Source organism: Mycetohabitans sp. B46 (assembly GCF_037389205.1).
Classification (GTDB): Bacteria; Pseudomonadota; Gammaproteobacteria; order Burkholderiales; family Burkholderiaceae; genus Mycetohabitans.
This window is the reverse complement of record NZ_JADBGL010000011.1, coordinates 57672-102667: the sequence shown is the minus strand read 5'-3', so window position 1 is coordinate 102667 and position 44996 is coordinate 57672. Positions and strand designations below refer to the sequence as shown.

Sequence of the window (44996 nt, the reverse complement as noted above, 5' to 3'; positions counted from 1 at the left end):
ATGTGCGTTCAGCCATGGCTCACGCAAGTGCCCGTTGAACGACTCGTTCTTCGCGTTATTGGTCGGCTTGCCGGGACATGAGAAGTCGATTCTTGACGCCGTTCTCGTACGCCCACCTGGAATGCAATCTGTTCTTCAGTATATTGGCTCTTCTTTACGACATGGTCTTTTGCTTGCCAAGGCATGCATCATGCTGGATTTTTCTACTTTGGAATGGCCCAGTTTTTTGAGTTAGCTTCAACAACAACCCCTGGGCCGAAACGATCTTACATGCTACGCACATTGAGTGATTACTCGGCCGATGTCCCCTGTTGTTGGCAGCTTGCATCGCCCGCTTGTCATGCCGCGGCTTATCCGCCGGCTTGTGTTACCCGCCAAAAACCTCGCGCTTGTAACGTATCGCTGCGCGCCTGCGCCCACTTTTCGCTAGCCTGCTGCGTAACCTCGCGACGCGTGGCGTCTTCTTGACTTCTTGCTGGGCTTGCCAATGGACTTCGATCTGAATGCCGCTTTAAACGACTATCAGGCCTATATCTGCGCGTTAGAGGCTCGCCCGACACCCGCTGCGTCGGCGCCCCCACCGCCGCAGCTGCTCAGCGCCGCATGGGCCAACCCATCATCCAAGCGGCTCACCACCTACCAGGACCTGCCGAGCGAAGTCATCGCACGCATTGGTGACTACGTGCCCGTCCAAGACGTGATGTCGTTTGCCACCGTCGATCGGCGCACCTATTATGCGATGCAGACCAGGCGCCTCGTTCACAGCTATTGGCAACGGGCGAAACAGGCGGTGAGTCATGAGTCAATCAGCCAGTTGCTCGATGAGATGGACGGCACGCTCGCCAATCCAGCGCAGCACGTTGAGCCCATGGAGGCCCTGTGCCAGCGGCTGCAAGCATTACACAGCGCAGATCGCGGCGATGTGTTCAAGCGTTTATTCGCAGCCGCGCAGCGTATCCCGCAAGACGGCGTGCAGATACAAAAAGCGCTGTTGCTCATGCACCGAGCTTTCACCTATGAGCGTGAATGGATGGAACTGTTTGACTTTGCCTACGCGCTGGCCGAACAGCGCGAGCCCGGGCAAGACAATGTGTGGCCGGAACTGGCGCTTGGGCTGTCGAATTTCTCAATCGATACACCCGAGACTCCTGAGTTTGCTCAGTGGTATGACGCGATTCTGGCACGGCTGCCGTCGTTGAGCGTAGCCGAGCAAGCGCAAATCATTCCCACATTAACCCTTTTACTAGATAAATTTAGTCAAGCAGACCCGCGCATCCCTGAACTCTATACGCTCTTACACGACTACGCGTTACGCCTGTCCCCCTCTCATCAAGGCGCATCGGTCGGCGCGTTGGCAAGCTACGTGTGGCAATTGCCGGAAGCGGAACAATCCGCGCGGTATGTGCAGATGCGCGATTGGGCGCTGTCGCTGCCCGACGACCAGTGGGGGGTCGCGCTGCAGCGTTTGCCTGAAGGACTGGGTAGTTTTTCACCTAAGCGACAAGCGCAGGAGCTGGCGTTGCTGGAGCGCTATTTGGGGCGCGTGCCGACGGCGCAGCGCACGCAAGCAGCAGTCGGGTTAATTAGAAGTATCTATTTCATCAATGACACGCTAGCCAAGCGGGGATGGCAGCAGGGGCTGAGTCTACTGAACGGGGCGAGTGAAGCTGCTTTATGGGAGGTACTGAGCGAGCTTCGGGCCAATGGGGTGCTATGGCGCCGGAACAATCGCCAATGGAAAGTGGCAATGGGTGAAATCATGCGCTTTATGAAAGCCAATCAGTTTTCCAAACCCGCTCAGGCGCGCATCCAAGACAGGGCGGCCTGGCTTAGAAGCTGGCCAGATTAACGGTCACAGCAGCTCCAGCACATCAATCGTTGGGCAATTTCGCTGCATCGAGGCGGCGGGTATCGACATCCTGGAAAACGAAGATTGACTAAAGTAATCGGTAAACGCATGACGCTGAACGCGGCACTGTTGAGCGGTGTCGCTGACTGCCTGAGATAACTTGATGTCAATCCGCGATGCACCGATCGTTCGCCTAATCTAAGTGGCAGATTGACACCAATCTGTGTCCGAAATTGGATGCGGTGTTTCGCTATTTCGCTCATCACGGCGCATCGAATGGGCGGCTCTATTGATCTCCTCTTGCAATATTTTGCATTTAGCTTCGGTTGCTAGCCAAACCCGCGGCAGCCGCGGGCTTGGAGATTATCGATGGACGCCCCACTCAGTCAGAGCACTTATCCGTTGACCAGCGCGCAGTCAGAAATTTGGCTCGCTCAATTGATTCATCCGGACAGCCCGATATACAACGTCGCCCAATACACCGCGATCCGCGGTCCACTTGACGTTGCATTGTTCGAGGCGGCTTTGCGGCAGGTCGTCGAGGAAACGCATAGCCTGCGTGTGCAGTTCGTCGAGGTCGATGGCCAGATCAGGCAATACGTTGCGTCGCCGCACTGGGAATTGCAACTCGTCGATATGAGCGAGGAGGCCGATCCATGGGGCGCCGCGCACGCGTGGATGCGCGCTGACTATGAGCGCGCCCTCGACCTGACGGGCACGGGACTGTTTCGCAATGCGCTGCTGCGTGTGTTCCCCAATGAAGTTTGGTGGTACGAACGCCATCATCATGTGATATTAGATGGCTATTCCGTTGCCCTGCTCACGCAGCGTGTCGCGCACGTCTATACTGCCATGTGCGCCGGCGTTGACCCGGATCCGCCGTTCGCCGCCCTGTCGGATCTGCTGGCGCGCGATCTTCAGTATCGGGGCTCATCGCAATGGGTACTCGATGAAGCCTATTGGCTCGAGTATTGTGCGCATTGGCCCGTGCCGGTCACATTCGCTACCCAGCCGGCGCCCGCGTTGCAGCATCGGCTTAGATATGAGCGCCAGTTGTCCAGCCCCGCGGTACGGCGCTACGCCACGGACAGCAGGCGGTTCGCGCAGTTTCTAACAGCGGCCTTCGCAGCCTGCCTGCATCGGTTGACTGGCGCGCAAGAGGTGGTGCTGGGCTTGCCCGTGGCGGCCCGCTTCGGTGAAGACAAGCGCATTCCGGGCTCGTTGACGAATATCATTCCGCTACGTTTCAGCGTGCGGCCGGACATGGACCTGTCGACGCTGATGGAGCAGGCGGCGCAGCACATTCAACATGGCTTGCGTCATCAGCGCTATCCGAAGGAAGCGCTGCGCCGCCAACTCCAGTTGTCGCCCGGGCATCCATTGCTCGGTCCACTGGTCAATGTCATGTCGTTTCACGACTTAACCATGGGACCGTGTCGGGCCAGCTATCACAACTTGGTGAGCGGACCCGCGCAAGACATCACGATGGCGGTGTACGCGATGTCGAACGATCAGCCGCTGCAGTTGCAGTTCGACGTCAACCCGGCTAGCTATAAGAACGACGCGTTCGTCGCGCATTTGGACCGCCTGATCCGATTTATCGAGCGGGCCGCCGCTGAGCCTGCACAGTCCATTGGCCGCCTCAATCTGCTCGATGCCGAAGAGCGGCACCGCTTGCTGGACCAATGGAACGCGACGGCGCGCGTGTATCCGGCCAGCCAATGCGTACACCGCTTGTTCGAGGCGCAGGTCATGCAGCAGCCGGATCAGGTCGCGCTGGTGTGTGGGACGCGGACGATTCGGTATGCTGAACTGAATGCACGGGCCAACCGCCTCGCGCACCAGCTCATTGCGCTTGGCGTGCGACCCGACATGCGCGTTGCCGTCTGCATGGAGCGCTCGGCGGCGATGGTCGTGGGGTTGCTGGCCATTTTGAAGGCGGGCGGCGCCTATCTGCCGCTGGATCCGGCCTATTCGAATACGCGCCTCACGCACATCCTCAACGATGCGGCCCCCGTGGTGATGTTGACCGATGCCGCGGGCCGGGCAGCACTGGGCGAGGACGCGCTCGCGCCGCTTGTCGTGATCGATCCCGAGGACGTTCAACACGGGATAGAAACCAATCCGGCCGTACCCGGCTTGAGGGCGCATCACCTTGCCTACGTTATCTATACGTCGGGCTCGACTGGCACACCCAAGGGCGTGATGGTCGAGCATCGCAATCTGGTCAATCTCTGTACCTGGCATAACGAGACTTTCGATGTGCGGCTCGGCACACGTAGCTCGGTCACCGCGGGCGTGGCGTTCGATGCGTGTGCGTGGGAGATCTGGCCGGGCTTGCTCGGCGGCGGCACACTATTTATCCCGCCCGGCACGGTGCGCAACGATATTTCCGCGCTGCTGCATTGGTGGCGGCAGCAGCCGTTAGATGTGGCGTTCCTCGTCACGCCGTTGGCCGCCATGGCGTTGACCGAGAATTTGCTGCCGTCCGGGCTACGCTATCTGCTGACCGGCGGGGATCGTTTCCCTGCGTTGACGCGGTCTCTGCCCAATGGCCTTACGCTGGTCAATCAGTACGGTCCGACCGAGACGACCGTGGTCGCCACGTCGGGGCGGCTGAGCGCCGACGACGACCCGCCGCCGATCGGTCGCCCGATTGCCAACACCCGAGTCTATGTGTTGGATGAGCAACGCAATCCTGTTCCGCAGGGCGTGGTCGGCGAGCTGTACATCGGCGGCGCCGGGGTGGCGCGTGGCTACCTGAACCGGCCAGATCTCACCGCCCAGCGCTTTCTGCCCGATCCGTTCTGCGCCGAGGCCGGCGCGCGACTGTACCGGACCGGCGACCTGGTCCGCTACCTGCCCGACGGCAATCTGGTGTTCGTTGCCCGCAACGACAATCAGGTCAAGATCCGCGGATTCCGCATCGAGCCCGCGGAGATTGAAGCGTGCCTGGCCAAGCATCCTCTGGTGCGCGAGGCTGTCGTGGTCGCGGTGGGCGACGGAGCGGACAAGCGGCTCATCGCGTATGTTGTGGCCGATCCCAGCGAATCGTTGCCGGCCACGCTGCGCGCGCATGTGGCAGGCGCGTTGCCGGACTATATGGTGCCAAGCGCATTTTTGAGGCTCGATGCGTTTGCCCTTACGCCGAACGGCAAGATCGACCGGCGGGCGTTGCCGGCGCCCGACAGCGACGCTTTCGTGCTGCAGACCTATGAGGCGCCCCAGGGCGATTTCGAAGCCGCGCTCGCCGCCTTATGGGCTGAATTGCTTGGCGTGCGACGTATCGGGCGTCACGATGATTTCTTCGCACTCGGCGGGCATTCGTTGCTGGCTCTGCAAATGACACAACGTTGCCGTGCCACGTTGGGCGTGACCATCCCGGTGCATGAGCTATTCAGCCGGCCGAGCATCGCGGCACTGAGTCAAGCCGTGCTTGCGCCCTCAGCCGCGCCGCACGAGTCCTTCCCGGTGCTGGTGCCGATCCGGGTGCCGATTGCGCGTGCCCCGCTTTTTTGCATCCATCCTGTCAGCGGGCTCAGTTGGCACTACCGGAGCCTGGCTTCCCACCTGTCGCCCGAGCAGCCAGTCTACGGCATCCAGGCCCGCGGCTTCGATGACCCTTCGTCGTTGGCAACGAGCATTGACGCGATGGCGCTCGACTATATCCAGCAGATGCGGCGCATCCAGCCAGACGGGCCTTACTATCTGCTGGGATGGTCACTGGGCGGCAATATCGCGCACAGCATGGCGACGCAACTCGAGCAGCAAGGGCAGCGTATCGCGCTGCTGGCGGTGCTGGACAGCATGCCTGACCATCGCTGGCGGGGCGACGGTTTCCAGCCAGAATGGGATGCAAATTATATCAGGTCGCTGGCTCGGTACGATGCGGGTCTCGGGGCGGCCGGCGGGGCTGGCTACCCGCTGGAAAGAACGCGGGCGGTCATGCGTAACAATTATTCCCTCGTGAAGACCTTTGCGCCGCGGATTTATTGCGCAGATATGCTCTTTTTCCGGGCCACGATACCGGGCGACGGGTCTTCGGTGCTCATCGCGCCGGATGTCTGGCGTCCCTATGTGCTGGGGAATATCGAGACCCATGACATCGCGTGCACGCACGACGATATGGACCGGCCGGGTCCGTCGGCGGAAATCGGCCGCGTGCTGCGAGAAAAGCTCGATCAACTGCACGGCGCGCCGCCGCAGGCGCGCGGACGGATGGTAGCAGCCTGAACGTTGGCATCGCATCCCACTATCGGACGCGGTGCCATTGGATGTCCGCCAGTAAGGGGGCATGCCGCATGGCACGGTATGCGCCCGTGTTTTTAGATAGAATTGAGACTTTAACCTAATTAGGCGTTGTCAACCAAGGGTTTTCCCGAATTTGTTCGAAAACAGACTTTACATTTGCGATTTAGAACATTAAATTTCGCGCAGCGATGTAGTGGGCGTTATGACGGGATTGAATGTTCAAAAAAGAACATGATGGCCGGACTGCCTCGCCTCGCGCGGCACTGCACTGTACAGACGGTGCAGCGTTCAACAACGGCCAAACCGACGGAGACAGTCATGGAAGGCAAGTACGTCCTGGCGCTGGACCAGGGCACCACCAGCTCGCGCGCGATCGTGTTCGACCGCGGGGGCAATATCGTATCGACTGCTCAAAAGGAATTCCGCCAAATCTACCCTCAACCGGGCTGGGTTGAGCACAATCCGCAGGAAATCTGGTCGACCCAGGCGGGCGTCGCCGCCGAAGCCGTCGTGCGCGCGGGACTGAACGGTGGGTCGATCCACGCATTGGGGATCACGAATCAACGCGAGACGACAATTGTATGGGACCGGGATACTGGGCTGCCGGTTTATAACGCCATCGTCTGGCAGGACCGGCGCACCGCCGATTTTTGTGCCGAACTCAAGGCACGCGGGCTTGAAGGTGCGGTTCGCGCGAAGACCGGCTTGCCGATCGATGCTTATTTTTCTGCGACGAAGATCCGCTGGATCTTGGACAACGTCGCCGGCGCGCGCGAGCGCGCGAAGCAGGGCAAGCTCGCGTTCGGCACGGTGGATAGCTGGCTGATCTGGAATTTCACGCGTCACAATACGCACGCGACGGACGTGACCAATGCGTCCCGCACGATGCTGTTCAATATCCATACGCTGGACTGGGACGACGAATTACTCGCCGAACTGGATATTCCGCGTAGCATGATGCCGCAGGTCAAGCCGTCCTCGGGGCTGTACGACGCGACGAAGACCACCGTGTTTGCGTCGCGGATTCCGATCGCCGGCGTGGCGGGCGATCAGCATGCCGCGCTGTTCGGACAAATGTGCATCACGCCCGGCATGGTCAAGAATACGTATGGCACGGGCTGCTTCCTGGTGATGAACACCGGCGACAAGCCGATTGAGTCGCGCAACAACCTCGTGACGACGATTGCCTGGCAGATCGACGGCAAGACCACCTATGCGCTGGAAGGCAGCATCTTCATCGGCGGCGCCGTGGTGCAATGGCTGCGCGACGGGCTGGGGATTATCAAGCAGGCGGCCGATATCGAGGCGTTGGCCGCCTCCGTGCCGCACAGCGATGGTGTGTTCCTGGTGCCGGCCTTCGCGGGCCTGGGCGCGCCGCATTGGAATCCGCACGCACGCGGCACATTGTTCGGCGCCACGCGGGGTACCACGGCCGCGCACATTGCCCGCGCTGCGCTGGACAGCATTGCACATCAATCGTTTGACGTGCTCAAGGCAATGGAGGCCGATGCAGGTCAGCCAATCACCGAGCTGCGCGTCGATGGGGGCGCGGTCGAAAACAATCTGCTGATGCAATTCCAGGCGGACCTCCTCGGCGTGGACGTGGTGCGCCCGCGCGTGACGGAGACCACCGCGCTGGGCGCCGCCTATCTCGCGGGACTGGCGACTGGATACTGGGACGGCATCGACGAGGTCCGCGACCAGTGGCAGCTGGACCGGCGCTTCACGCCGGCGCTGGAGTCGGAGGAGATGGCGCGGCACAGGGCCGGCTGGCAGCGCGCGGTGTCCGCCGCGATGATGTGGGCGGCAGCCTGATTGGCGATAACGGAGATGATCATGACCCATGCATTGAGCGCGGAATTCATCGGGACTGCCCTGTTGGTCTTGCTCGGCGACGGCGTCGTCGCCAATGTCATCCTAGCGCGCACGAAGGGCCACAATAGCGGGCTAGTCGTAATTGCGATAGGCTGGGCAATGGCTGTATTCGTGGGCATCGTCTGCTCGGCCGCCTATAGCGGCGCGCACCTGAATCCGGCCGTGTCTGTGGCGCTCGCCGTCGCCGGCAAGTTCGCGTGGGCCAAGGTGCCGGCCTATGCGGCCGCGCAAATGCTCGGCGGCATGCTTGGCGCGTTCTTGGTCTGGCTTGTTTATCGTAAGCACTTTGAGTCGACGGATTGTCCGGACACGAAGCTTGCCGTGTTCTGCACGGGTCCGGCGATTCGCAATACGCTGGGCAACCTCACGTCAGAGATCGTCGCTACATTCGTGCTCGTGTACGCGGTGCTGCACATGGCCGCGCCGGCTGTGGGCCTGGGCGCGATCAACGCGCTGCCAGTCGCATTACTGGTGCTGGGCATCGGTGTGTCGCTTGGTGGCACAACCGGCTATGCGATGAACCCGGCGCGGGACCTGAGCCCACGGATTATGCATGCACTGCTGCCCATACCGGGCAAGCGCGACAGCGACTGGGGCTACGCGTGGGTGCCGGTCGCCGGCTCGTTGATCGGCGGTGTGCTGGCGGCAGTGGTTTGCGTGCTCCAGGGATAGAGCAGGGCCGCCTTCCGCTCAGTTGAGCATTCGAGGGCGCCCGCACGCTATCACTCTATCAATAGAATTCTGTGCCGGTGTCCGCCGGCACAGCCGCGCCTGACGGCCCGGCACGCCGTGCTGCGCGGTTGGCCAGGCCGCTCATCTCGACGCATCCATGCGTGCCGGTCCCCATGTTCGAGAGGCCAGCCACCGCCTATCCCAGCAACAGCTTGGACACCCAAGCGATCGGCGTGGTGGCCGTGGCCTGCTGGGGCGTGTCTATCGTTGACACGCGGGCCGTCACCGCGATCCGCGGATCAGCGCCTTTGCGCCCCGCTGCGCACTGCGACCGAGCCGTCATGCGCCGTGTCATCCGCTTTGGCGTGTCCCCGGTGGGGGCGTCGCTGGGCATTTTTCGTGCCGTTCATGATCCACTTCAGTGCGCACTGCTTCTGCAAAACGTTCCAGGGCGGTGACCGAGCCGTGCACGCTTTGATACTGTTCGCGCCCGATCTTCCCGTCGAGCGTCACGAAAAAGCCGGACTTTTTTGCAAGTTCGAGGATGTCCATCCTGCTACAAGCCTCCATCCCAAATACTGCCGTTTTCGATCGCTGTCACGCATGCGACCGGCGTATGCCCACGCTACCTCATGCTTCCATGCTACACGCTTACCGGCGCAGCGATGGAACGATTGGTGCGTTCCCCTGCCAGCAACGGCCTAGATACGCCGCTTGCCCGAGCGCGTCGAACGACCTGTGGCGAAATAACTGTTGCGGGAATCGTGCCTGCTCGCCCAGTCAATGTGACTGTGGTGACGGCGGGCATGCCGCACGGCGCATGACCCGGGTCGGGTACCCGCCCGTAGAAACGCTCACGTCCTCGAGCGAATGGACCGTGCTGTTGTGAAAAATGCCTTACGCAGTGCAACATTGCGCAACATCGGGGCCTTAAAAGGCTGCAATATTCGTCTTGCCTCATCAAGTTTTGTCCTAATGGTGCGCAAGCGGTGACGCCGGCCGGCCGGCCAGCCAGCAAGCGGGCGGGGCAAGTGCCCGCGGTAGCGTCTGCAGCGTAGTGCGCACTAGCGAGCGACACTCGAGCTAGGTGGGGCGGGAACGCGCGAGCCGGCGTGTGCCGGGACCAGCCGCACCAGCGTAATCTCTGACGGTGCGCCAATGCGCTTCGGCGGCCCCCAATACCCGGTGCCGCGACTCGTGTAGACCCATAGCTGCGACAGCCGATGCAGGCCGGCGGTAAACGGCTGTTGCAGCCGCACGAAGCAATTCCATGGGAAGAACTGACCGCCATGCGTATGCCCGGATAACTGCAGCGTATAGCCTGCTTGCACGGCCGCCGACGCGGTACGCGGCTGGTGGGCCAGCAGGATCCTCACGGCGGCGTGCGGCGGTGCACCGCGCAGCGCACCGGCCGGATCGCTGGCATGCGCGGCGTCGAAGTGACCCGCCGAATAGTCCGTGACGCCGGCCACCACGACGCATGCCGTACCGTGGCCGATCACCACGTGCCGGTTCATCAGCACGGTTAGGCCAAGCCGCTCGAACTCGTCGATCCAAGCGTGCGCACCGGAGTAATATTCGTGATTACCGGTGACCAGGAATACGCCGTGCCGCGCGTGTAGCTGTCCCAGCGGCCGGGTATGGGGCGCCAGTTGCTCGACGCGGCCATCGACAATATCTCCGGTGATCGCGATCAGGTCCGGCCGCAGTGCATTGACCGCCTCGACGATCGCCTCAACATAGCCGCGCTTGATGGTTGGCCCGACATGGATGTCGCTGATCTGCGCGATTGTGAAGCCGTCCAATGCGTTCGGCAGTCCGTCAATCGGGATCTCGACGGTCACCACGCCTGCACGCCGGCGTGCATTGACAAAGCCCGCGAACGAGGCCAGCAACGCAAGCGTGGGCACGACGGGTGCCGAATCGCGCTGCCATTGCTCAAGCGGCCAGTGTGCCGCGAGCGCGGCATCGAGCACATGCACGACGAGCAGTGCAACGTCGCGCGCGAACGTGAGCACGAGCAATGACGAGAAGAATCCCATGGCCAGCATGCCCGCCCACGCAAGCCAGTCGGAAAGCGGCTGTCGTTCGATTGCCTGCGCCAGCATCCCGAATAGAATCAATATGACGGACAGGCCCAGGCACGCGACTGCCGCGTCGCGCACGGCGGGGCCGCCTGGCAGTACCGGCACCAAGCGCACGCCGACGTAGAGATGCATCAAAATACCGATCGCGATGATCCGGATTAGAAAACTATAGCGTCGCATGAAATCCTTTCTTGGTAGGCCGCCTGCGCGATGGCTGCGCGGGTGCATGGCCATTCTAGCGGTAGATTCACATACGGCGCCCGACCGGCTCAGGAGAATCGCAATGGAATCCTGGATTCAACCCGTGACGCTGAGCGGACGGGCGATCGTGCTCGAGCTGCTCAGCCTCGACCACGTTGACGCATTGAAGGAGGCCGTCACCGACCGCCGGCGATGGGAGTTGTGGGCGTCGAGGCGCTGCATCGACGCCTGAAATCGGTGCGACGTGGTATCTGCGCACCATGGTGAAGTGGTATCAGTGCATCGCGGTAAATACGAAGGCGAAGCTGCTGTTGCTCACCCATGCGCTTGAGCGGCTTGATGCGATTGCGGTCGAATTCTGCACCCGTTACATGAGCACCGCGGCGCGGGCGGCAATCCTACGATTAGGTGCGAAGCAGGACGGCCTCTTGCGCAATTACCCGATCGTGGCTGACGGCAGCTATCGCGATACGGTGGTGCTCTCGATTTTGGAGTCCGAATGGCCGGCGGTGCGCAACAATTTGTGTGTCTGGCTGCAGCGCGATCCTGCATAGTGATCACGCGACGGGTCTGTCGACGCCGTTTCCAGTCACGCAGTAAAATGCGAACGTGGTTAGCGCTCGCGCCGGCCGACAAAACGCCTGTGACGGCGCGCTACCAGCGCGTGTTTGTTCGGCGACTCTTTTATTTTCGCTACTATTGGCTACTACTGGATAGCAACCGATAAGGTTGAGCAGCGTTTCATGGCAATGTGCACAGGCACAATAGAGGCTGGCGGCGCCAGGCCTGCCGCGTCTGTTTCCTGCAACAACAAGGGCCTCGCTCACAATAATCGATGAAACGTATTCTCGTGGTCAAAGTCACGTCGCTTGGCGACATTGTGCAGGCGCAACCCGTTGTCTGGGACCTGCGACGCGCCTTTCCTGAAGCCCGGATCGATTGGGCGGCGGACGAGGCGTTTGCCGACGTGGTCCGCTGGAATCCGGGCGTCGACCGCGTGTTGTGCGCGCCGCTGCGACGCTTCAAGAAAGCGCGGAATTGGGACGATCTGCGCGCCATCATCGCGTCGATCCGCACATTGCGTAGCGAGCACTATGATCTGGTGCTCGATATTCACGGTGTCTACAAAAGCGCGATCATTGCATTCATTGCCCGGTCGCGACGGCGTTATGGCTACTGCCGCGAGAACCTTGGCGAGGCAGGGGCGGCATTCGCGTATACCGACCGGTTTGACCGGCGGAATTCGTCGAATGCGTGGTATGCAATGCGCCGCAGTGTCGGCGATGCACTCGGCTATTCGGTCGAGGGACGTCCGCATTTTGGCCTGAAGCTGCCGCCGGCGTCGCCGCTGTCGGCGATCGGCGGTCCGGGGCGGTGCGCCATGCTGTTCCACGCGACATCAGCCGATGTAAAAAAGTGGCCGGCTGGGCATTGGATTGACGTGGCCCGGGCCTTGACTGCGCAAGGACTGCAAGTCCTATTGCCATGGGGCTCGGAGCGGGAGCGCGACGAAGCATGCCGGATTGCCGCGGGTGTGCCGCAGGCTCAGGTATTGCCCAAGCTCACGGTGACAGAGTGTGCGCAGTTCATCGACGCATCGGAACTCGTGGTCGGCGTGGACACCGGATTCGTGCATCTTGCCTATGCACTCGACAAGCCGACCGTGATGATCTTTACCGCGACTTCGCGTTTGCATTTCGGCATCGACATACCGGGTCGCGCCAGCTCAGTTGGGGACGAAGGGCGTCCGCCCGCCGTGCACGATGTGCTGGCTGCAATTAATTCGGTGTACCCGCGCGGGGCTGCAAGCCCCGTTTCCACTGGTTCCCGTGTCGAATCGGTCGTGGCCGTGAAGGCGCGTCCGACGATCGTCCCGTTCCGGCATGAGGCAGCTTGACCGTGCTGACGCCGCACGGCGGGAGCCCGGGCCGACGCGCGGCCCTCGTCGATACGCCGGGCAAAGGAACTGTCACGGGTGAATGGATTGAGAAGCGCGGCATCACGACCTGGTCCGCGCGTTGAGTGCGCAGGCGCGTCATGCGTGGGCGTAGTCCGTGGTGGCTGGGCTCGCACTGGCATAGCCTGCGATGACGTGGCAGGCGATGGTAATTGCCACAGCGGATACGGCAGCGTGCGCCCGGGGTCGGTCATCGTCTGATCGATGACGTTTTCCACGTCGGCCGTCTCGCGTAGCGCCGATAGAAAGCGTGTACGCTCGAAGTCCGGTGCGACGCAGCCTTGAACGTAGATGAAGCGCCGTTGTAACACCAGCCACAATGCCGTGTGCGTTGGTCAAGCGGTGAATGGCGCGATGCTGGCTAAGCGCCGCTGCACGCTGAGTGCGATTTCGGCGCCGTAGGCATAGCTGTTGGGCAACCGGCAGCGTCCTTCGGTCCAGCAGGTATTGCCTCTCTCATGTGAGAGTGCGTGTCTTCCAACCATTCCTGCTTCATCTGCATCGGTCTGGACAGTACCGAACAATCCGCGACGGCGTGGCGCACCTGGAAGACAGGGTCATTGTTGCGCAACGCCACCCCGATGGCACCGCATATACGCCATGCAACGGGCATGTGGAAAAGGAACTAGGCGGACGCGTCATAAGTGCGGGTGGATCAAATGCGCGATTGCGCCCCGCGCGGCTGATGCGCACCGAGTGAACGAATATGAACTGGCGCAGCTGTTCGATAAACCGACGACTGTGTGCCGTCATGGCTTGACCCGAGGCCTTAGCCGACCACGCGTTATTCGCCAAAAATCCAGCGATTGCGGCGCATGATTATGTTTATCCGCCCGCTTTCATCTACTTTACGGCGCAGCATCGCTTTGCGCTGCGTATATCTGACTTCTTGCTGAGCTTGCGAATGGACTTTGATCTGAATACCAATTTAAACAACCATCCAGCCTACATCTGCACGGTTGAGGCATGCTCGCAACCCGCCGCGTTAGCGCTATCGCCATTGAAGCCGTCAAGCAGTGCTTTGGCTAACACGTTGGCCAGCCGGCCCACGACATACCAGGATCTGCCAGCCGAAATTCTCCAACAAGTGGCCGATTACATGCCCCCCGACGACATCGGTAATCTGTCAGCTGTGAACAGCCAGACCTATCATGCGCTGCAAGAAAGGCGACTGAGCTGGCTTTGTCGCCAACGCATTGCCGATGTCGGTGCGCTGGATCGCACGTCGGTACAACAGTTGTTGACCGAAATTGAGCGTATTGGCACTGGCTCCCTGCGCGCTGAATTGCTTCAGGCGCTGTGGCAACGAGCAAGAAGGCAGTACATAGTGAAACCCGAGGTATTCATAGCGATCTTCCAAGCTGCAGGCCGTGTGCCAAAGCAAGGCTTGCAGGTACAAAAAGACATGATCGGGACCATACGTGGGATTCCGATCCAGTATCAGCGCAATCTGTATAGGTTCGTGTATGCAGACGCCGAAAGACGCTCTCCTGAACAGGGCAGCACCTGGGGCGCCGTTGCATCGGTGATGCCAATCTACGGCCGTACACCACCGGAAAACTTGTGGCTTGACGCACCGCAGATTGAAAGCGAGTATCGAGCCCTTTTAAGCCGGCTACCTGCGTTGGACACGTCTGGACAGGCCGAACTGATAACGGCATTAGTCGAAGTGCTAGGCGCATTTTCCTTATCTTCTCCCTCTAGCTATTATGCTTATTATCGTTATGATCTTGCGAGTGCAACGATTATTGAATTGTACGAAACACTGTTCCAATGGATGCAACGCCTGCCAGCGTCGCATCGGGGGGCGCCGATCGGCGCACTAACTGATCGAGTATCGATGCTGCCAGAGACACAAAGGTTAGTGTATTTGAACCATCTGCGGCATTTGACGCTGTCACTGCCGGATCATCAATTAGGCAACGTGTTACGCTACTTGCCGGGCGCGTTAATGATGCAGCTACCGCCAGATCAACATGCGCATGAGCTTGCGCTGCTCGAACCCGCCCTTGAGCGCGTGCTGCCCGCACAGCGCGGATTAGCAGCGCTCGGGCTGCTCGATGAAACATCGCGGTTGGACGATGCACTGTTAAAGCAGGTATGGAAGCGTGCGATGCGTTTGCTCGACGGCAGCAATGGACCCAGCATAGTGGAAGTGTTCTACGATATTCACTTACGGATTGGACTGAAACTCAATAACCAGCAATGGGAGGCCGCAAGAACTGAAATTAAGGCCTTCTTCGGGCGCAACCAGTTCGATCAGGCCACTCGCAATGAGTTGCTGAACTCCCTGAATTATTGTTGGTTCCGTATGTATCAAACACCGTAAACTAGCCCGCGCGGCACAACACCCAAACATCGTCGCGCCGGCGTGCGGCGTCTATCACGGCGGCGCGGCGGAGTGCACGCGACTGGCAATCCTCGCTCGGATCGACTCGGTCGCGATGCACGATGCCGGCGATGGTGCGGCGCACGAACGGTGAGCTGGCCGAGTCACTGACCGCTGCCCGCGCCGTATGGGCCGCATGATCCCCAAATCGTGGCGCAGCCAGATGCTACGGACACCCTGTGGCGAAACGGACAGGGCATGCCGCTTGAGGACTTCGTTGGTGATCCGAATCTGGCCGTAGGCAGACAATTCTAGCGCCAGTTCGACCACGGCGGCCTCGACCTGCGGGTCCACGCGGTTCTTGAGCAGCGGCCGGTGATGGGAAATCTCCTGCAACGCGGCCTCGCCGCCTCGATCGTACAGTCCCTTAAATCGGTAGAAGCTGTCGTGCGAGTCACCCATCACGCGACAGGCCTGGCTGACGTTGCCCAGTTGCCGCGCCAACTCGAGCATGCCGACCTTGGCGCGGATGACCTTCTGTTCCTGAGTCATGGCGGACGCCTTGCTGTTAGCGGCGCGCATTGCCGCTACGGGCTACGCCCTGAGCGCCAATGCGCGCCAGCATGAAAAACCAACCACTGTCAGTTTTAGTCTAGTTCACTGCAAATCAGCTCTACCCCGCCGGCGCTTGCCCAGGCCCACAAGATGACGAAGGGACTTTGTGTAGTTGTGTGCGAGGTTGTGATTTTCGTCAAGACGCGGTTGCTGCCATCACATCGAGTCGTTATCATCCAGGACTCACCTTTGAGCCTGGCGCGCCAACGGACGTGCGTGGGGGTGAAACCGGGAGCTGCGGCAGAGGCTGGAAAACGCGGCATCCGGTCGGTAGCGCGGGTGAACGCGCACGTCATCAGAATACTGCGTACACTCGATGCACCAGAAAATAGCCTTTCATATTACTTTCAGTTTATTACTTTAGCGTTGCCCGCCCGACTTGGATTGGCAACAATGAACGAAAACGGCGTATGCCCCCAAGGTGGCATGCGTCATACTGTGTGATGGCAGCCACCGCAAATCTCACGTCCTGGTTAATCGTGACCGTTGCCGCCATGGCGACGTTGTACGCCGTGGTCGCCGCGGCGGCGTCGCTGCGCAGGCGTCAACCCTCGTATCCGGCACGGCTGAATGCGCCAGGCGCGCCGCTTGCGCCGGTCAGCGTGCTCAAGCCGCTATGTGGGCTAGAGCCGCGGCTGTTTGAGAATCTCGCGACATTCTGCGAGCAGGATCATCCGTGCTTCGAATTGCTTTGCGGCGTCCACTCCCCGAACGATCCGGCGATTGCGGTCGTCGAGCGGCTGCAAGCGGCTTATCCGGCATGCGACATCCGACTGTGTGTCGATCCGCACGTGCATGGCAGCAATCTGAAGGTCAGTAATCTGATCAACCTGGCTGCACAAGCCCGCTACGATACGATTGTCCTGGCCGACAGCGATATCGCGGTGCAGCCGCATTACTTGGCCTCGGTGTGTGCGCCGCTGGCCGATCCGGCTGTGGGCGTGGTCACGTGTCTGTACCGGGCGCACGGCGTCGGTCCGTGGTGGACGCGGCTCGGCGCGATGTTCGTCAACGACTGGTTCGCGCCGTCGGTGCGGGTCGCGCATGCTGGCGGATCGACCCGCTTCGGTTTCGGCTCGACGCTGGCGCTGCGGCGGCAGACCCTTGATACAATTGGCGGTTTCCAAAGGTTGAAGAACTGCCTCGCGGACGATTATTGGTTGGCCGAACACGCACGCGAAATTGGGCTCGCGACGGTGCTGTCCGACATCACCGTGTCCACCGACGTCGCAGAGTCGCATTTTGGTGCACTGTGGCGGCGTGAAACGCGTTGGTTGCGCACGATCCGCTCGATCAATCCGTTCGGTTTCAGCTTCCTGTTTGTCACGTTCACGTCACCGTGGCTGATCGCGGCTGCGGCACTCGCGCTGGCCCGGCCCGCGTCCCAGACGCTGTTGAGCGGCGTGGCCGCGGCGCTGGCCGGCATCGGCTTGTTCGCGCGGCTGGTGCTGCACTGGCGAGGCGTGTGCATCACCGGCGAAGTGGCTCGGGACCACGACGCGCGCACCGTGCACCCCTTCCTGCGCGATGTGCCGCTGGTGCCGTTGCGGGACACGTTGTTATTGGGCCAATGGTTGACCGCTGCGGTCGGCTCGCACGTAGACTGGCGCGGCTCGCGCGTGCCGCTGGTCGGCACGCCATTGCCGTCGCGCAACCGCGAGTCGCTGTAGCGGCGTGCGCCCCGACCAATCGAGATCACGGCTGTTTTGGGGAACGGGGTGCGGCGTTCATCGCACATTGCGGAGCATTCGACTAAATGAAGACTCTTTTCTTGCAGGTTCCGTCGTTTGACGGTTTTGATGGCGGTGCCGGATCACGATATCAGGCCAAGCGCGAAATACGCTCATTCTGGTACCCGACATGGCTCGCGCAGCCCGCCGCGATGGTGCCAGGCAGCCGCGTGCTCGACGCGCCGGCTGACGGCCTATCGGTCGAGGCGACGCTGGATATCGCGCAAGGCTACGATCTGGTCGTGATCCACACGAGCACGCCGTCATTTCCGACCGACGCGCTGTTTGCGCAGAAGCTCAAGGAGCACAAGCCGTCGGTGATGATTGGCATGGTTGGCGCGAAAGTGGCAGTCGATCCGCATGGCTCGCTCGGCGCGAGTGCGGCGATCGATTGGGTCGGCCGCGAGGAGTTCGACTATACGTGCAAGGAAGTGGCCGAAGGCCGGCCGTTGAAGGACGTCACTGGCCTGTCGTATCGGCTGACTGACGGCTCGATCGAGCACAATCCGCCGCGGCCGATGATCGAGAACATGGACGAGTTGCCGTTCGTGGCGCCCGTCTACAAGCGCGACCTGAAGATCGACAACTATTTCATTGGCTACCTGAAGCATCCATACGTGTCGATCTATACTGGCCGTGGCTGCCGCTCGCGCTGCACGTTTTGCCTGTGGCCGCAAACGGTCGGCGGGCATCGCTATCGGGTACGCTCGGTCGAGAACGTGTTAGCAGAAGTGAAGTGGATTCGCGACAACATGCCTGAAGTCAAGGAGATCATGTTCGATGACGACACGTTCACCGACTTCAAGCCGCGCGTGGAGGCAATCGCGCGCGGGCTCGGCAAGCTCGGTGTCACATGGTCATGCAATGCCAAGGCGAACGTGCCGTATTCGACGTTGAAGATCATGAAGGAGAACGGCTTGCGGCTGTTGCTGGTCGGCTACGAGTCCGGCGACGATCAGATCTTGCTGAACATCAAGAAGGGATTGCGCACGGATATCGCACGCCGTTTCAGTGAGGACTGCCGCAAGCTGGGCATCAAGATTCACGGCACGTTCATCCTCGGCCTACCCGGGGAAACGCGCGAGACGATTCAAAAAACCATTGCGTATGCAAAGGAAATCAACCCGCATACGATCCAGGTGTCGCTGGCCGCGCCGTATCCTGGGACAACGCTGTATAAGCAGGCCGTTGAAAACGGTTGGCTAGAGGAAAACAAGGTCATCAACCTGGTCAGCCACGAGGGCGTGCAGCTGGCGGCGATCGGCTACCCGCACCTGTCGCGCGAGGACATCTATCACGGCCTCGAGGAGTTCTATAAGCGGTTCTATTTCCGGCCGTCAAAGATTTGGGAGATCGTGCGGGAGATGCTGACGAGCTGGGAAATGATGAAGCGCCGGCTGCGCGAGGGGGGCGAGTTCTTCCGCTTCCTGCGAGCCCACGAGGCGTGACCCAGTCGCCGGCTCGCGCATTGATCGTCACCGCCGACGACTTTGGGCTGCATCCGCGCGTGAACGAGGCGGTTGAGCGCGCGCATCGCGATGGCATTCTGAGTGCGGCGAGCCTGATGGTGGCCGCGCCAGCTGCGCGCGATGCGCTCGAGCGCGCGCGCCGGATGCCGTCGCTGCGTGTCGGCTTGCATCTGGTGCTGGCCGACGGCAATGCGATGCTGCCGCGTGAGCGCATCGCGTCCCTGGTCGACGCACGCGGCCGGTTTGGCGAGGCGATGGCGCGCGATGGGGCTCGGTTCTTTTTCCTGCCGCATGTGCGCCGGCAGCTGGCCCGCGAGATCCGCGCGCAGTTCGATGCGTTCGCTGCAACTGGCTTGACGCTGGACCACGTCAATACGCACAAGCATTTCCACCTGCATCCGACCGTCTTGTCGCTGATCGTTGAAATCGGTCGCGATTATGGCATGCACGCGATGCGGCTGCCGCGAGAGGTTGACGCGCCGCTGCTGCTGCGGCCGTGGATCGCGCTGGTCAAGTCGCGGCTACGGCGTGCCGGGATTGCGCACAACGACTACGTCGTGGGCATGGCCCGCAGTGGCCAGATGGACGAGGCCGCGCTGCTCGCGGCTGTCGCGCATCTGCCGCCCGGGGTCAGCGAGATCTACTTGCATCCGGCCGTGCCGGGCGAGGGAGCCATCACGTCGTCAATGCGTGATTACCGCCATGCGGACGAACTCGATGCACTGCTATCGCCGCGTGTTGCCGCGGCGTTGGTAGTGGCGAACGTGCGGCGCGGCGGTTTTCGCGATGTGCTGTCGGCCCGGTCCGGCGCGAATCGCGAGGCGCTCGCATGAAGCTGCTGCGCGCACTGAGCTGGCCCCTGGGCATCGCGATCTTCGTCGCGCTGCTGTGGCGTGAGGGCGTGCATGACGTGAGGCAGCCGCTATCGCAGGCGGGCTTTGCGTTGTTATGGCTAGTGCCGTTTCACGTCGTGCCGCTTGCATTCGATGCGCAAGCATGGCGAATTCTGTTGGAGCGGCGCGCGTCGCTGCCGTTCCTGACCTGGGCGGCGACCGTGCGCGAAGCCGTGTCCCGGATGCTGCCGTCCGCGGGCATCGGCGGTGAACTGGTCGGTATCCGGCTGGCCGCGTGGCGCGTCAACGATTCGAGCTTGGTGGCCGCGTCGGTGGTTGTCGAGGTGCTGACCACGATCGCGGTCCAGTACGTGTTCTCGGCGCTGGGCATCGTGCTGATCTTCCTGCAGGCTTCGCACCACGGTTCGCTGACCCCGATTGTCGCCGGCCTCGTGTTGTCGTTGCCGATACCGTTCGTGTGCGCGGTGTTGTTGCGACGCGGTGGCTTGTTCGACAAGCTCGACCGTTTCGCGAAACGACTGTTCGGAGCCGGTCACCGGTTGCTGGCCGGCGTCGATGGCGCGGCATTGGATCGCCGCATCGACGCGATGCTCACGCGTGGGGCGACGTTGGCGTCAGCGTTCGCTTGGCAACTGGCTGGCTACATAATCGGCGCGCTGGAAACGTATTGGGCATTGGCGCTGCTTGGTCGTCCCGTATCGATCGGCGCGGCGCTGGCCATCGAGGCGCTGACCCAGGCGGTACGCCACGCGGCGTTCATCGTGCCGGCCGGTCTCGGTGTGCAAGAGGCGGCGGTGCTCGTGCTGGCGCAGATGCTGGGGGTCGATGCGGCGACCGCGATGTCGCTGGCGGTGACCAAGCGCATGCGCGAGGTCGTGTTCAGCGGCCTCGCGCTCGCTTCATGGCAACTTGCGGAGTCCTGGCGTGCGCACCGGGCTATCGGCGAGCCATTGCGCCGTCGTTGGCGGGTGCTGAGACGCCTACGACTGCGGACGCGCCGTACTGCCGCGGCTTCTGTGCCGTTGGGGCGTCGCTGACGCGAGCCGTGTTAGTGGCGCAATGCGCTGTGCTCGGCCGGTTTGACGTCGCGCTCGATCGGCTCCAGGTGCCAGCGGCTGTCCATGGGCTCACCGTTGCGGGTGCTGACCCAGGCCGCGGCGCCATGCTCGATTGCGGCGCGCACGCCGCGCCCAAAGCGCAAGCCGTGCAGCGTGCACAGCGGGGCGTTTTCCTCGGGGCCACACAGCAGCATGGTATCGTCCTCGTCGCGCCGCCGCCCCCGCGATGGCAGATCGATGCCACTGTGCGATTCACGTGACCAGACGCGCTCATCGATATCAGGCCACCACACCGCGAAGTCGTCGCGAGCCTGCGGGTTGCTACCGTTAACTAGGATTGTCAAGTGCATCGTGTGCTCCTCGCGATTGGCGGGGACGCTGTCTGATTTCAGCCGTGACCGGTGAACCGACGTAACCAACGTGATAGAAGCGCGGCTTTAGCCACGCTGTGTTGCGCGCGCCGCTTCGCGGCATTGCTCAAAGCGCAGGTAGCCGCTACGCAACACGATCTCGTTGGAATCCGAACCCTGAATCACGTTGCGTGCGGCATGCTCGATCGCCGAGCGGTGCCGGTTGAACGCCGCCAATAGGTCGCCTGGATTAGGCGACTGCGCGCCGAAATGGTCCTCTAGTGCTTCTGCCGAGATCGAGCAATCGACTTGCCGGTTATCGACCTTCGCGGTGAACCCAACGGTCAGATTCCAGCCGCGGAATGCCGGCGGGGTATTGACGAAAGTGATCTCCATGAAAGGCTCCCACGTGGCGCGGACGGAGGTGGTGCGCACGGCCGCGCGACGGCGCATCACCTGGGGCTGGGCGCTCTGCCGGCCCCTGTTTGATTGATCGTAGCTGCTGGTGCGAGAAAAGCAAGAAAATCAATAACTGATATCACCTCGACGACGGGAGCCGGTTGCGGTGGGTGCGCGGGCTCCACCACGCACGCGGCCAGCGCGGCGGGTACGGCTGCGACGAGCACGAGCGCGCGCAGGTGCTAAATTGCCGGGGCATAGCACACGCTGACGCACCCGGGTTGTTGCGCAAGTCGACGATCCTTCCGTTGAGCGTGACGCAGGCATGCGCCCGACATCCCAAAGGTGAGAATATTCGGGATAGGGGGGTGGGATTTCGATGCGACGCAGCGGCGGGTGCCTCAAAGGTGAGGATTTTCGGGAGTGGCGTGCAACCCGCACCCGGTCAAGCTATGCCGGTCCGATCCATCGCGCACCAGCGACCGCAGTGCGCGGCGCATACCGGCAAAGCCGGATCCGCGGCGCGCGGTGATCGTGCGTTCGCGACGAGCCGGTTGTACGCGTCCACAATCGTTGTTTTTGGCACCTGCAGGGTGTGGGCCATCACGCGAATCGACGGCAGGTGCTTTGCTGCCATGAGATGGCATCAATATCGGGTATGCCGCGCATGCTGTCTCCTGCAGGGGAGATGCCGGTTAACGATTGATTGGCAGCGGAGCAACGTTAAAGGTGGATGACGTGCTGGTCGAAAAGATGTTTATACGGATTTTCCGCAAGCGTGATCGTCGTGCTGACCAGGCGATTACGTAATTACGTATCTTGCCCATCGTTTAAGCGGTCTCTAACCTATCCCACAAAGAAGCAAGCATATGCTGTCGCTATCCTGTGACGCAGTGCCGCAGGACTATTGGCCGCATCTTCGATATTGTTGTTTTGACAACGATGTTATATATATTAATTAAGCTACCTAATTAATATATATAGGCTTGCCGAGACTTCGCGAATATAGCTCTTAGATCGCCATCCTGGCTATTGATTGATGTGCGCGGACCTAACCTGATTGGGCACTGACTGACGTTGTTGAATAGGTGCGCGTTGCATTTCCGCCAAGTCAGATGCCTTTGTTTAACAGTTCAATTAGTGAGGCTCCCCATGCAAGTCAATACGATCAGTCCAGGCTCACCGCAGGTGGATTCCTTGTCGTTTCACAATGAGCTGAATACACGTAGCGAAGTCGCGGAACAGGGGCGGGCACGTGCCGGTTCAAAGCCAGAGGGCGTGCTGGCTGAACTGCCTGCGCTCCCATGTCGCACGTCGATGGCAAGGCGCAGAAACGTGACGAGCCAGGCCGCTTTTTTTGCCCAGCATCCTGAAGCGAAGTATTATCCTCCTGCAGTGCAGCAGATCAGTGGCCTATTGGAGAAACAGAACATCGGCATATCGGATCGTGCGCATGACGGGGTCATTGCGAATATGGAAGGGTTGTGCTCCGGTACGCAAACCCATACGGGGGCGCATCTGGTCGAAAGCAGGGTATTCGGACGCGATGCCATTGAACATTTCAAATCGGGTGAGACGTACCTTGCTGTGGTAAATTGCTTTGGGTCTTTAATCAATGGCGTGGCATCGATGACAGTCGGACCGGCGCATGATTTCGACGATGCCCGACGGTCGTCGGATCCTCAACGAGCCGCTCGTGCGTATGCCAGCATCGGTTGGGACTTTGAAACACTGCCGTCGCCGACACCGCGTGATTGACGTGGGTCATCGCGGGCGTCATGGATGACCAATATGTCCGGCTACACTCCCAGGGCGTCGCACGTTGCTGGCTGGCCATGTTCCGAATTCTGCAGACGGGCCGGCCCGGTGTGGCATCCCTGGTTGCAGGCGGCTATGGCCGGCGCTACATCGGCATCCGCCAGTTGGATACCCAGACCGTCAATTTTTGTGAATGATCGGTGACCCGGCCTCCAACAATCTATCGGTCAGCCATTGCATCACGGTCGGCGTTATCGTGACGTCCAACAACGCGCCGGGGCATCCGTGTACGCGCTTCAGCCGGCCGATATGAATCCGTGCAGATACGAGGCCTTGCAACCAATATGCAAGGCGGTGGGAGGGCGACATCTGGGACGGAGCGGTCATGCGGGACATCAGCACGAGCCGAACAGGAAGGGCCGGCAAGTTCATCCTAATGTGGCGTAATGACGCAGCCCAGCAAATTACGCAGCTCGGCACGTGTGCGCCACCACGCCTGCCCCGCTATCGTGGCCTAGAACTGCTGCGGCGGATTGCGCTGCAGCCATTCTCGCGGTGCGCTCTCCGGTAGCATGAAGTCGATATGAGGCAGGCTATCGAGCCGACCGTCGAACCTCGCATTCGCTTCGGCGGTAAACAATCCGTCCAGATAGTCGAAGCTCAGCTTCGGAACAAGGGCACGCAGCGCCGACTGCGGATCCGGATGTGGGCCGGTGTCGATTGCATCGACATCGAGGTGAATCGCGCAGTGGCCGTCGTGCCGGTGTTCGATGGCGCCAATATCGATCAGCTTGCCCACTGCGTTCTGCGCCAGCACGCGCTTTTCCGCCGCGAACAGCCGGAACGGGCGGTCGAATTGAGGCAACGTCGGATCCGGGATACGGGTCATGTCGGTTCTCCATTTTGTGCGCGTGGTCGCTGCGCCCTATGGCGCCGACGCGTTTGCACCGGGATTGCTCGCAAGGCGCGTGCCGCACGTGGCGGCCCGCCGCCACGTGCGCGAACTACGCCGTACCGCTGTGAAGGGGCCGCGCGGTGACCGGCTCGGTCACCACCGGGTCGGCATGACGGATCAGGTGGTCGAACGCGCCGAGTGACGCTTTCGCTCCTTCACCAATGGCGATCACGATCTGCTTGAATGGCACCGTGGTCACGTCGCCGGCAGCGAACACCCCCGGTACCGACGTCGCCCCCTTGGCATCGACGACGATTTCGCCGTGCGTTGACAACTCGACCGTGCCCTTCAGCCACTCGGTATTGGGCACCAGGCCAATTTGCACGAACACACCCGCCAGTTCAATGTGTTGCGATTCGCCTGTGCGAAGATCCCGGTACGTCAGCCCGTCTACCTTGCTGCCGTCGCCCGTGATGCGGACGGTTTGTGCCTGCGTGATCACCGTGACGTTGGGCAGGCTGTGCAATTTGCGCTGCAACACCGCGTCGGCGCGCAACCGGGGACCGTATTCGAGCAGCGTGACATGACTGACAATGCCCGCCAAGTCGATGGCCGCTTCGACGCCCGAATTGCCGCCTCCCACGACGGCGACGCGCTTGCCCTTAAAGAGGGGGCCGTCACAGTGCGGACAATAGGCGACACCGCGGTTGCGATATGCTCGCTCGCCCGGCACGTCAATCTCGCGCCAGCGCGCGCCGGTGGCGAGGATGACAGCTTTCGCCTTCAGCACTGCGCCGCTGGCGAGGCGCACCTGATGTACGGGGCCGGGAATAAGGGCTTCGGCCCGTTGCGTATCCATGATGTCGACGTCGTACTGGGTCACGTGCTGTTCGAGTGCCGTGGCGAACTTGGGTCCTTCGGTCTCTTGCACCGACACGAAATTCTCAATTGCCAGTGTATCGAGTACCTGCCCGCCGAAGCGTTCGGCCACCACCCCCGTGGCGATTCCCTTGCGCGCGGCGTAGATAGCGGCGGCTGCGCCTGCCGGTCCGCCGCCGACAACCAGTACGTCGAACACTGGCTTGTCCTGTAGTGCCTGCGCTGCGCGCGCGCTCGCGCCGCTATCCAGTTTGGCAAGGATATCCTTGATGCCGCTACGCCCTTGGCCGAAGCGTTCGCCGTTCAGGAACATTGTGGGTACCGACATGATTTGCCGGGCTTGGACTTCATCCTGGAACAGCGCGCCATCGATCGCGACATGACGGATGCGTGGATTGATCAATGCCATCAAGTTGAGCGCTTGCACGACTTCCGGGCAGTTTTGGCAGGACAGCGAAAAAAATGTTTCGAACCGGTAGTCCCCGTCCAATTCACGGATTTGCTGGATCAGTGCATCGTCGAGCTTCAATGGGTGTCCGCCGGTCTGCAGCAACGCAAGCACCAGCGACGTAAACTCGTGGCCGAGCGGGATGCCTGCAAAGCGGATGCCGCTGGGCTTGCCTGGCTCGCCAATCGAGAACGACGGCTTGCGCGGTTCCTCGTCGCGCCGCACATTGACACGGATGTGGCCGGACAGCGACGCAATATCGTCGAGCAAGGCGAGCAGTTCGCGCGACTTGTCGCTGTCGTCGACCGATGCGACGATTTCGATTGGTCGGTTGACCTTTTCTAGGTACGTTTTGAGTTGATTCTTCAAGGTTGCGTCGAGCATGTCAGTTCCAGTTGGGTACGTATTGGGTGCGTATTGGGTGCGCGGCGCCTTCTTGGTGGCGACGTCGCGCGGCATGCGGCGCCTTGCGTCAAATCTTTCCGACTAGGTCCAGCGACGGCTTGAGCGTTTGCGCGCCGGGAGACCATTTCGCGGGACAGACTTCGCCCGGATGCGCAGCGACATACTGGGCCGCTTGTACCTTGCGCAGCAACTCAGCGGCGTCGCGGCCGATGCCGTTGTCATGGATTTCGCATAACTTGATCTCGCCTGCCGGATCGACGACGAACGTGCCCCGCAGCGCCATGCCTTCCTCTTCGACGAGCACGTCGAAGTTGCGCGAGATTGTCTGCGTCGGGTCACCGATCATGGGGTAGGCGATTTTGCCGATCGTATCCGACGTGTCGTGCCACGCTTTATGCGTGAAATGGGTGTCGGTTGATACGCTGTAGATCTCGACACCCAGTTGCTGGAACGCAGCGTACCGGTCGGCCAGATCGCCCAGCTCGGTCGGGCAGACGAAGGTGAAATCGGCCGGATAGAAGACGATCACCGACCACTTGCCCTTAAGCGTCTGGTCACTGACCGACACGAATTGACCGTTGTGATAGGCGGTTGCGTTGAACGGCTTGATCCGGCTGTTGATGATCGACATTCGGTCCTCCTGTTTGTAGGGGTTCGGATCCAGGAGTCCAGTATGTCGCCGGTATAATATTAGGTAAATTTAATTGATTTTATTGATTCAATATAAAAATATTATGTAATGGCGCCGATGTTCGGACCGCCTCATGTCGTGAGCAGGATAACGGTGCGGCGAAGGCGTTGTTCAGGCGCTGCCTGAGCCTTACGTTCGCTGGGCTGGACATGGTGTAGCGGCTGTGGCCAGCCGAATTCGAGGTCCAATTGAACCCATCGTTGACGGCGCCCTATATCATGGCAGAACGCTGTGACGTTGCTGGACCTGTGGACATTGACCGGACGACGACCGTTTGACTAAATGACATCTTCTAATGCGGTTTGCGATGACTTCGACGAATGACTGCGACCTGCGTCCAACGAAGCACTGTCAGCTGCCGCCGAGGCCTAGTCGCATAAAAGCCGTATGAAACGCTCTGCAGCTTTGATGACAGGCGGAGGATTTCGTCGCCGAGGCCGGGTGCCAGCAACGAGGCGTCTTGGTGGAGCCAACAGCGTCTGCAACCTGTTAGGATAAAAGCGTTTCGATTGAGATGTCCGTAATCAACATGTGCCCCGCAGCGTGACCGATAGCAAAAGGTAGCGCCGCTGCCATCACGGCGACTTGCGGGGTAAGTCCGCAAGCCCAAAAGACGGGAATTTCACCGGCGCGCACGGCCGACAGCCCGTAGAAATCAGGCTGGGCAACGTCTGTGATTCCGATTTCCCAAGGGTTGCCAAAGTGAACCGGCGCGCCGTGCACCTGTGGATAACGACTCGTGATTTCGATAGCTTTGATGGTTTGTGCCACGCTAAACGGGCGCATCGAAACCGCGAGCTTTCCGCCGAAGGGACCACTTCGATGGTTATCGATGTTCGAAACGAACACAGGAGCGCTTCCGCCGAGTTCAATGTGCCGCACAGGCAAACCGTTTTTCAAAAGCAGATGTTCGAACGAGAACGAGCATCCGAGTGCAAAAACGACGAAATCATCTTTCCACACCTTATTGAGGTCGGTCAGTGAATGAGACGGCTTGCCGTTTCGATACACGGTGTATCGCGGTAGGTCAGTTCGAACGTCAATGTCCTGGCCTAACGTCGGCAAGTCCCAACTGCCAACTTTGCCGACGGCAAGCAATGGACACGCGCGCGGATTCAAAGTGCAAAACCTTTCGAAATCAGCGGCATGTTCGTGTGGAAGAATCATCAGATTGGCTTGCACATAGCCTTCGCAGTATCCAGCAGTTGGACGATCATGCAAACCAGACCGTGCAGCGCGCCGAAACTCGTGCGGATGAGTGTGCTTGTCCATGCCTATCTCCGGTTAACAGATATTGGCTTCAGCGCTTTCCATATGCGCGTAAGTACAGCCGAATAGGTGGCGCTCAGCGAGTCTGAGTTACGCCCATTGAAATTTCGGCTATGCAGGAACCCATCCACTAACGAATACACCATGATAGTTCACCCGTCACGTTGGCACATCTAGGCGCGCCCAGGCCGTTCAGGAGATATCGCTCAACAATTTCACGATGCTGTTGTGCGCGATCTCGTCGAACAGCGTGGAGCAGCCACGCCAGGCTGTTCGAAGAAGATTGTTTGGTTGTCCCTGTGTGATCCGCCAGGGTCCGCCGATGTATCCGAAAGCATAACCGGCTTGGCGAATTTTGTATTCGGCACCGCGTTGCCGGCGCGCCGCATGCGAAGTCGTTTCGACACGTGAGCGCGATGCCGCGTTACCGTGCCACGTCCCGTACAGGCCATGCAATGGAGAATGTCGGTGCACAAGAAACGAGCGATGCTGCTGGCCACGATGACCCTTGCGTACGCGCTGCGATGCGTGGCCGTGGAGCCGGGCACCATGCAGCACGGAAACGACGATTGGCGCATGCGCATCAGCGACAACGCGAGCGAGCGGGCGCGTCGTGATCAGCAGCGGTACTGGCGCCAATATAACGATCGACAACGATACTGGCGGCAATACAACGACCGACAACGGTACTGGCGCCAATACAACGACCAGCAACGGTACTGGCGGCAATACAACGACCAGCAACGGTACTGGCGGCAATACAACAACCAGCAACGGTACTGGCGCCAATATAACGATCAGCAACGATACTAGCGTCAATATAACGATTAACAACGGCATTGACGGCAATACAATGAGCAATATCGCTATTGGCGCGAATGTAACGAGCGCAGCACGACCGGCACCCGCGTGGCCCTTGGCAGCCAAGCGGCGTCACGGCACAGCGCACGTCGCGGCGACGGTCACCGCTGTTTTTACGGTATTTTTTCTTGCGACGCCGCGAAGCCGGGCTCTAGACTTCGTACAACTGATTCAGCGTGGGAGGTCGCATGTCATTGCAGCGCTCGTATGTCGATGATGGCAGGGCGCGGACAGTCGGACGAAGCGTCACACTCAGGCGGTTCGATCCACGCGCGGATTCCTATGCGTCGTTGACCGCCATGCTGCATCGCGCGTTCGCCGGCCTTGGGGCCATGGGACTGAACTGCACCTGAGTCGATCAGTCAATCATCTCGACGATGCAACGTGCGTAAGCCGGCGATTGCTTCGTCGCGGCATACGGCTCTGCGCCAATCGGCACAATGACGTTGTATGCACGCGATGTCGATTCCGCATGCGATTACTATCGGCTGCGTGATGTTGCGACGCTGCGTCAGTTTGGTATCGATCCGGCATGGCAAGGACGCGGGCTCGGCACGATGCTGCTGGCGTTTGCTGAGCATTGGGCGGCCACCCGAGGCTATGCGGCGCTCGCGCTCGACACCCCGTATCCGGCGTCGCACTTGATCGCGTTCTATCGCTCACAGGGATTTCGCCTCGTTGACGTGATGCGATTGGCTGACAAGCGCTATGACAGCGCCATCCTGAGCAAACCGCCGGTTGCAGCCCGTATGCTCGGCCAGTGGGACCGGCGATTGATGTCGGCGCGACGCACGTTGGCCCGGGCCGCATAAGCGTGGCGGCGCTCATCCAGCGCATGGTTTGTCTTCGCCCGCATTGTTAGCGCATCACGCCCCATGGAATACAAGGGGCAGCGTCGAAGCGAGATAGAGGCCCAATCCGAGCGTCGGATGGCCTGCGACGATCGTCGCCGTGGCGATGACGACGCCGGTCAGCGCCAGCGCGTCCAGCCATCGGCGCGCGCGCAGGCGGCGGCGAAGTGTTTGCTGCCTTTCGCGGCTTTTTCCGCCGCCATGGCGGATCGAATACTTTAAGACGGACAGATCAGACATGACGTTCTCCAAGCGGGAATTTCGCATTGTCCACTCGCCAAAAAAACGGTGTGCAAATGTTTGGTTGGCTGCCGTAAAACGACATCCATAGCCCAATGTCGGTCAGCCATAGCAGTGAGCCAGCGCCGGGACACGGTCGGATGTCGGACAAGCACGACTTTTTGACGTTTTTTATATGCACGCGTGCATCCGATGTGCGATTAGGATGCGCGCATGGTATGGGTGGAGCGCGTGAGGCGATATCGTGGTGCCGGACGCAGATGGTGCATGTCTCATCGATGTCACGTGTGACGGGGGCAGCGGTTGCACGGCGCGTCGGTCGTGGTGTGTAACCACTTTCTGCCCGTGGCCGCGTGCGCTTCTCGCTCCGCGGCTGCTACTGACGTTCGTCGGCGCACGTGCAGCGCGCTGCGCGTCGCGAGCGCGTTGGACAGCACGTTCAGGCGGTCGGATTTTTGTATGACGGGGTGGCGGGCGGCGCGGTGCAGCGGGGACCTGTGACGTGGGAGTCGTAACAAGCGGTGAGGCGTGCCGCTGATTCGATCCCAGAAGACAAAAATACTGTATGCGTGTACAGTATCGGGGAATACCCTAAAATGGTCGGATAAATTGTCTTCCTCGAACTCAATCCGTATCCGTGGCGCACGCCAGCATAACCTGAAGAACCTCGACCTTGACTTGTATCCGGGCGAGATGACAGTGGTGACCGGGCCGTCGGGCTCCGGCAAGTCGAGCCTCGTGTTCGACACGCTCTATGCGGAAGGGCAGCGGCGCTATGTCGAGACCTTCAGCGCGTATGCGCGTCAGTTCCTGGACCGCATGGATCGGCCACAGGTGGACCGGGTCGATGGCGTGCCGCCGGCCATTGCGATCGACCAGACGAATCCGGTGCGCAGTTCACGTTCGACCGTCGGTACGATGACCGAGTTGAACGACCATCTGAAGCTGCTCTATGCGCGTGCCGCGGAGTTATTTGACCGGCAGACCGCGCAGCGGGTGCGCCACGATACGCCCGAGACGATCTACGCGGAGCTTATCGAACGCACGCGCGAGCGCGATCCGCGGGTGATCGTGACGTTCCCGGTTGAACTGCCGGACACCGCAACGCAGGCGGAAGTCGAGCAGTGGCTGTCGGCAAGCGGCTATACGCGCGTGCACGCGCAGCGCGTGGTGGCCACTGCGTCCGGATCCCGCAAGCTGCTAGACGTCGTCGCGGACCGTTTCCGCGTGCACGACGCTGACAAGGCGCGGGTCGTGGAGGCGATCGAGATGGCGCTCAAGCGCGGCGGCGGCCGTGTCGACGTGCAGGTGCCTGAGCACGGCGACGTGCCCGCTCAAACCTGGCGCTTTTCGACCGGCCTGCATTGTCCGGACAGTGATTTGCGCTATGCGCAGCCGCAGCCGGCCTTGTTCTCGTTCAATTCGCCCTATGGCGCGTGCGACACGTGTCGCGGCTTTGGCCGCGTGATCGGCGTCGATCTTGGGCTGGTGATCCCGGACGAGCGCAAGTCGCTGCGCGATGGCGCGATCAAGCCGATGCAGACCCCTGCGTGGAAGGCGTGCCAGGACGACCTGATACGTTGCGCGGCATGCGCGGGCATCCCGCGTGACACGCCGTGGGCGCAGTTGTCCGCGCAGCACCGCGATTGGGTGATCAACGGCTCGCCGGATTGGGACGGCGATTGGCAGCGGCAGTGGTATGGTGTACGGCGTTTCTTCGATTATCTGGAATCGAAGGCGTACAAGATGCATATCCGCGTGCTGCTGTCGAAGTATCGCAACTATACGCCCTGTGACACATGTGGCGGTGCACGGCTCAAGACGGACGCGCTGCTGTGGCGGCTCGGCACACAAGCCAACGCGGACGGGGTGTTACCGCGCGAGCAGCGGTTCATGCCGCGCGGCGTGGACTGGGCGCGTGCGCAGCTCGAAGCGTTGCCCGGCTTGACGATCCATGATGTGATGCTGATGCCGATCGAGCGCATCCGCCGGTTTTTCGACGAACTAACGCTGCCGAGTCTGTTGCTCGACGAGGCATTGAAGCTGTTGTTGGCCGAAGTGCGCACCCGCTTGCGCTACTTGTGCGACGTTGGTCTTGGCTACCTGACGCTGGACAGGCAAAGTCGCACGCTGTCCGGTGGCGAAGTGCAGCGGATCAACCTGACGACCGCGCTGGGCACGTCGCTGGTCAATACGTTGTTCGTGTTGGACGAGCCCAGCATCGGCTTGCACCCGCGCGACCTCGGCCGGATTGTCGAGGCGATGCAGCGATTGCGCGACGCCGGCAACACACTGGTGGTCGTCGAGCATGATCCGCTCGTGATGCTTGCGGCCGACCGCTTGATCGATATGGGCCCCGGTCCGGGGGAGCGCGGCGGCACGATCGTCTACGACGGCACGCCAGTTGACGTACGCGACGCGGCGACGCTGACTGGCGCGTATCTGGGCGGCCGCAAGCGTGTCGCCGATGCGTCCGAGTGGCTGCGTCGCCCCGTTGATGCGCAAACGCGAAGACTGGTGCTCGAAGGGGCGACCGAGCACAACCTGCGCGACGTCACCGTCGAGATTCCGCTGCAGCGGCTGGTGTGCGTGACAGGCGTGTCCGGCTCCGGCAAATCAACGTTGCTGCAGGACGTGCTGCACCCGGCCCTGGCGCGCCACTTTGGCAAGCCGACCGACGCGCCGGGCGCCTATCGCGCGTTGCGCGGCGCCGAAGCATTGGGCGAGGTCGTATTCGTGGACCAATCGCCGATCGGCAAGACGGCGCGGTCGAACCCGGCCAGCTATGTCGGCGCGTTTGACGAAATCCGCAAGCTGTTCGCCAAGGCGCCGCTCGCGCTGCAGCGCGGCTACACGGCCGGCACATTCAGTTTCAATGCCGGGGACGGGCGCTGTCCGACATGTGGTGGCTCGGGGTTCGAGCACGTCGAGATGCAGTTCCTCAGCGACGTGTACCTGCGCTGCCCAGATTGCGACGGCAAGCGTTATCGCGCGGAGGTCTTGGACGTGATGATCGAGCGCACGGCGCCAGGCGGCACGACGCGCCGCCTGTCGATCACCGACGTACTGGAGTTGACGGTTAGCGAGGCGACGGCACTGTTCGCCAGCGATGCGGAAGTGCTGCGCGTGTTGCAGCCAATTGTCGACGTTGGGCTCGAATATGTGAAGCTCGGGCAGCCGGTGCCAACGCTGTCCGGCGGTGAAGCGCAGCGGCTCAAGCTCGCCGGTTTTCTTGCTGAGACCTTGCCGGGCCGGGGTGCGGGCACTGTGCCGGCAAGGCTGTTCATGTTCGACGAGCCGACTACCGGTCTGCACTTCGACGACATCGCGAAGCTAATGCGCGCGTTCGGCAAGCTGCTCGAGCGTGGTCATTCGCTGATTGTGATTGAGCACAACCTCGATGTGATCCGCGCGGCGGATTGGCTGATTGATCTCGGCCCCGACGGCGGCGATGCGGGCGGCAAGCTCGTGTGCAGTGGCACGCCGGAAGAGGTGAAGCGCTGCGCGCAGTCGCACACGGGTCAGGCGCTGCTGCAATACGATCGGGCATTGCAGGCGGGCGACGTCGGTGCGACATTGCTCGGTGCGCATTGCGTGAACGAGCCGTTGGTGCCGTATCTGGCCGGCGAGGCCGCCGCCGCCGGCGTTGCGCTGCAAACGGCATTGGCGGCGGGGCGCGTGCGGCGCGCGAGCCCCGAGCAGGCGGTGCGGATCGTCAACGCGCGCGAGCACAATCTGAAATCGCTTGACGTCGATATCCCCCACGGCAAGTTCAATGTGGTCACCGGGGTGTCGGGCTCGGGCAAGTCGACGCTCGCGTTCGACATTCTGTTCCATGAGGGGCAGCGCCGCTATCTCGAGTCGCTGAACGCGTATGCCCGCTCGATCGTGCAGCCCGCGGGTCGGCCGGAAGTCGACGCAGTGTATGGTATTCCCCCGACCGTCGCCATCGAGCAACGGTTGTCGCGCGGCGGCCGCAAGAGCACGGTCGCGACGACATCCGAAGTGTGGCATTTTCTGCGTCTGCTGTATGTAAAGCTGGGCGTGCAGCATTGCGTGCATGACGGCACGCCGGTCACATCGCAGAGCATTGAGTCGATCGCCGCACAGTTGCTGCGTGACTACAAGGGGCAGCATATCGGCCTGCTTGCTCCACTCGTCGTGAACCGCAAGGGCGTCTACACGGACCTGGCTAAGTGGGCAAAGGCACGGGGCAATACGCACCTGCGTGTCGATGGCGCGTTCGTCGGTGTCGATCCGTGGCCGAAGCTGGACCGCTTCCGCGAGCATACGATCGAATTGCCGGTCGCCGATCTGGTCGTGTCGGCAGATCACGAAGGCGAGTTGCGCCGCCTGCTGGCGGACACGCTCGAGGTCGGCAAGGGCGTGATGCACGTGCTCGCGCCGCTGGACGGCCTGCTCGACGGCATGACGCGCGGCGGCTCAGGCGCCAATATCGGCGCGATCAAGGTGTTCTCGACCAAGCGTGCGTGCCCGGTGTGCGGCACCAGCTACCCGGAGTTGGATCCGCGTATGTTCTCGTACAACAGCAAGCATGGCTGGTGCACGACATGCGTGGGTACCGGTTTGAAACTGACGCGCGAGCAACGCGCTGCGTTCGACGACACGGTCGTCGGCGGTGATGAGCGGGGTCGTGAGCAAACGCTGCCCTCCGAAGAGCAAGAGCCTGAAGGCGTCGGCGACACACCTTGCTCGGATTGTGGCGGCACGCGGTTGAACGACGTGTCGCGGGCGATCACGTTTGCCGGTCAGCCCATCGTTGCGGTTGCGCAGTGGACGGTATCGGATACGCGGCACTGGATCAGTCAATTGCAGATGGGCGGGCGCGAGGCGGAGATTGCGCGCGACGTCGTTAGTGAGATACAAAGCCGGCTTGAATTTCTCGAAGAGGTCGGGTTGGGCTACCTGAGCTTGGATCGTGCGGCGCCAAGTTTGTCCGGTGGCGAAGCTCAACGCATCCGCCTTGCCGCACAGCTTGGCAGCAACCTACAAGGGGTGTGCTATGTGCTGGACGAACCGACGATCGGACTGCATCCGCGCGACAACCGGATTTTGCTGGACGCACTGCGCAAGCTTGGCGACAAGGGCAACACGCTGGTCGTCGTTGAGCACGACGAGGACACGATCCGGCGCGCGGACCATATCATCGACATCGGGCCAGGCGCGGGCAAGCGCGGCGGTACGCTCGTCGCATCCGGTCGTGTCGCCGACATCGCGGCGGACCCGCGGTCGTTGACGGGCCGCTATCTCGCGCAACCGATCGTGCACCCGTTGCAGCCGAGACGCGCTGTCGATGCGGCCGGCCGCATGGCGCCGTCGCGTTGGCTGACCGTGCAGCGCGCGTCGCTGCACAACCTGCGCGATGTGACGGTCGATATTCCGCTGACGCGGCTGGTTGCGATCACGGGCGTATCGGGTTCCGGCAAGTCGACGCTCGCGCGCGATGTCCTGATGGCGAACCTGCTCGATGCGGTCGGGCGCTCGGTGCTGTCATCGCCGGCACAGCGTCGCGCGCGCAAAGCAGCGCAAGGTGACGCCGACAACGTGTCGGCACGCGCTCGACGCGCGAGCGTGCTGGCGCGCACCGACGCCCGCCCACGTGTCAGTGTCCGTCATCTGTGGCGCGGTTGTGAGTCGATTACTGGCTGGGATGGCATCGATCGGGTGCTGGAAGTAGACCAGACGCCAATTGGCAAGACGCCGCGCTCCTGTCCGGCCACGTACATTGGCATCTGGGATGCGATCCGTAAGCTGTTTGCGCAGACGCTGGAGGCGCGGGCGCGCGGCTACCAGGTATCGCGCTTTTCGTACAACACCGGCGACGGCCGCTGTCCAGCGTGCGAAGGACAGGGCGTGCGCACGATCGGCATGAGCTTCCTGCCGGACGTCAAGGTGCCGTGTGACGTTTGTCACGGGCAACGATTCAATCCGGAGACGCTGGCTGTCACGTGGCGCGGCCGCAGCATCGGTGACGTGCTGACCATGGAGATTGATGAAGCAGTCGAGTTTTTTGGCGCGATCTCATCGATCGCGCATCCGTTGCAGTTGATGAAGGACGTAGGGCTGGGCTACTTGACGCTGGGACAGCCGTCGCCGACGTTGTCCGGGGGCGAGGCGCAGCGCATTAAGCTCATCACCGAATTGAGCAAGGTCCGTGATGACGTCGCGCGACGCGGGCAGCGCACTCCGCATACGCTATATGTGCTTGATGAGCCGACGGTCGGCCTGCACATGGCCGATGTCGCGAAGCTGATTCATGTGCTGCACCGGCTCGTCGATGCCGGGCACAGCGTCGTCGTGATCGAGCACGACCTGGATGTAATCGCTGAGGCGGACTGGATCATCGACCTGGGTCCGGAAGGCGGCGCCGGCGGTGGGACGGTGGTGGCCGCCGCGGCGCCCGAAGATCTCGTCAAGGTCCGGCACAGCCATACCGGCGCGGCGCTTGCACCAGTGCTCGCGCGTGAACGGGCGCCGGGGCACGATGCTTCCTACGGTGATCTGCGTGCGGGTTGAGGCTCGCTGGGTTGTTTGCTTGATTGGCGCTAACTTTGGTTGGTAAAGAGTTGTATGGTCAGCCAGTCTCGGGCTTCACCCAGCGTGCCGCAGTGATCCGCGACGCGGTCGGCGTGCATATCGCCGAGCGCGCACGCGCTCTCGGCACCGATGTGTTCGGTATGTGGAAGGATCGCCACGCCAAGGGCCTTTCGTATCAAGAGAAACTGCGCCGCGAATGGTGAAAGCGTGGTTCGATACGAACGTGCCGGGGCTCGGTTGCCAATTCCACTGCGTGCTACTGCCTCGGTATCACAGAAGTGGATCCGGCGCGCTCAAATCAGCTCTTTGGGCGCTTCGTTAGCCGAGAGCGCAGCGCGCGCCCGGAGATCGACTTTGAGCACCAACGCCGTGAAGAAGTCATCCAGTACCTGTATCGCAAGTGGTAGACGCCTGACGGTGCTCATGACAATTCGTCGCATGAAGTAAAGAGAATTCGCTTGAATGCTTTCCGGCTAGTGTTTATAGTTGTTACTACCTTAGTGTCCGAAGCAGCATATGGCAGTTGAGCACGACGCTCGAACGTGTCGTGAGCAGCATTCAAACGATGAGCTGATCTGTCAGCGAACGGGTGCATCACAGTAACCGTTTTGGCTGAATACAAACGACGTCTGGAGGGAAGAAAGTGAAGAAGTACCCCAGCTTAAACACAATGGTCTCGCGCCTGCGTGGCACGTCTACTTTTCCTGTTTTATTCTGCTTCCAAACTTTGTCCGCTTGACATACGGCGAGACGATTTCGCTTTGAGCACGTTGTGCGTCATAGTGACGTGTTGCGGACAAGGGTGACATCGTTGATCCCTGTCGTTTAACGCAATCTATGCCCAGCATAGCGCCATCTATTGGACCGCTGGGCGGTAGCGCTGTCCTATCCAATAGTCGCTAACAAGGACTATAGGATGAGAAGTCATGTATATGGATTTCGCTACGCTGGCGGCATCAATTTTGCAACGATTCAAGACACCGAGATTGCTTGCGGTGCAGCATCCAGATTGGACAGAATAGCGTTGCGCAGATAAGTAGCCTCTATTCAAGCGATAGCTTGATAATTACGCTGCATAATGCAAGTTTCTCCGTTAGGTATGATGGCGGGAGTGATGACCTTAGAAAGAAACAAATCAAAGCTATGAAACTTGCCGGGGTAGACGGGCAGTCACAGTATGGCCATACATTCACTATTGCTAGTACAGCAGGCCGTGACGGTGGACTTTCTAACCTTGGTGGCCCTGTCTGCATTTATAATCAAAATAAAAATTATATCGGTTCAGTTCAAGATAAAATTTTTAATTCTGCGTACACAAGAAGATTGATTATTGCGCCAAATGGAAATAATTACCAAGATCGAATGTTTGAATATAATTTTTCCCCAAACTCTCTCAAGGAGGCAGTATTTTCTGTTGGTGGGGATAAGCTATCGGATTTCAAGAAAAGCTTTTATGCGATTGATGGAAACAATTTTTCTGGATATCAAAAATTTGGCTGCTATAAATCATCGTTCTGGCTGGAAATTAAAACTGATATCGATGCCAAGGATGTTAAGGTAACGGCAAAAGTTGGTAGTCGATCATATTCGTTCACTGCCCAGGGTAATATACTATCTCTGCCTTCGGGTAGCTTTGAAACGATGCAATACACGTTTAGGCCGCTGGAGATTGACGCATCCTCACTGGTTTTTACTAACAATGTCGCTCCGCTTGACATCACATTTGAGGTCAAAGCCACAGACGGGCGGGTGCTGGGTAAGGTTGATAAAACGCTGTCTGTAAAACGGGTAAATTACAATCCGGACGATATTTTGTTTCTGCGTGAGACGGATTCTGGTGTGCAATATATGCAGCTTGGGGTTTATCGCATTCGTCTTAATACTCTACTGGCACCTCAACTGGTGTCCAGAGCGAATGTTGGCATCGATACCATCCTGACCATGGAGACCCAACAGCTTCCGGAGCCTCAGCCAGGCAAAGGCTTTTACGTGACGTTCACTTTGCCGCCTTACAATCGTGAGACGCATGGAACGAGTCGAGCATTTGAGCTCAAACTTAAACATGTGGTTAACGATTTGGCGCATGTTATCTACTCGGGATTGCTGCAGGAAACCAAACTTGATGTCCGTCTCTTTATTCCACTGGATGATAAGCCGATTAATGATTCATTTGTTGCTAAAGTGTTTTTAACTACTCAAAATAATCCCAATGATAGTAATTGGAACGGGGTACACTTTAAATATAAGGATAATAATAAAAATGAAATAATTATTCATGAGAATTCGCAAATCGATATGTTCGCCAGTGTGCAAATGCATAATGGCAAGACCACTGAACCACTGGACTTTAATAGCGCATGTGCACTTTATTATTGGGAACTGTTCTACTATACACCGATGATGTGCTTCCAGCGCTTGCTGCAGGAAAAGCAGTTCGACGAGGCCGCAAAATGGATGAACTACGTGTACAATCCGGCCGGCTATATCGTCAATGGTGAAATCGCCCCTTGGACGTGGAACTGTCGACCGCTGGAAGAGACCACTTCCTGGAATGCCAATCCGCTGGATGCGGTTGACCCGGATGCCGTTGCGCAGCATGACCCAACGCACTATAAGGTTGCCACCTTTATGCGTCTGCTGGATCAGCTCATTATGCGCGGTGATATGGCTTATCGCGAACTGACTCGCGATGCGCTGAATGAAGCCAAAATGTGGTACGTGCGCGCGTTGGAGTTGCTTGGTGACGAGCCAGAGGATTACGGTAGCCCCCAGTGGGACAATCCGTCCCTCTCGAAGGCGGCTAGCCAGACCGTACAGGCGGGCTATCAGCAGGCACTCGCGATGTTGGATAGCGGTGAAGCTTCCATACAGCCTTATTCTGCTAATTCTCTGGTCGGGCTGTTTTTGCCGGAATATAATCCGGCGCTCACGGGCTATTGGAAGACGCTGCGTTTGCGCCTATTTAATCTGCGCAACAATCTTTCCATTACCGGGCAGCCGCTGTCGCTGGCCATTTACGCCGAGCCGACTGACCCGAAAGCGCTGCTCAGCAGTATGGTGCAGGCGTCTCAAGGAGGCAGTGCATTGCCGACAGGTACGCTGTCGCTGTACCGCTTTCCGGTGATGCTGGAGCGGACCCGCAATTTGGTGGCGCAGCTAACACAGTTCGGCGCTTCCCTGCTCAGTATGGCAGAGCGTAACGATGCCGATGAACTTAACACGCTGTTATTGCAGCAGGGCATGGAGCTGGCCACACAAAGCATCCGCATCCAGCAGCACATGGTGGACGAAGTGGATGCCGATATCGCCGTCTTGGAAGAGAGCCGTCGCAGCGCGCAGAACCGCCTGCAGAAGTACCGTCAGCTGTATGATGAGGACATCAACAGCGGAGAACAACGGGCAATGGCACTGTTCGATGCTGCGGCAAGTCAATCTTTGGCTGGGCAGGTGCTTTCAACAGCAGGAGGGGCGGCTGACTTGGCGCCAAACGTATTTGGGCTGGCCGCTGGAGGGAGCCGTTGGGGAGCAGTGTTGCACGCGTCTGCGGCCGTGACGTCCCTTGCCTCCACGGCATCCCAGTATTCCGCGGAAAAAATCAGCCGTTCGGAGACGTATCGTCGTCGCCGTCAGGAGTGGGAAATTCAGCGTGATAACGCAGACGGTGAAGTGAAGCAGATGGATGCCCAACTGGAGGCACTGAAAATCCGTCGCGAAGCGGCACAGCGACAAGTGGAATATCAGGAGACTCAGCAGGCGCACACCCAGGCCCAACTGGAGTTGTTGCAGCGTAAATTTACAAATAAAGCGCTCTATAGTTGGATGCGCGGGAAGCTGAGCGCAATCTACTATCAGTTCTTTGATTTGACTCAATCTTTCTGCCTGATGGCGCAGGAAGCGCTGCGCCGCGAACTGAACGACAATGGCGCCACCTTTATTCGGGGTGGCGTCTGGAACGGTACCACCGCCGGTCTGATGGCCGGTGAAACGCTTCTGCTGAACTTGGCGGAGATGGAAAAAGCGTGGCTGGAGCGTGATGAGCGCGCGCTGGAAGTGACCCGCACCGTTTCACTGGCTCAAGTGTACCAAGCGCTGCCATCGGACAGCTTTAACTTTACTGAGAAACTTACTCAGTTCATTGGTGAAGGGAAAGGCAGCGCGGGCGCTTCCGGGAATGAACTGAAAGTCAGCGGCCAGCAAATTGAAGCCTCGGTCAAGCTGTTGGATCTGAACATTTTTAGCGATTACCCCGAAAGCCTTGGCCATACCCGCCAGCTGAAACAGGTGAGTGTCACATTGCCGGCGCTGGTCGGCCCATATGAAGATATCCGGGCAGTGCTGAACTATACCGGCAGCGTAATGATGCCACGTGGCTGTAGTGCCATTGCCATTTCCCATGGCACCAATGACAGCGGTCAATTTGTGCTGGATTTTGGTGATGCCCGTTACTTGCCGTTTGAAGGCATTCCGGTAAAGGATAGCGGCAGTCTGACGCTAAGCTTTCCCGATGCGATCGATCGGCAGAAGGCGCTGCTGCAGAATCTGACCGACATTATCCTACATGTCCGTTATACCATCCGTTCCTGACTTTTAGTCACTGTTAAACAGGCTCGTGTAGGCACCTGTATCCATTTTTGGTAGGCTTGGTACGTCTCGCAAGGCGTGCTGCTTAGCCAGATCATGCCACGTTGTTCACCGTCTCGTCGGCGTGGAGCATCGAGCGTGAGCGCAGTCAGCCAGTTTGGACAATGCGTCAGCATCTCTTAGGAGTTGAATATGCCAGTCACGCAGTCAGCGTCCGATATCGCCCTATCCGAGCCGACGCTGCCCAAAGGCGGCGGGGCCATGCGTGGCCTAGGCGAGGCGTTTGGACCGGTTGGCTCGTCGGGCGTGGCGACGATGACGCTGCCGCTGCCCGTGTCGGCCGGCCGCGGCTACGTGCCGCAATTGGCATTGCGCTATGCAAGCGGCAGTGGCAATGGCCCATTTGGCGTCGGGTGGCACCTCGGGCTAACCAGCATTGGGCGACGCACCGCCTGTGGCACGCCCCAATACGGCGACGAAGACGAATTTATCGGCCCGGGCGGCGAGGTACTCGAGCCGGAGCGTGATGCCGATGGCGTTGTGGTGCCACCTTCTGAGGTCGGTGCCTACAACGGCGTAACATTAGATGACACCTACCGGGTGACGCGCTACTTTCCGCGCATCGAGCGCGACTTCGCGCGCATCGAGCATTGGACCGGCCAAGCCCATGGCGGCGATTTTTGGCTTGTTCATGATGCGGGCGGTGATCTGCATTGCTTCGGCAAAACTGCGTCGGCCCGCATTGCCGATCCAGCGCAACCATCCCATATCGCGGTGTGGTTGCTTGAAGAGTCGGTCTCGCCCAACGGGCAGCACATTGGGTATGGGTACAAGCCGGAAGATGATGCCGGTGTCGACTTACAAGGCAGTGAGGCGCAACGCGACCATGCCGCCAATCGCTACCTTGCCCAAGTGAAGTATGGCAACGTGTTGGCCGCCAACGCACTGTATCTGTTCACTTCATCGAAGCTGGATGACGAGCCATGGTTGTTTTCGCTCGTGCTCGATTACGGTGAGCGTGGTACCGACCCGCAAATCCGGCCCCCGTGGTTGGCGACTGCGCATTGGCCGGTTCGGCGCGATGCGTTCTCGCGCTACGACTACGGGTTTGAAGTGCGCTGTCACCGCCTATGTCGTCAGGCGCTGATGTTTCATCACTTTCCGGATGAACTGGGCGAGCCTGCTACGCTCGTCGCCAGGCTGCTGCTCGAGTATGACGAGAATCCGGTGCTCACCCGACTCGTTGGTGTGCAACGGCTCGCTTATGAGCCAGACGGCACGTTGCAGTCACTGCCGCCGCTAGAGCTGGATTACACGCCGTTCGACGCTTCGGTGTCGTCAGGCCAGTGGCAGCCATGTGATCTCTTTCCCGGATTGAACAACGCGCACCCGTATCAGCTGGTGGATTTGCATGGCGAGGGCATCGCCGGCATCCTGTATCGCGTTGGCCCCCTTTGGTATTATCGGGCGCCCATGCGCAGCAGCGAAGGCGGCGATGCGGTGACCTATGACGCGTGGCGGCCGTTGCCCGAAATCCCGTCACTGCAGTCGCCGGCGATGGCGCTGACGGATATCAACGGTGATGGGAGGCTAGACTGGCTTGTTACGCAACCGGGTCTGGCTGGCTACTTTAGCCTGGCGCCCGACGGTACTTGGTCGACTTTTACACCGTTCTCGGCGCTGCCCGTTGAGTTTTTCAACCAGCAGGCGACACTGGCCGATTTGATGGGTGCGGGGCTCTCCGACCTCGCGCTCATTGGTCCCAAGAGCGTGCGCTTATACGCGAATAAGCGGCACGGCTTTGCGCCCGGCGTAGACGTAGAGCAGGCGTCGACACTTCCCATTGCTGGACGCGATGCGCGGGAGGTCGTGGCATTTTGTGACCTGCTGGGCTCTGGCCAGTCGCACCTAATCCGCATTCGCTGCGATGAAGTGACCGTCTGGCCGAACCTTGGGCGCGGCCGCTTGGGGCAACCGTTCAGGTTTGCGCGGTTGCCATTTAATGCACAGCAATTTAATCCGACTTGCGTATATCTAGCAGATTTGGACGGATCGGGCGCGGCCGATCTGTTATATGCGCAAAGTGACCATATTTGTATCTTCTTCAATCAATCGGGCAACGGCTTTGCGCCGCCCGTCGAGCTGGCCTTGCCACCGGGCGTGCGCTTTGACCGGCTCTGCGCGCTCAGCGTAGCGGATATCCAGGGGCAGGGCATGGCGAGCCTCGTGCTGTCGGTGCCTCATCCGAGCCCAAAGCATTGGCGCTACGATTTCGCCCCTGCCAAGCCCTACCTGATGCACGACATCAACAACAACATGGGGATGGCGCACCGGATTGTCTACCGCAGTTCGGCTCAAGAATGGCTCGATGAGAAGCAGTCAGGCACGGGCGCAGTCAGTGGCCTGCCGTTTCCGGTGCACGTGGTGTCACGGCACATCCAACTCGACGAAATCTCTGGCAATCAACTGGTCCAGCAATACCAGTATCGTAAAGGGGTCTACGACGGGCGCGAGCGGGAATTTCGCGGGTTTGGCTTCGTCGAGTCACAAGATACCAATGACGATGCGAAGCCCGCAGGGCGCAACGTCAGCAATACGCCGCCACGGTTGAGTCGAACCTGGTATCACACGGGCCAGGAAGCGGACGAAGCGGCGCTGTACGGCGAGCCTTGGCAGGACCCCGATGCGTTCAACTGTCCCCCAACACGTTTGACGCGATGGGATACCAACACGAGCCAGGATGTGCCGTTCGACGATCCGGATGCAAAGCGCCGCTGGTGGCTGTACCGCGCGTTAAACGGCAGTGTATTGCGCACGGAGATCTATGGTTTAGACGAGACGCCCAATCAGCAGGTGCCCTATCGGGTGACCGTGGCCCGTTATCAAGTGCGTGAAGTCCAAGCGGCGGGCAGTGATCTCGCACCGGTTGCCATGCCCTTGCCGCTGGAGCAGCTGGACTATACGTACGAGCGCATCGATGGCGATCCGCAAGTCAGCCAGACGGTGACATTGTGCATCGACGCTTATGGTGTGCCGCTGCACAGTGTGACGGTTCACTATCCCCGGCGTGCCAAACCGTCGATGTCGCCTTACCCGAATACGTTACCCGATACTGCATGGCATAGCTTGTACGACCCACAGCAGCAGTGCCTACGGCTCACTGAACAGCGCGCAAGCGTCTGGCATCTGACGAACCCTCAGCAGTGGCGGCTTGGCCTGCCGTGGCAGCACCGCAGCAACGCGTTGACCTATGATGCAGCGCGCGTGCCGTCAGGGGGCCTCAACTTTGAAAACCTGAGCCAGGCCGATGGACTGCTGGACGATGGCCAAGTGCGCGTATTCGGCGGTCAAAGCGTCGTCGTGTACCGGGACACGGACTCCGATGGCATGCCCGATTTTGTGGCACTGGTCGATCACCAAGAAGTCGCGGAGCTTGATCCATCCAGCCTGGCCGCCTACGACGGCCTGCTCGATGAGCCGACACTGACCGCAAAGCTTATGGACGCCGGCTACCAAACGTCACCGACCGTATTGGCCATGCCCAATGCAGTCGAAGCGCCGGTGTGGGTGATCGCCAGCGGCTATCGCACCTACCGTGGTGCAGACAGCTTTTATGTTCCGAGCGAAGTGCAGAAGACTCGGCTTACCGGTGCCACGCAGCTATCGTACGATCCGTATTGCTGTGTGGTGACGCAGGTACAGGATGCGCTGGGCAACATCACGTCGGCGCAATATGACTATCGATTTCTGCAGCCGTGGCGCATAACTGATGTTAACGACAACCACCATGAGGTGCAGTTCGATGCAATGGGCCGTGTGGTGGCCAGCACATTCTATGGCACGGAGCAAGCGCGCGCTGTGGGA

At 60.3% G+C, this 44996-nt stretch carries 28 protein-coding genes and 4 pseudogenes (1 of these 32 only partly in view); 21 read left to right on the top strand and 11 right to left on the bottom strand.

Annotated elements, in window-relative coordinates; all coding sequences use genetic code 11:
• Positions 1–118 (bottom strand): annotated as a pseudogene (locus tag IHE30_RS12485) (integrase core domain-containing protein); the annotation flags it as partial.
• A gap of 354 nt (positions 119–472) precedes the next feature.
• Between IHE30_RS12485 and IHE30_RS12480 the strand changes: the two are divergent.
• From IHE30_RS12480 to IHE30_RS12465, 4 genes are all read left to right on the top strand, one after another.
• Positions 473–1849 (top strand): hypothetical protein, encoded by a 1377-nt coding sequence (locus IHE30_RS12480; RefSeq protein WP_337691022.1) that lies wholly within the window; start codon positions 473–475, stop codon positions 1847–1849.
• 369 nt (positions 1850–2218) lie between these two features.
• Positions 2219–6082 carry an amino acid adenylation domain-containing protein gene (locus IHE30_RS12475; protein ID WP_337691021.1) on the top strand — a complete coding sequence of 1288 codons (3864 nt, stop codon included), beginning with the start codon at positions 2219–2221 and terminating at the stop codon, positions 6080–6082.
• Between the two features lie 336 nt (positions 6083–6418).
• Positions 6419–7915 carry a glycerol kinase GlpK gene (gene glpK, locus IHE30_RS12470; RefSeq protein ID WP_337691020.1) on the top strand — a complete coding sequence of 499 codons (1497 nt, stop codon included), beginning with the start codon at positions 6419–6421 and terminating at the stop codon, positions 7913–7915.
• A gap of 21 nt (positions 7916–7936) precedes the next feature.
• Positions 7937–8647: an MIP/aquaporin family protein gene (locus IHE30_RS12465; protein ID WP_337691018.1), complete on the top strand. Its 711-nt coding sequence runs from the start codon at positions 7937–7939 to the stop codon at positions 8645–8647.
• A gap of 351 nt (positions 8648–8998) precedes the next feature.
• Here IHE30_RS12465 and IHE30_RS12460 read toward each other — a convergent pair whose 3' ends face one another.
• Together IHE30_RS12460 and IHE30_RS12455 are read right to left on the bottom strand one after the other, a co-directional pair.
• A complete protein-coding gene (locus IHE30_RS12460; protein WP_337691017.1) occupies positions 8999–9199 on the bottom strand; it encodes a hypothetical protein in 201 nt (66 codons plus the stop codon).
• 512 nt (positions 9200–9711) lie between these two features.
• Positions 9712–10914 (bottom strand): metallophosphoesterase, encoded by a 1203-nt coding sequence (locus IHE30_RS12455; RefSeq protein WP_337691016.1) that lies wholly within the window; start codon positions 10912–10914, stop codon positions 9712–9714.
• A gap of 103 nt (positions 10915–11017) precedes the next feature.
• Between IHE30_RS12455 and IHE30_RS12450 the strand changes: the two genes are divergently transcribed.
• The 4 genes from IHE30_RS12450 (at position 11018) to IHE30_RS12435 (ending at position 15221) form a co-directional block, all read left to right on the top strand.
• The gene (locus IHE30_RS12450) at positions 11018–11167 is read left to right on the top strand and encodes a hypothetical protein (protein WP_337691015.1); all 150 of its coding nucleotides are present in this window, start codon (positions 11018–11020) and stop codon (positions 11165–11167) included.
• Positions 11168–11195: 28 nt separating this feature from the next.
• A complete protein-coding gene (locus IHE30_RS12445; RefSeq protein ID WP_337691014.1) occupies positions 11196–11489 on the top strand; it encodes a GNAT family protein in 294 nt (97 codons plus the stop codon).
• Positions 11490–11770: 281 nt separating this feature from the next.
• Positions 11771–12832: a lipopolysaccharide heptosyltransferase I gene (gene waaC / locus IHE30_RS12440; protein ID WP_337691012.1), complete on the top strand. Its 1062-nt coding sequence runs from the start codon at positions 11771–11773 to the stop codon at positions 12830–12832.
• A gap of 1159 nt (positions 12833–13991) precedes the next feature.
• Positions 13992–15221, top strand: a complete 1230-nt coding sequence (locus IHE30_RS12435) for an F-box domain-containing protein (protein ID WP_443193664.1) — start codon at positions 13992–13994, stop codon at positions 15219–15221.
• Positions 15222–15413: 192 nt separating this feature from the next.
• Here the strand turns inward: IHE30_RS12435 and IHE30_RS12430 are convergent.
• Positions 15414–15773 (bottom strand): annotated as a pseudogene (locus IHE30_RS12430) (helix-turn-helix domain-containing protein); the annotation flags it as partial.
• Between the two features lie 506 nt (positions 15774–16279).
• Here IHE30_RS12430 and hpnI point away from each other — a divergent pair.
• The 4 genes from hpnI (at position 16280) to IHE30_RS12410 (ending at position 20926) form a co-directional block, all read left to right on the top strand.
• Positions 16280–17506, top strand: coding sequence for a bacteriohopanetetrol glucosamine biosynthesis glycosyltransferase HpnI (hpnI, locus tag IHE30_RS12425; protein ID WP_337691008.1), 1227 nt, complete (start codon positions 16280–16282; stop codon positions 17504–17506).
• An 86-nt stretch (positions 17507–17592) separates the two neighbouring features.
• Positions 17593–19014, top strand: coding sequence for a hopanoid biosynthesis associated radical SAM protein HpnJ (gene hpnJ / locus IHE30_RS12420; protein WP_337691006.1), 1422 nt, complete (start codon positions 17593–17595; stop codon positions 19012–19014).
• Positions 19011–19868 carry a hopanoid biosynthesis-associated protein HpnK gene (gene hpnK / locus IHE30_RS12415; protein WP_337691004.1) on the top strand — a complete coding sequence of 286 codons (858 nt, stop codon included), beginning with the start codon at positions 19011–19013 and terminating at the stop codon, positions 19866–19868. Before hpnJ ends, hpnK begins: the two co-directional genes overlap by 4 nt.
• On the top strand, positions 19865–20926 hold the full coding sequence (locus tag IHE30_RS12410) for a lysylphosphatidylglycerol synthase domain-containing protein (protein WP_337691002.1): 1062 nt from the start codon (positions 19865–19867) through the stop codon (positions 20924–20926). The genes hpnK and IHE30_RS12410 overlap by 4 nt, the downstream gene beginning before the upstream one ends.
• Positions 20927–20937: 11 nt before the next feature.
• Here the strand turns inward: IHE30_RS12410 and IHE30_RS12405 are convergent, their stop codons facing one another.
• On the bottom strand, positions 20938–21297 hold the full coding sequence (locus IHE30_RS12405; protein ID WP_337691001.1) for a DUF3564 family protein: 360 nt from the start codon (positions 21295–21297) through the stop codon (positions 20938–20940).
• Between the two features lie 87 nt (positions 21298–21384).
• Entirely contained in the window at positions 21385–21693 is a 309-nt protein-coding gene (locus IHE30_RS12400; protein ID WP_337691000.1) for a DUF1488 domain-containing protein, read from the bottom strand.
• 1155 nt (positions 21694–22848) lie between these two features.
• Between IHE30_RS12400 and IHE30_RS12395 the strand changes: the two genes are divergently transcribed.
• Positions 22849–23454 carry a hypothetical protein gene (locus tag IHE30_RS12395; protein ID WP_337690999.1) on the top strand — a complete coding sequence of 202 codons (606 nt, stop codon included), beginning with the start codon at positions 22849–22851 and terminating at the stop codon, positions 23452–23454.
• A 20-nt stretch (positions 23455–23474) separates the two neighbouring features.
• Positions 23475–23651, top strand: a complete 177-nt coding sequence (locus IHE30_RS12390; RefSeq protein WP_337690998.1) for a hypothetical protein — start codon at positions 23475–23477, stop codon at positions 23649–23651.
• 317 nt (positions 23652–23968) lie between these two features.
• Here IHE30_RS12390 and IHE30_RS12385 read toward each other — a convergent pair whose 3' ends face one another.
• From IHE30_RS12385 to IHE30_RS12370, 4 genes are all read right to left on the bottom strand, one after another.
• Positions 23969–24343, bottom strand: coding sequence for a hypothetical protein (locus IHE30_RS12385; RefSeq protein ID WP_337690996.1), 375 nt, complete (start codon positions 24341–24343; stop codon positions 23969–23971).
• Between the two features lie 115 nt (positions 24344–24458).
• Positions 24459–26060 carry an alkyl hydroperoxide reductase subunit F gene (gene ahpF, locus IHE30_RS12380; RefSeq protein WP_337690994.1) on the bottom strand — a complete coding sequence of 534 codons (1602 nt, stop codon included), beginning with the start codon at positions 26058–26060 and terminating at the stop codon, positions 24459–24461.
• An 88-nt stretch (positions 26061–26148) separates the two neighbouring features.
• Positions 26149–26712, bottom strand: coding sequence for an alkyl hydroperoxide reductase subunit C (gene ahpC, locus IHE30_RS12375; protein WP_337690992.1), 564 nt, complete (start codon positions 26710–26712; stop codon positions 26149–26151).
• 549 nt (positions 26713–27261) lie between these two features.
• The gene (locus IHE30_RS12370) at positions 27262–28044 is read right to left on the bottom strand and encodes a putative hydro-lyase (protein WP_337690990.1); all 783 of its coding nucleotides are present in this window, start codon (positions 28042–28044) and stop codon (positions 27262–27264) included.
• 465 nt (positions 28045–28509) lie between these two features.
• On the opposite strand from IHE30_RS12370, the gene IHE30_RS12365 reads away from it, so the two are divergent.
• Together IHE30_RS12365 and IHE30_RS12360 are read left to right on the top strand one after the other, a co-directional pair.
• Positions 28510–28854 (top strand): hypothetical protein, encoded by a 345-nt coding sequence (locus IHE30_RS12365; protein ID WP_337690988.1) that lies wholly within the window; start codon positions 28510–28512, stop codon positions 28852–28854.
• A gap of 236 nt (positions 28855–29090) precedes the next feature.
• Positions 29091–29714: pseudogene (locus IHE30_RS12360) on the top strand (GNAT family N-acetyltransferase).
• A gap of 54 nt (positions 29715–29768) precedes the next feature.
• On the opposite strand, the gene IHE30_RS12355 reads toward IHE30_RS12360, so the two are convergent.
• Entirely contained in the window at positions 29769–29993 is a 225-nt protein-coding gene (locus IHE30_RS12355) for a hypothetical protein (RefSeq protein ID WP_337690986.1), read from the bottom strand.
• Between the two features lie 609 nt (positions 29994–30602).
• Here IHE30_RS12355 and uvrA point away from each other — a divergent pair.
• From uvrA to IHE30_RS12330, 5 genes and pseudogenes are all read left to right on the top strand, one after another.
• A complete protein-coding gene (gene uvrA / locus IHE30_RS12350) occupies positions 30603–36530 on the top strand; it encodes an excinuclease ABC subunit UvrA (protein ID WP_337690984.1) in 5928 nt (1975 codons plus the stop codon).
• Between the two features lie 23 nt (positions 36531–36553).
• The gene (locus IHE30_RS12345; RefSeq protein WP_337690982.1) at positions 36554–36754 is read left to right on the top strand and encodes a hypothetical protein; all 201 of its coding nucleotides are present in this window, start codon (positions 36554–36556) and stop codon (positions 36752–36754) included.
• 24 nt (positions 36755–36778) lie between these two features.
• Positions 36779–36955, top strand: a pseudogene (locus IHE30_RS12340) (hypothetical protein); the annotation flags it as partial.
• A gap of 739 nt (positions 36956–37694) precedes the next feature.
• Complete coding sequence (locus IHE30_RS12335) at positions 37695–41135, top strand: hypothetical protein (protein WP_337690979.1); 3441 nt, start codon at positions 37695–37697, stop codon at positions 41133–41135.
• Between the two features lie 189 nt (positions 41136–41324).
• Positions 41325–44996, top strand: the 5' portion of a protein-coding gene (locus tag IHE30_RS12330) for a SpvB/TcaC N-terminal domain-containing protein (RefSeq protein WP_337690977.1). Its footprint extends 774 nt past the window's final position; the window shows 3672 of its 4446 coding nt (coding positions 1–3672); it begins with the start codon at positions 41325–41327; the stop codon falls past the right edge of the window.

What these genes read in the sequence shown, in the direction of transcription:
- IHE30_RS12475 (WP_337691021.1), top strand. Translation starts at nt 2,219, where the DNA reads ATGGACGCCCCACTCAGTCAGAGCACTTATCCGTTGACCAGCGCGCAG.
- glpK (WP_337691020.1), top strand. Translation starts at nt 6,419, where the DNA reads ATGGAAGGCAAGTACGTCCTGGCGCTGGACCAGGGCACCACCAGCTCG.
- IHE30_RS12465 (WP_337691018.1), top strand. Translation starts at nt 7,937, where the DNA reads ATGACCCATGCATTGAGCGCGGAATTCATCGGGACTGCCCTGTTGGTC.
- IHE30_RS12460 (WP_337691017.1), bottom strand. Translation starts at nt 9,199, where the DNA reads ATGGACATCCTCGAACTTGCAAAAAAGTCCGGCTTTTTCGTGACGCTC.
- IHE30_RS12455 (WP_337691016.1), bottom strand. Translation starts at nt 10,914, where the DNA reads ATGCGACGCTATAGTTTTCTAATCCGGATCATCGCGATCGGTATTTTG.
- IHE30_RS12450 (WP_337691015.1), top strand. Translation starts at nt 11,018, where the DNA reads ATGGAATCCTGGATTCAACCCGTGACGCTGAGCGGACGGGCGATCGTG.
- IHE30_RS12445 (WP_337691014.1), top strand. Translation starts at nt 11,196, where the DNA reads ATGGTGAAGTGGTATCAGTGCATCGCGGTAAATACGAAGGCGAAGCTG.
- waaC (WP_337691012.1), top strand. Translation starts at nt 11,771, where the DNA reads ATGAAACGTATTCTCGTGGTCAAAGTCACGTCGCTTGGCGACATTGTG.
- IHE30_RS12435 (WP_443193664.1), top strand. Translation starts at nt 13,992, where the DNA reads ATGCCCCCCGACGACATCGGTAATCTGTCAGCTGTGAACAGCCAGACC.
- hpnI (WP_337691008.1), top strand. Translation starts at nt 16,280, where the DNA reads ATGGCAGCCACCGCAAATCTCACGTCCTGGTTAATCGTGACCGTTGCC.
- hpnJ (WP_337691006.1), top strand. Translation starts at nt 17,593, where the DNA reads ATGAAGACTCTTTTCTTGCAGGTTCCGTCGTTTGACGGTTTTGATGGC.
- IHE30_RS12410 (WP_337691002.1), top strand. Translation starts at nt 19,865, where the DNA reads ATGAAGCTGCTGCGCGCACTGAGCTGGCCCCTGGGCATCGCGATCTTC.
- IHE30_RS12405 (WP_337691001.1), bottom strand. Translation starts at nt 21,297, where the DNA reads ATGCACTTGACAATCCTAGTTAACGGTAGCAACCCGCAGGCTCGCGAC.
- IHE30_RS12400 (WP_337691000.1), bottom strand. Translation starts at nt 21,693, where the DNA reads ATGGAGATCACTTTCGTCAATACCCCGCCGGCATTCCGCGGCTGGAAT.
- IHE30_RS12395 (WP_337690999.1), top strand. Translation starts at nt 22,849, where the DNA reads ATGCAAGTCAATACGATCAGTCCAGGCTCACCGCAGGTGGATTCCTTG.
- IHE30_RS12390 (WP_337690998.1), top strand. Translation starts at nt 23,475, where the DNA reads ATGGATGACCAATATGTCCGGCTACACTCCCAGGGCGTCGCACGTTGC.
- IHE30_RS12385 (WP_337690996.1), bottom strand. Translation starts at nt 24,343, where the DNA reads ATGACCCGTATCCCGGATCCGACGTTGCCTCAATTCGACCGCCCGTTC.
- ahpF (WP_337690994.1), bottom strand. Translation starts at nt 26,060, where the DNA reads ATGCTCGACGCAACCTTGAAGAATCAACTCAAAACGTACCTAGAAAAG.
- ahpC (WP_337690992.1), bottom strand. Translation starts at nt 26,712, where the DNA reads ATGTCGATCATCAACAGCCGGATCAAGCCGTTCAACGCAACCGCCTAT.
- IHE30_RS12370 (WP_337690990.1), bottom strand. Translation starts at nt 28,044, where the DNA reads ATGGACAAGCACACTCATCCGCACGAGTTTCGGCGCGCTGCACGGTCT.
- IHE30_RS12355 (WP_337690986.1), bottom strand. Translation starts at nt 29,993, where the DNA reads ATGTCTGATCTGTCCGTCTTAAAGTATTCGATCCGCCATGGCGGCGGA.
- IHE30_RS12335 (WP_337690979.1), top strand. Translation starts at nt 37,695, where the DNA reads ATGAAACTTGCCGGGGTAGACGGGCAGTCACAGTATGGCCATACATTC.